The 57671-nt window shown below is 62.6% G+C and carries 48 protein-coding genes (1 of these 48 only partly in view); 27 read left to right on the top strand and 21 right to left on the bottom strand.

All coding sequences use genetic code 11. The annotated features are described in order from the left end of the window. Together tilS and dacB are read right to left on the bottom strand one after the other, a co-directional pair. Positions 1-628 carry the 5' portion of a tRNA lysidine(34) synthetase TilS gene (tilS, locus tag M5J06_RS07830; RefSeq protein WP_250224373.1) on the bottom strand. Its footprint begins 332 nt before the window's first position, so only the first 628 of its 960 coding nucleotides appear in the window; its start codon is at positions 626-628; its stop codon lies off the left edge, out of view. Further along, positions 618-1904 carry a D-alanyl-D-alanine carboxypeptidase/D-alanyl-D-alanine endopeptidase gene (gene dacB / locus M5J06_RS07825; protein WP_250224372.1) on the bottom strand — a complete coding sequence of 429 codons (1287 nt, stop codon included), beginning with the start codon at positions 1902-1904 and terminating at the stop codon, positions 618-620. The genes tilS and dacB overlap by 11 nt, the downstream gene beginning before the upstream one ends. Before the next feature lie 69 nt (positions 1905-1973). Here dacB and M5J06_RS07820 point away from each other — a divergent pair, with 69 nt between their 5' ends. Further along, positions 1974-2447 carry an inorganic diphosphatase gene (locus tag M5J06_RS07820; RefSeq protein WP_070685816.1) on the top strand — a complete coding sequence of 158 codons (474 nt, stop codon included), beginning with the start codon at positions 1974-1976 and terminating at the stop codon, positions 2445-2447. 196 nt (positions 2448-2643) lie between these two features. Beyond that, positions 2644-3477: an endonuclease domain-containing protein gene (locus tag M5J06_RS07815; protein ID WP_250224371.1), complete on the top strand. Its 834-nt coding sequence runs from the start codon at positions 2644-2646 to the stop codon at positions 3475-3477. 33 nt (positions 3478-3510) lie between these two features. Here the strand turns inward: M5J06_RS07815 and M5J06_RS07810 are convergent, their stop codons facing one another. The 3 genes from M5J06_RS07810 to M5J06_RS07800 are packed head-to-tail and all read right to left on the bottom strand — an operon-like array spanning position 3511 to position 6523. Continuing rightward, entirely contained in the window at positions 3511-4443 is a 933-nt protein-coding gene (locus M5J06_RS07810; RefSeq protein ID WP_250224369.1) for a S41 family peptidase, read from the bottom strand. Beyond that, positions 4440-5840 carry an FtsX-like permease family protein gene (locus M5J06_RS07805; RefSeq protein WP_101736061.1) on the bottom strand — a complete coding sequence of 467 codons (1401 nt, stop codon included), beginning with the start codon at positions 5838-5840 and terminating at the stop codon, positions 4440-4442. Before M5J06_RS07805 ends, M5J06_RS07810 begins: the two co-directional genes overlap by 4 nt. After that, positions 5837-6523, bottom strand: coding sequence for an ABC transporter ATP-binding protein (locus tag M5J06_RS07800; RefSeq protein ID WP_250224368.1), 687 nt, complete (start codon positions 6521-6523; stop codon positions 5837-5839). The genes M5J06_RS07805 and M5J06_RS07800 overlap by 4 nt, the downstream gene beginning before the upstream one ends. 98 nt (positions 6524-6621) lie before the next feature. On the opposite strand from M5J06_RS07800, the gene M5J06_RS07795 reads away from it, so the two are divergent. The 8 genes from M5J06_RS07795 (at position 6622) to M5J06_RS07755 (ending at position 16115) form a co-directional block, all read left to right on the top strand. Further along, positions 6622-7326, top strand: coding sequence for a sensor histidine kinase (locus M5J06_RS07795; RefSeq protein ID WP_250224407.1), 705 nt, complete (start codon positions 6622-6624; stop codon positions 7324-7326). 3 nt (positions 7327-7329) lie between these two features. Then, positions 7330-7986, top strand: coding sequence for a LuxR C-terminal-related transcriptional regulator (locus tag M5J06_RS07790; RefSeq protein ID WP_250224367.1), 657 nt, complete (start codon positions 7330-7332; stop codon positions 7984-7986). Between the two features lie 133 nt (positions 7987-8119). Beyond that, complete coding sequence (locus M5J06_RS07785; protein ID WP_101736064.1) at positions 8120-10126, top strand: hypothetical protein; 2007 nt, start codon at positions 8120-8122, stop codon at positions 10124-10126. A 36-nt stretch (positions 10127-10162) separates the two neighbouring features. Next, positions 10163-10465, top strand: coding sequence for a rhodanese-like domain-containing protein (locus M5J06_RS07780; RefSeq protein ID WP_070522692.1), 303 nt, complete (start codon positions 10163-10165; stop codon positions 10463-10465). 297 nt (positions 10466-10762) lie between these two features. After that, positions 10763-11092 (top strand): type II toxin-antitoxin system HicB family antitoxin, encoded by a 330-nt coding sequence (locus M5J06_RS07770; RefSeq protein ID WP_070522687.1) that lies wholly within the window; start codon positions 10763-10765, stop codon positions 11090-11092. Positions 11093-11153: 61 nt separating this feature from the next. Further along, the gene (locus tag M5J06_RS07765) at positions 11154-11630 is read left to right on the top strand and encodes a MarR family winged helix-turn-helix transcriptional regulator (RefSeq protein ID WP_070522684.1); all 477 of its coding nucleotides are present in this window, start codon (positions 11154-11156) and stop codon (positions 11628-11630) included. Continuing rightward, positions 11631-15593: a Pls/PosA family non-ribosomal peptide synthetase gene (locus M5J06_RS07760; RefSeq protein WP_250224366.1), complete on the top strand. Its 3963-nt coding sequence runs from the start codon at positions 11631-11633 to the stop codon at positions 15591-15593. Between the two features lie 375 nt (positions 15594-15968). After that, the gene (locus tag M5J06_RS07755) at positions 15969-16115 is read left to right on the top strand and encodes a hypothetical protein (protein WP_158014572.1); all 147 of its coding nucleotides are present in this window, start codon (positions 15969-15971) and stop codon (positions 16113-16115) included. Positions 16116-16231: 116 nt separating this feature from the next. On the opposite strand, the gene M5J06_RS07750 is transcribed toward M5J06_RS07755, so the two are convergent. From M5J06_RS07750 to M5J06_RS07730, 5 genes are all read right to left on the bottom strand, one after another. Beyond that, a complete protein-coding gene (locus M5J06_RS07750) occupies positions 16232-17695 on the bottom strand; it encodes an integrase core domain-containing protein (RefSeq protein WP_143335830.1) in 1464 nt (487 codons plus the stop codon). Positions 17696-17869: 174 nt separating this feature from the next. Then, positions 17870-18769, bottom strand: a complete 900-nt coding sequence (ppk2, locus tag M5J06_RS07745; RefSeq protein ID WP_070522677.1) for a polyphosphate kinase 2 — start codon at positions 18767-18769, stop codon at positions 17870-17872. A 446-nt stretch (positions 18770-19215) separates the two neighbouring features. After that, complete coding sequence (locus tag M5J06_RS07740) at positions 19216-19395, bottom strand: PorH family porin (protein WP_070532208.1); 180 nt, start codon at positions 19393-19395, stop codon at positions 19216-19218. Positions 19396-19888: 493 nt separating this feature from the next. Beyond that, positions 19889-21535, bottom strand: a complete 1647-nt coding sequence (gene groL, locus M5J06_RS07735; protein WP_070522669.1) for a chaperonin GroEL — start codon at positions 21533-21535, stop codon at positions 19889-19891. 290 nt (positions 21536-21825) lie between these two features. After that, a complete protein-coding gene (locus tag M5J06_RS07730; protein ID WP_101736066.1) occupies positions 21826-23799 on the bottom strand; it encodes an OPT family oligopeptide transporter in 1974 nt (657 codons plus the stop codon). Between the two features lie 97 nt (positions 23800-23896). Here M5J06_RS07730 and M5J06_RS07725 point away from each other — a divergent pair, with 97 nt between their 5' ends. The 8 genes from M5J06_RS07725 to M5J06_RS07690 all read left to right on the top strand — a co-directional run bounded on the left by M5J06_RS07725 (position 23897) and on the right by M5J06_RS07690 (position 33172). After that, entirely contained in the window at positions 23897-25264 is a 1368-nt protein-coding gene (locus M5J06_RS07725) for a dipeptidase (protein WP_070532203.1), read from the top strand. A gap of 227 nt (positions 25265-25491) precedes the next feature. Then, positions 25492-28407, top strand: a complete 2916-nt coding sequence (locus M5J06_RS07720) for a Na+/H+ antiporter subunit A (RefSeq protein ID WP_239248993.1) — start codon at positions 25492-25494, stop codon at positions 28405-28407. Further along, entirely contained in the window at positions 28407-28907 is a 501-nt protein-coding gene (locus M5J06_RS07715; protein WP_070564160.1) for a Na(+)/H(+) antiporter subunit C, read from the top strand. The genes M5J06_RS07720 and M5J06_RS07715 overlap by 1 nt, the downstream gene beginning before the upstream one ends. After that, positions 28900-30696, top strand: a complete 1797-nt coding sequence (locus tag M5J06_RS07710; RefSeq protein WP_070683107.1) for a Na+/H+ antiporter subunit D — start codon at positions 28900-28902, stop codon at positions 30694-30696. The genes M5J06_RS07715 and M5J06_RS07710 overlap by 8 nt, the downstream gene beginning before the upstream one ends. Further along, positions 30693-31211 carry a Na+/H+ antiporter subunit E gene (locus M5J06_RS07705; RefSeq protein ID WP_070685787.1) on the top strand — a complete coding sequence of 173 codons (519 nt, stop codon included), beginning with the start codon at positions 30693-30695 and terminating at the stop codon, positions 31209-31211. The genes M5J06_RS07710 and M5J06_RS07705 overlap by 4 nt, the downstream gene beginning before the upstream one ends. Further along, positions 31211-31483: a monovalent cation/H+ antiporter complex subunit F gene (locus tag M5J06_RS07700; RefSeq protein WP_010188770.1), complete on the top strand. Its 273-nt coding sequence runs from the start codon at positions 31211-31213 to the stop codon at positions 31481-31483. The genes M5J06_RS07705 and M5J06_RS07700 overlap by 1 nt, the downstream gene beginning before the upstream one ends. Beyond that, on the top strand, positions 31480-31860 hold the full coding sequence (locus tag M5J06_RS07695) for a monovalent cation/H(+) antiporter subunit G (protein WP_070685789.1): 381 nt from the start codon (positions 31480-31482) through the stop codon (positions 31858-31860). Before M5J06_RS07700 ends, M5J06_RS07695 begins: the two co-directional genes overlap by 4 nt. An 88-nt stretch (positions 31861-31948) precedes the next feature. Then, entirely contained in the window at positions 31949-33172 is a 1224-nt protein-coding gene (locus tag M5J06_RS07690) for a glycosyltransferase 87 family protein (protein ID WP_250224365.1), read from the top strand. Positions 33173-33332: 160 nt separating this feature from the next. On the opposite strand, the gene M5J06_RS07685 is transcribed toward M5J06_RS07690, so the two are convergent. From M5J06_RS07685 to M5J06_RS07675, 3 genes are read right to left on the bottom strand one after another with little or no spacing between them, the layout of a single operon-like run. Next, entirely contained in the window at positions 33333-34463 is a 1131-nt protein-coding gene (locus M5J06_RS07685) for a glutamate--cysteine ligase (RefSeq protein ID WP_250224364.1), read from the bottom strand. A gap of 48 nt (positions 34464-34511) precedes the next feature. Beyond that, the gene (locus M5J06_RS07680; protein ID WP_250224363.1) at positions 34512-35243 is read right to left on the bottom strand and encodes a LytR C-terminal domain-containing protein; all 732 of its coding nucleotides are present in this window, start codon (positions 35241-35243) and stop codon (positions 34512-34514) included. A 26-nt stretch (positions 35244-35269) separates the two neighbouring features. Further along, complete coding sequence (locus tag M5J06_RS07675; protein WP_154762609.1) at positions 35270-35524, bottom strand: DUF3263 domain-containing protein; 255 nt, start codon at positions 35522-35524, stop codon at positions 35270-35272. Positions 35525-35540: 16 nt separating this feature from the next. On the opposite strand from M5J06_RS07675, the gene M5J06_RS07670 reads away from it, so the two are divergent. From M5J06_RS07670 to M5J06_RS07655, 4 genes are read left to right on the top strand one after another with little or no spacing between them, the layout of a single operon-like run. Beyond that, complete coding sequence (locus M5J06_RS07670) at positions 35541-36155, top strand: peptide deformylase (protein WP_070532411.1); 615 nt, start codon at positions 35541-35543, stop codon at positions 36153-36155. After that, positions 36155-37153, top strand: a complete 999-nt coding sequence (locus M5J06_RS07665) for an N-acetylglutamate synthase, CG3035 family (protein WP_239249001.1) — start codon at positions 36155-36157, stop codon at positions 37151-37153. The genes M5J06_RS07670 and M5J06_RS07665 overlap by 1 nt, the downstream gene beginning before the upstream one ends. A 5-nt stretch (positions 37154-37158) precedes the next feature. Beyond that, positions 37159-37968, top strand: coding sequence for an exodeoxyribonuclease III (locus tag M5J06_RS07660; RefSeq protein ID WP_250224362.1), 810 nt, complete (start codon positions 37159-37161; stop codon positions 37966-37968). Between the two features lie 6 nt (positions 37969-37974). Next, positions 37975-39438: a phospholipase D-like domain-containing protein gene (locus M5J06_RS07655; protein ID WP_250224361.1), complete on the top strand. Its 1464-nt coding sequence runs from the start codon at positions 37975-37977 to the stop codon at positions 39436-39438. A 218-nt stretch (positions 39439-39656) separates the two neighbouring features. On the opposite strand, the gene M5J06_RS07650 is transcribed toward M5J06_RS07655, so the two are convergent. The 4 genes from M5J06_RS07650 to M5J06_RS07635 are packed head-to-tail and all read right to left on the bottom strand — an operon-like array spanning position 39657 to position 43059. Beyond that, positions 39657-40832 carry a multidrug effflux MFS transporter gene (locus tag M5J06_RS07650; protein ID WP_250224360.1) on the bottom strand — a complete coding sequence of 392 codons (1176 nt, stop codon included), beginning with the start codon at positions 40830-40832 and terminating at the stop codon, positions 39657-39659. Beyond that, positions 40829-41593: an ABC-2 transporter permease family protein gene (locus M5J06_RS07645; RefSeq protein ID WP_070522625.1), complete on the bottom strand. Its 765-nt coding sequence runs from the start codon at positions 41591-41593 to the stop codon at positions 40829-40831. Before M5J06_RS07645 ends, M5J06_RS07650 begins: the two co-directional genes overlap by 4 nt. Beyond that, positions 41593-42531 (bottom strand): ABC transporter ATP-binding protein, encoded by a 939-nt coding sequence (locus M5J06_RS07640; RefSeq protein WP_070564186.1) that lies wholly within the window; start codon positions 42529-42531, stop codon positions 41593-41595. The genes M5J06_RS07645 and M5J06_RS07640 overlap by 1 nt, the downstream gene beginning before the upstream one ends. Before the next feature lie 39 nt (positions 42532-42570). After that, positions 42571-43059, bottom strand: a complete 489-nt coding sequence (locus M5J06_RS07635) for an NUDIX domain-containing protein (RefSeq protein WP_250224406.1) — start codon at positions 43057-43059, stop codon at positions 42571-42573. Between the two features lie 84 nt (positions 43060-43143). Between M5J06_RS07635 and M5J06_RS07630 the strand changes: the two genes are divergently transcribed. The 3 genes from M5J06_RS07630 to M5J06_RS07620 are packed head-to-tail and all read left to right on the top strand — an operon-like array spanning position 43144 to position 48292. Next, complete coding sequence (locus M5J06_RS07630) at positions 43144-44580, top strand: GlnX family signal transduction membrane protein (protein WP_250224359.1); 1437 nt, start codon at positions 43144-43146, stop codon at positions 44578-44580. Further along, positions 44580-45671 (top strand): glutamate ABC transporter substrate-binding protein, encoded by a 1092-nt coding sequence (locus tag M5J06_RS07625; RefSeq protein WP_250224358.1) that lies wholly within the window; start codon positions 44580-44582, stop codon positions 45669-45671. Before M5J06_RS07630 ends, M5J06_RS07625 begins: the two co-directional genes overlap by 1 nt. After that, positions 45671-48292 carry a tetratricopeptide repeat protein gene (locus M5J06_RS07620; protein ID WP_250224357.1) on the top strand — a complete coding sequence of 874 codons (2622 nt, stop codon included), beginning with the start codon at positions 45671-45673 and terminating at the stop codon, positions 48290-48292. The genes M5J06_RS07625 and M5J06_RS07620 overlap by 1 nt, the downstream gene beginning before the upstream one ends. A 35-nt stretch (positions 48293-48327) precedes the next feature. Here the strand turns inward: M5J06_RS07620 and M5J06_RS07615 are convergent, their stop codons facing one another. Together M5J06_RS07615 and pta are read right to left on the bottom strand one after the other, a co-directional pair. Next, the gene (locus M5J06_RS07615; RefSeq protein WP_070521625.1) at positions 48328-49548 is read right to left on the bottom strand and encodes an acetate kinase; all 1221 of its coding nucleotides are present in this window, start codon (positions 49546-49548) and stop codon (positions 48328-48330) included. After that, positions 49549-50913: a phosphate acetyltransferase gene (gene pta / locus M5J06_RS07610; protein WP_070521628.1), complete on the bottom strand. Its 1365-nt coding sequence runs from the start codon at positions 50911-50913 to the stop codon at positions 49549-49551. It abuts the gene before it with no gap. A gap of 348 nt (positions 50914-51261) precedes the next feature. Here pta and M5J06_RS07605 point away from each other — a divergent pair, with 348 nt between their 5' ends. Together M5J06_RS07605 and M5J06_RS07600 are read left to right on the top strand one after the other, a co-directional pair. Further along, the gene (locus M5J06_RS07605) at positions 51262-53373 is read left to right on the top strand and encodes a glucose PTS transporter subunit IIA (RefSeq protein ID WP_250224356.1); all 2112 of its coding nucleotides are present in this window, start codon (positions 51262-51264) and stop codon (positions 53371-53373) included. Positions 53374-53488: 115 nt separating this feature from the next. Next, entirely contained in the window at positions 53489-54316 is an 828-nt protein-coding gene (locus tag M5J06_RS07600) for a PRD domain-containing protein (protein WP_250224355.1), read from the top strand. Between the two features lie 34 nt (positions 54317-54350). On the opposite strand, the gene M5J06_RS07595 is transcribed toward M5J06_RS07600, so the two are convergent. Together M5J06_RS07595 and M5J06_RS07590 are read right to left on the bottom strand one after the other, a co-directional pair. Continuing rightward, positions 54351-55241 (bottom strand): class F sortase, encoded by an 891-nt coding sequence (locus tag M5J06_RS07595; RefSeq protein WP_250224354.1) that lies wholly within the window; start codon positions 55239-55241, stop codon positions 54351-54353. A 203-nt stretch (positions 55242-55444) separates the two neighbouring features. After that, positions 55445-57671, bottom strand: a 2227-nt coding sequence (locus M5J06_RS07590; protein WP_250224353.1) for a VaFE repeat-containing surface-anchored protein, incomplete at its 5' end; no start/stop codon positions are given.

The raw sequence follows: 57671 nt of genomic DNA, 5'->3' as shown, positions 1-57671 counted from the left end.
GGTCACCGCCCAGGATCTCCTGCAGGCGCGGGAGGATCTCGCGGCGCAGCGCCACGCGGCGAAAGGCCGGGTCCTGGTTCTGGGGATCGTGCCAGACGTCCAGCTCCAGCTCCGCGCAGGCGGCCTCGGTCTGGGCGCGGCGCACACTGAGCAGGGGCCGCAGGACGTGTACACCTTCGACTGTGGAACGCTCGCACATGCCCGCCACCTTCCCCCGCAGGGCGCTCAGCAGCAGGGTTTCGGCCTGGTCATCGGCGGTATGAGCCACCGCCGCCTCGCCCCAGGGCGCGAAGGCACGGTACCGGGCGGCGCGGGCTTCGGCCTCCACGGAGCCGTGCTTGGCGACGTCCACCGACAACACCTCCGCCCCCGCCCCCAATCCACGAGCCTGGTCGGCAGCCCGGCGCGCCTGTGCGGCCGAGCCTTCCTGTAGGCCGTGGTCGACGCAGAGCGCTGTGACCTCATGACCTTCTGCGACGAGGGCCGCGGTCAGCGCCAGCGAGTCGGCCCCGCCGGACAAACCCACCGCGATGGCCCGCGGTTGCTGCCCCACCACGGCGCGGGCGGCCACCCGGCAGGCCAAGAAGTTGGGGCTTTTACGTGGCCAAAAAGGTTTCTTAGAAGTCATGGAGTGCGGCGGCGAGGGCGTCTTGGGCCTGGCGGGCGGAGGTGACTTCGCCGTCGTTGACCAGGAAGGCGAAGGCATAAACCCGGCCCGACTGGCCTTGGGCGGTGCCGGTCAGCGCGGAGGTTCCGGTGAGTGTGCCGGTCTTGGCGCGCACGAAGCCGCGGGCGGGCGAATCGGAATAGCGCTCATAAAGGGTTCCTTCGCCGCCGGCGAGGGGGAGGTAGCCCAACAGTGGGCGTAGCTCTTCGGTGGCCACGGCTTGGTCCGCGATGTGTGCGAGGAGGCCTGCCGGGATGCGATTATCGCGGGAGAGGCCGGAGCCGTCTTTTAAGGTGACGCCGTTGACGTCGATGCCCGCGCCGCTGAGCACGTCGAGGGTGGCCTGCGCGGCGCCGTCGAAGCTTGCTTCCGCGTCTTGGCTGATGGCCAGCTCGCGGGCGATGGCCTCTGCCATGACGTTATCGGAGTCCTTCGCCGCTTGCTGCGCGCGCAGGGCCAACGGCTCGGACTCGCTGGAGGCGATAGCCTCCGCGTTGTCGGGTGCGGGGGCCATGTCGACTTTATCGGTACCCAGGCGTTTGGCGAGCGCGCGGGCGACGTCGAGTGCCGGCTCATGGGAGCGCGGGACGTCCCCGGTCTTCTCCCCGATGCGCCCGCCGTAGAGCATGGCTGGCTGGATGGGTGCGACATAGCCACCGTCGATATTGTCATCGTCCCAGCCGGGAGCCTGGTCGGGGCCGGCCCAGACGGAGGTATCAATGGATACTCGGTTGACGGTGCTCATGTGCTTCTTGATCTGCTCCGCGAGCTCATCGAGGCGCTCGTCCGTCAGCCACACATCGCCGGAGGCTTTGATGACCACGTCGCCATCGTTATCGCCTTTGACCACTTCCGTGGTGAGGCGTTCTTCTTCATCGAGCGCGAGCGTTGCTGCGGCGAGGGTGAGGACCTTGGTCGAGGAGGCAGGCGTGAGCGGCTTTGCGGGTTCGCGCTCCCACAGCACCTCGTGGGTGGTGGTGTCGATGACCTGACCGCCGAAAGTGGCGAGGGCTTTGTCTTTGCCCAGTTCATCCAACTTCGCTTTGAGCGTGGCGGGGTCTATCTCACCAGGCTCGACGGGCTGGAGCAGCGTTTCGGGTTCTTCCTGCTTATAAGGTTGGCCGTGGTCCAGTTGATCGTAGGTGCGCTGGACTTCTACGCCCACTGCGGCCGTCGCCGCCACGACGCCGGCCGTGACGAGGGCCGCAGTACTCCACCAGACATGCTTAGCTTTCATCGCCCTTTAGACTAGCGCGGTAGACTATGCGGAGCACATGCCAACCTATTAGTTATGGAGGATTCAGCCGTGAGCGTTGAAGTAACCATCGAGATCCCTAAGGGCTCCCGCAACAAGTACGAGATCGACCACGAGACCGGCAAGGTCCACCTCGACCGCTACCTGTTCACCCCGATGGCCTACCCGGCTGACTACGGCTTCATCGACCACACCCTGGGTGAGGACGGCGACCCGCTCGACGCACTAGTGATCCTCCCGGAGCCGGTCTTCCCGGGCGTTGTCGTGGAGGCCCGCATTCTCGGCGTATTCAAGATGACCGACGAGGCCGGCGGCGACGACAAGCTGCTCGCCGTCATCGATGACCCGCGCTGGGAGCGCTACCAGGACATCAACGATGTGGAGCAGCACATCAAGGACGAGATCGAGCACTTCTTCGTCCACTACAAGGACCTAGAGCCGAACAAGGAAGTTACCGGCTCCGGCTGGGGCGACAAGGCTGAGGCAGAGAAGATCCTCGACGAGGCTAAGGCTCGCTTCAAATAATTCGCACTTCTAAGGGACGTTTCGATCAAATAGGGCCCAAAATCCGAGGGTTTGAGAGGCCTTAGTTGATCGAAACGTCCTTTTTCTTTGTCACCGCGACAACTCCTCGTTCGTGACGTACGATTCGATCAAATAGGGGGCCGAAAACAGCGGTTTCTGGGGGCTTATTTGTTAGAAACGTACTCATCGGGGGCACATGGAAATTTTCGAGGGACGCGCGGGGACTCGCCGCGCGGCCAATGGCCAGGCAATCAAGATTTGTCGCGGTCTGTATTTATCTGCGGTGCCAACGCCGCGCGAGCTCGCTGAAATCGTCTCAAGACGCTGGCCAGACTCAGCCTTGGATGGCTATTCCGCCGCCCAGCAGTATCTTGGCCAAGAACTAACTTTTCCGCTTCACTTCCTGCGCGCAGGAACGATGGCACCGAGCACGTACTTCCGGAGCCGACGGGCGCGGCCCAAAGCGCTGGGCAGCATGAATGGGGTAAACGTGTGTAGCCCGCTGCAATGCGTTGAGGCGATGGAGCACGAGGATGCCGTGGCCTTCATCGAGGCCTTCTTCGCCGGGCCGCATGGGCGCTCGCGCATCGAGACGGAACAGCTGGACTTTCGCCGCCTGCCCAAGCACACGCGTGAGGTGTTGGAAAAGGCCATCGTCGGGGCGGATAGCAAGCCGGAGCGCGACCTCACCCGGGGTCTCGATCCCCACGTCAAAGTCCGCAACAACGTGCGGATTGGCCCCTACCGCTGGGACTTGCTCCTAGAGGAACACAAGGTGGCCATCGAGGTGGACGGATACGCCTACCACAAAGGCGAGAACCGGCAGCGTTTCGAGATCGACCGCCAGAAGCTTAACGACGCCATCCAGCGCGGCTACCGGCCCCTCCACTTCACCGCCGCCACAATTGAGCACCACCTCGACGTCGCGGTTCACCAGGTCCTCGCGGTCATCAAAGGGCGGGGCGAGCTCGTTCCACCGCCGTGGAAGTGGCATCACTACTGGCGGTGGGAAGGCGAACGTTGCGGCTAAGTCGCCGCAGCTTACTTAGGATCCGCAACGTGCTTAGGAACCACAGTGGGAGGCAAGCCAACCATCGAGCTCCGATTCCGGGGCATCGGGGGCGATGGGGTCCTCGGCGAATTCCTCGCCCGTGCGGGCCTTGTCCTTGGCCGTGGTGAGCATGAGCGAGCGGCCGTCCGGGTAATCCAGGACCACGTTGGCGGAGGCGTAGCCGGCGGTCGGCTCGCCGAAGGTGCGCACGTTGTCCAGGCCGCGGAAGGCCAGGAGGGTGGCCTCGCCGGAGGACGCGGTTTCGTCGTCGGTGAGCACGGCGACGGGGACCTCAAGCTTGCCGCCCGTCGTGGTGGTGGGCGTGCCACCGCCGGTGACGGAGTTGCCGTCGATGGTGACGTCAGAGGTCCCCATCCGGCTGACGAAGGAGAGCGCGGTGCCATCCGGCAGCAGGGGGCTTAAGCCCGCGTACATCGGGCCCATGTCACCGCCGCCGTTGCCGCGCAGGTCCACCACGGCAGCGCACGCCTCCGGGTGGGCAGTCAGGCCTTGAGCCAAGGTATCGGCATAGGCCTGGCCGTCATTATGGCGGCCAATCGACGGCACGGTGGCGCGCAGGACACCGTCGTCGAAATCGACCGAAGGCTCGGTGCGCTCAATGGCCTTTTCTTTTTCGGCGCTAAAGACGCTGGAGTGCTTGCCGCCTGCGGCGTCAATGGCGGCATCGAGGAGCTCAGCGTTCGTGGGGTCCTCTTTGAAAGCCTCGCGGGCGCGCTGGAATTCCTCGCTCTCGCCATAGATTCCGGAGATCGCTGCAGTATCCACCATCGCTGTATTGATGCGCTTCTCGCTGGCGTTGAAGAGGAAGTAGGGCTTGCCCAACAGCGCCCCACCATAGGAGGGGCCGAAGAAGTACACGGCCGCGACCACGGCGATGAGGGCAACAAGGAACAGTCCGCCGAAGATTTTCAGTACAGTTTTCATTCTTTCCTTCCTCCCGTGCGCAGCACGTAACCGCGCAGGGGTTCAACAATGACAATGGCTAGCAGCGTGACCAACCAACCTATGGCCAGGAATCCGAAGGCCATGAGCATGCGGCCGAGAACATCGACGTCGCTTGAATCGACACTGGAGAAGAACATCAGCGAGGCGATGCCACCGCCGAAGAGGAAGCCGAAGAAGCTCAAGCCCACGACCGGCCCCATGACGGTCCAGGCACCGGAGCGGAACTGGAAGCCGCGCGGCACGCCCATGAGATCCAGGGAGCGGATGAGCTCCTTGTCCTCAAAGATGCCGGAGACCTGTCCCAGGATGATGGACATGGTGGTCAGCGTGAAGCCAAAAATGAGGGTTAATAGAACACCGGTGGAGATGTCCTTGAACACCACGTTCATCCCCGGGTCTTCCTTCAACACCAGGGCCAAAGCGTCTGCGCCCAGGGGTGCGGCAACGAGGAATCCCGCCAAGTAGCCGAAGAAGCCGATGGCCGCACTCCGCCGCCAGGCGGGGCGCGCATTACCTGCCACTCGCTGGCAGGCCACGAAGTGCGCGGTGCCCGGGAAGAGGGACAAGATGTGCGCGCCGAGCTGCAGGATGAAGGGAGCGATGAGGTTGATGCTCATCAGCATGCCGAACATGACCACGATGACCATGGCGGTCGGCGGGCCCGCCTTGCCGGAGAGGAAAACCCCACCGACCGCCACGATGATGAGGAAGACGATGGCGCGCCACCAGCGATAAGCCGCGGGCATCTGACGCTTGGCCACGCCCAGCGGGCTCACCCGCACCCGGCGCATGCCGACGAGTGCTGCGCCGATGGCCAGCAGGAAAAGCACACCCGCCACGGCGAGGTAGCCCCACCACGGGAGGAGAAGCTCGGACAGAGCAATGAAACGCATCTGGAAATCCAGCTGGGTGAAGACCGGCGCGACGAGCAGGCTGATCAGCCCGCCGAGCACGATGCCGATCACCGCCTGCAGGCCCGTCTCCACGATGACCATGCGCTCCACCTGGCGGGAGCTCAATCCCAACAGGCGCAGGGTGGCCAGGCGCTGCTCCCTGCCGGACGCCCCCAGGACGGCGGCTTGGGCAGTGAGGTTAAACAGCGCCGGAAGGATGAACGCACAAGCAAAAAGGGCTAGGGCAAACCAGGGATAGAGGAAGGCCTCCATCTCATTGCCGAAGGCCTCCTTGAGTGCCGGGGCGGCATCCTCGACGTGCTGGGCGCGCTCCCAAAACATCCAGGTGCCGCCCGCGACCAGGAAGGCGATGGCGGAGCCAATGGTCAGGCTCACAATCGCCAGCACCGAGACAATTCCTGTTCCGGATCGCGCGCGAATGGATTCGCGCTGCAGGTCAAAGACCAAAGTCGCGGTGTTCATCGAATCACCTCGAGGCGGCGGTCGTCGTGGATGATGCCATCGCGAATCTCCACGCGACGCTGCATCCAGTCGGCCACCTTCGGGTCGTGCGTGACCATGACCAGGCTGGCACCCGACTGGCGCACGATGGTGGTGAGCATCTGCATGACCTCGTGGCCCGTGGACTGGTCCAACGCACCGGTCGGCTCATCGGCGAAGACCACGCCCGGAGAAGCCACCAGCGCACGCGCAATAGTCACGCGCTGCGCCTGACCGCCAGAAACCTGCGCTGGGCGGCGCTCCGCCAAACCACCCAGGCCCAGCTGGTCCAGCAATTCCATCGCGCGCTTGCGGGCCGCACCCCGCCCCATACCGTTGAGCATCGCAGGCAGCGCCACGTTGTCCACGTTGCTCAGCTCCGGCAGCAGCTGGCCGTCTTGGAAGACGAAGCCGAAGTTGCGCAGGCGGGTGCGGGAGCGGGGACCGTCGCCAAGCGCGGAGAGCTCCTCATCCCCGTAGCGCACACTGCCGTGCGTGGGGGTGAGCACGCCGGACATGCAGTGCAACAGCGTGGACTTGCCGGAGCCGGACGGCCCCATGACGGCCACGAGCTCGCCCGGTTCAATGTCGAGGGAGATTCCAGCGAGCACCGGGCCGCCGCCGAAATCCTTGGTGATGTCTGTCAGGGAAAGTGTCTGTGCCATGTCTCTCATTCCACCGTGAAGGGCCCGCAGAAAGAACAGCCCTAGCGTTGCTCTTTACGGTAGTGCCAGCACTACCCCTGCAGTTGGTGGCGCCCGTTATGCTGAAAGCCGTGTTCCGAAGAAAGCCCCAGCCCACCAACCATGAGCAGCAGCAAGCGGAGAAGATTGCGCAGCTCACGGCCTCGCGCCGCGCCATCGCGGATGCCTATGAGGTGGAGCGCGCCCGCATCGAGCGCGACTTACACGACGGCGCGCAGCAATACCTCGTGGCCGCGAGCATGAAGTTGGGGGAGGCTCTTCTCGACGCCCCCTCTGACCTCACCGAGCTGCTTACCGCCGCCAAACAGGACGTGGACCGCGGCCTCAAATCCTTGCGCGCCACGGTGCACGGCATCCACCCGCAGGTGCTGCAGGATCACGGTTTGGTGACCGCGCTTGCCGACGTTGCTTCCTCCCACGGCCCCCACGTCAGCGTCTTCGCCCCGCATCCTTTGCCCAAGCTCTCCGCCTCCGTGCTGGCCTGCGGCTACTTCTTCGGCACGGAGGCTTTGACCAATGCGGCCAAGCACGCGCCCGGCGCGCCGGTGTCTGTTTTAGTGACCGCGGATGCCTCCTTGAAAATCGCCGTGGTAGATGAGGGGCCAGGCGGCGCGCGGGTGGTGCCGGGCCACGGCTTGGCGGGGATGGCCGAGCGCCTCGCGGCTTTCGGCGGGGAGATGACGCTATCCTCTCCCCCGGGCGGGCCGACGAGGCTGGCGTGCTCGATTCCTCTTCTTCTCGATCGCGGACAGTCAGGAGTTTAAGAAATGAGTTTGAGAATCGTCGTGGCGGATGACTCCGCCATTTTGCGCGAAGGTTTAGCTGGCCTTCTGGAGCGCCGCGGGCATCAGATTGTGGGCCAGGCGGATTCCGCCCCGGAGCTTGAGGCCGTGATGGATAAGCTGCGTGATGAGCTTCCGGACATCGTCATCACGGACGTGCGCATGCCACCAGGCATGGGCGATGATGGCTTGAAAGCCGCCGTGAACTTGAGAAATGCATACCCGGGCTTACCCGTCATGGTGCTCTCCCAGTATGTAGCGCCCGCATATGCGGTGGAGCTCTTCGACTCCCCCGATGCCGGCACAGGCTACCTGTTGAAGGACCGCGTCTCCGAGGTGCGGGACTTCCTCTCCAGCCTGGACGTGGTGGCTCAGGGCGGCACCGTCATCGATCCCACCGTGGCGCAGGCGTTAATGAGCTCCGGGCGCAGCGGTCTGGGCGAGCTCACTCCACGCGAGCGCGAGGTTCTCGAATTAATGTCCCGCGGCAAGTCCAACAAGGACATCGCCGCCGAGCTCGTCCTGTCTTCCGCCGCGGTGGCCAAGCACGTTTCCAATATCTTCACCAAGCTGCGGCTGGACCCCAGCGAGGACAACCGCCGCGTGAAAGCCATTCTGGAATACCTCTCAGCACACCGCTAAAGCCCGCGCCCGCCCACCGTCCCACACGAGCGCCCTGACAGAGACCGTCCACAGGATCCCAAGGAAACTGTGACGCAAGACACATAAGCTTGTCCGTGCCCTTACCCAACCCACTCTGGAAGGACCCCGCTTAATGGACGTGCAGCTCAACATCGTGCGCTTTAACCGAGAAAAGATTGCTGACCATGACTATTTTCTGGAGTTAATTCAGACGGAAGGGCTGGACTCCTTCCGGAAGCCGGATCCAGAAATGGAAGAAGCATCGGCCGCACTCTCCAAACTCTTCGGACAGGACGTGCCCGCGCATTCGGCCGTCACGGTCACGATGGATTCGAGCAATTTAGAACTCCAAGAAAAGCTAGCTTTGCTGGCGTATTACCACGGCTTGGTGGTCTTCATTGGAACCACGGACATCCTCTTTAATGCGACTGGAATCCCCACGAGCAGCAATGGCCTTTCCTCCATCAGGAACTGCATGGGAACTATGTGGCGACAGGTCAGCAGACCGATGCTTGATCGCGCCTTTGAGGACGCCCTGCGCCTGCCGGTGTCCGAGCAAACGTGGCTTCAGGTAGTCAACTATGGCTCGGAAGAACGCAGCTACGGCCTCGATATGTCCATGCACGTGCGCGCAAGCGGGCAGTTCGAACTGATATGGTCCAGCCTCCCTCCAGAGGCCACTGAACCAGTATTCCGCACGCTCACTGTCGATACTTACGAAGAAGCACGAGAGATTCTGCTTTCCTTCAGTGATCACAACCCGTTGATCGAAGAACTTGCGTGGGAGCCGTTGCCTCAACGTGAATCTAAGCCAATCCTGGATGCTTCAGTCCGCCACGAAACACCCTGGCGCCGGCTGGACGCGGTGAAGGAGCTCCCCGCAGGCGTGATGGTCCATCTACACAAATGGCCAACGTTTTCCCTGGCCTACGGCCGCAATGCGCAAGGACAGTGGACCGCGAAGGTTTACGATAACCTCGGCACCGACAATGTGCAGACCTTCGACATCGCAGACGAAGTCATCGCAGTGGCGGAGCACTATTTGGACGGCAACGGCGAGATGATTTCCACGGTCTTCCCGGACTCTTCATCTTCGGATCCGGCACCGTACACCACGGTCACCGCAATGGAGCTTCCGGAGCGCGAGGAGCAGTGGACAGAAGCATCAGTATGCATGATGCACCGCATCCGTGCTGACCATAATGGCGAGCCCAGCCCTCGGATGCAGAAATATATTGAGAGGATTAACTCAAAGCTCGGAAGCGAAATCCTCCTCGCCGAGGAGCACGTGGAGGCACAAGCACTCACTCGGCTGCTCATCCCTGCCGACGTCAGGTCGGTCACAATAGAGAGGCTTACTCATCTGGCGCAGGATCATGGCATTTCGCTTGTTGTCGATGATTCCCTGGCACTGTACAACCCGTCGGGCAAGCCGCTTCCGGGGGCTGAGAGCTGCCAGTTGAAGCTACTCGCGGATAAGTTGTATGTGAACACTTGGGAGGTGACCACCTCCTCCTCCGTACTCGAAGCAGGCCTTCGCCTCTTCACAGGATGGAGGCTTGAGGTTCGATCCGGGAGTCAGGTGGACTTCCAGGAGCGTTATACCTTGGAAACAACCTATACGGGCGACAACGTTTCGCTTGACCTTGTCACCCCCGACGGGAACCTACACGAAATCCCATCCATCCCACTGCCCCTTGCTCTGGATTTGATGGTTGAATTCACCTACTCCCCGGCGCAGTTGGTGGACAAAGTGAATTGGCAAGATCAGAAGTCGTCCTCAGATATCCCTGAGGAAGAGCGCTTCATGGTCAACGCCACGGTCTTCGGCTCAGCTGCGTATCTTTTCAACGATGACCTTCTCGAGGCAGTTCGCCAGGACGGCTTCCCCGAAGTGGGAGCGTGGGTAGCAGCCTTTGACCGAATAGTCCCGGGCGACTACTGCCAGGTCGACCGCGTGCAACCCTCAGAAACAGGAGCGGCACGCTACCTCGTCGAATGGGGCCACAACAACGGTGAGGAAGAAAACTTCCAGATGCTCCTAGAGGACATCGACGAAGCCTTGTCCCTCCTTGAACGGTTTGTGAACGGGGACCGCGCAGAGTTTGAAGCTCTTCCGTGGACGCGACGAGTGGAGTAACAACACTAGGCCCTATGCGTGACTAGGGTATGGGGCATGAGAAACGTAACGCCACAGGAAGTACCTGAGAACGCCCAGCTTATCGACGTCCGCGAGGACCACGAGTGGAACACCGAGCACGCCCAGGGCGCCACGCACATCCCGATGGGCGAACTAGTTGATCGCATCGACGAGATTGACCCGGACCAAGACATCTACGTCATCTGCCACCTAGGCGGGCGCAGCATGCAGGTCTGCCAGTACTTGGAGCACACCAAGGGCTGGGACGTCATCAACGTCGAGGGCGGCACGGATGGTTGGAAAGCACAAGGCTGCCCTATGGTTTACCCAAACCACTAGTGGTACCATTTGCGGTACCATACAGGTGTGGTTTCCAAGATAGAAAAGATCCTCACAAAGATGCGGGCCTCACGGACAAACGTCCGCTTCTCAGAGCTGCAACTTGTATGTGACTTCTATTTCGAACGCCAAGAAAGCGCCGGAAAGAAACGGCGTGGAACTTCGCACATCGTTTATAAAACCCCATGGCAGGGAGACCCCCGAGTCAATATCCAAGAGGGGCACAACGGGAAAGCGAAGCCCTTTCAGATTCGCCAAGTTTTAGCCGCCATCGACCACCTCCCCTAGGAGCAGATCATGAATCTCGCAGACAAATACACTTACCAAACCGCTTGGTCAGAAGAAGATGGCGAGTTCGTTGCCACAGTCCTAGAGTTCCCTTCCCTGTCATGGCTGGATGCTACTGCGACCACCGCAGAAGCCGAGTTGCGCAGCGTCGTCGAAGAAACTCTAGAAGATATGCAACGCAACAATGAACACATCCCAGAACCATTCGGACAGCGAAGCTACTCGGGGAAGTTCAACCTCCGCATACCTCAGTCACTTCACCGAGACCTGACCATCGAAGCAGAACGGGAAGGCGTTTCTCTCAACACACTCATCGTGCAGAAGCTAGCCTCAGCCTGAAACTAGTGGGCCACAACCCATAATTTAGGCATGCCACCGTAGGCGCGTTAGAATCATCGGCATGCCTTCATTGAATTCTGTTTCCATCCCTACCGCACTCCTGGAGTCCCCCTCCTTCCAGCTGGAGCGCCTCCGCCGCCGCACCCGCGAAGGCGTCGAGGCCGCGCTGCAAACACAGCGGACTACCTTGCGCGAATACTGGGTGCTCACCTGCCTCGTTGCAGAGACCGCGTCCTCCCAGTCCGCCCTGTCGGAAACCCTGGCCATCGACGCCTCCGACATGGTGCGCCTCCTCGATTCACTGGAGTCCCGCCATTGGGTCAAGCGTGAGCGTGACTCCAAGGACCGCCGCCGCCAAATCATTGCCTCCACCAAGAAAGGCACCAAGGCCCACAAGGAGCTTGCGGTCTTGGTGGCGAAGGCGGAGGACGAGGCCCTCGACGAGTCCACCAACAAGCAGCTCAAGCACCTGCGCAAGCTGGCCACCGCCATCATCGCGGCCGACGCGCCCGGTGATGCAGAAAGCAGTGATGCCTAAATGACGGAGCCCGATAATCTTCCTAGTACCGGAGGCCGCCACGCCCTCCAGGCGGACGAGCCCGAGACCTCAGCAACGCCCGAGGTTCCCGCGCACTACCTCCTAGGTTCTGAGGCTGCACCGGCGCGCACCCTGTGGGACGTCGTGCGCACCACAGCAGAGAACTACCCCGAGGCTGCCGCCCTGGATGACGGTGAGATCCTGACCTACGCCGAGCTGCTTGCCGACGTCTCCGCCTGGGCCACCGAGCTCCACGCCAGCGGTGTGCGGCGCGGAGACCGCATCGGCATCCGCATGACCTCCGGCAAGCGCGAGCTCTACCTGGCCATCCTGTCCACGCTCGCCGCCGGCGCGGCCTACGTGCCCGTCGACGCCGACGACCCCGATGAGCGCGCAGAGATGGTCTTCGGCGAGGCCGACATCGACGGTGTCTTCACCGACGAGGGCTTCCGCATGCTCCGGGAAACATCAGCCTCCCGTAGCGGCGAAGGCGACACCACCCCCTTCGACGAACCGCGTCCAGAAGACACCGCGTGGATCATCTTTACCTCCGGTTCTACGGGCAAGCCCAAGGGCGTGGCGGTGAGCCACCGTTCCGCGGCCGCCTTCGTTGACGCCGAGGCTGCCCTCTTCCTGGCGGATAACCCGCATGGCCCGCTCGGCCCGGACGACCGCGTTCTCGCGGGACTCTCCGTAGCTTTCGACGCCTCCTGCGAGGAAATGTGGCTGGCCTGGGGCCACGGCGCCTGCCTGGTCCCGGCCCCGCGCTCCCTAGTGCGCTCCGGCATGGACTTAGGTCCCTGGCTCATTCGCCGCGACATCACGGTGGTCTCCACCGTGCCCACCCTGGCTGGCCTGTGGCCCGCCGAGGCCCTGGATAATATCCGCCTCCTCATCGTCGGCGGCGAGGCTTGCTCCCAGGAGCTGGTGGACCGCTTGGCCACCGAAGACCGCGAAATGTGGAATACCTACGGCCCCACCGAGGCCACCGTCGTGGCCTGCGCGCAGCGCATGCTGCCCGGCAAGCCCGTGTCGATTGGGTTGCCATTGAAGGGTTGGGACTTGGTGGTCGTCGACAAGCACGGCGTCCCCGTGAACATCGGTGAGGTGGGCGAACTCGTCATCGGTGGCGTGGGCCTGGCCGCCTACCTGGACCCGGTCAAGGACGCGGAGAAGTACGCGCCGCTGGAGTCCCTGGGCTGGGAGCGCGCCTACCGCACAGGTGACCACGTGCGTCTTGAAGAGGACGGCCTGTACTTCGTGGGCCGCGTCGATGACCAGGTCAAGATTGGCGGCCGCCGCATCGAGCTCGGTGAGGTGGAGGCCAACGTGGCGGCCCTTCCCAACGTGTATAACTCCGCCGTGGCCGTGCAGAAGACACCGGGCGGCGAGTCCGTGCTCGTCGGTTACGTCTCCCTGGATGACCCGGATGCAGGATTCGACCACGAGGCGGCGCACGTCCGTCTCGCGGAATCCATGCCGGCGGCGCTCGTCCCCCGCATCTGCGTCATGGATGAGCTGCCGATTCGCACCTCCGGCAAGGTGGATAAGAAGGCCCTGCCGTGGCCACTGCCCGGCGTGGGTGTGGAGGCATCCGGCCTCAACCCCACCGAGCAGTGGTTGGCGGAGCTGTGGGTGGACACCCTGGGCGTGTCCGTCGAGGACGTCAACGCCGACTTCTTCTCCCTCGGCGGCACCTCGCTGGCCGCGGCGACCCTGGTCGGCCGCATCCGCGAGCGCTTCCCCACCGTGGCCGTGCGTGACCTCTACGACCACCCTCGCCTGGGCTCGCTCGCGGAGCAGCTTGCCGACGCCGAATCCGTCGAGGACTCCGGCCCCGCCCGCGAGGTAGCGCCCGTGGGCGCAGGCACGCGCATCGCACAAACGCTCATCCAGATCCCGGTGATGACCATGGCTGCCACGAGCTGGCTGGCGTGGTTGCTCTTGGGCTCCAACGTGGCGAACCTGCTCGGCGTGGACTGGGCCATGACCACCCCGTGGTGGCTGGTGGCCATCCTGCTCATTGTGTTCGTCACCCCGGTTGGGCGCATCCCGCTGGGCGGTTACGGCGCGCGGCTAATCACCGCCGGCATCACGCCCGGCGAGTACCCGCGCGGCGGTTCCACGCACCTGCGCATTTGGGCTGCCGAGCGCTGGGTTAATGCCATAGGCGCCAGCTCCCTGGCGGGCGCTACCCGCGTCAATAACTACGCCCGCACTTTGGGCGTGAAGATTGGCCGCGGCGTGGATCTCCACTCATTGCCACCCGTCACCGGCCTGCTGACCTTGGGTAAGCACGCCGCTATCGAACCGGAAGTGGACCTCACCGGCTACTGGCTGGACGGCGATATTCTCCGCGTCGGCGCCATTGAGGTCAAGGAAGGCGCGCGCGTGGGTGCGCGCTCCACGCTGCTGCCGGGCACCGTCGTGGGCAAGTACGCCCACGTAGAGGCCGGCTCCACCGTGACGGGGCGCAAGAAGGTCAAGGACGGTCAGCGCTGGTCCGGCTCCCCTGCAAAGAAGGTGGGCCGCTCCAAGCACCGCTTCCCGTCCCATGCCCCGAAGCGCCGTCCGCTATGGGTTCCTGTGTATGACTTCACGTCCGTCCTGCTAGCCGTGCAGCCCATTGTGGCGCTGGCGGTCGGCGCGGCTGTCGTCGTTAGCCTCATCGCGCTGACCGATGGCTCCGCCTTCGTCGGCTCCATCTTCTTCGCGCCGCTCGGCGCCCTGGTGGCATTTGCTACCTATATGCTGCAAACCTGGCTGGGCGTGCGCTTGCTTTCCATTGGCATCACGCCCGGTGTTGCACCGGTGCGCTCCGCCAAAGGTTGGCGCTTGTGGACCATCGAGAGGCTCATGGATGAGGCGCGCACTCAGCTCTTCCCCATCTATGCTTCGCAGCTCACCCCGGCGTGGCTGCGTTCGCTGGGTGCGACGATTGGCAAGGACGTGGAGATTTCCACGGCCGTCATGGTGCCCAAACTCACCGAGGTCAAAGACGGCGCCTTCCTGGCGGATGACACCATGATCGGCGGCTACGAGCTCGGCGGCGGTTGGATGCTCACGGGTGAGACCAAGGTGGGCAAGCGCTCCTTCGTGGGCAACTCCGGCATCACGGGTCCGGGCCGCAAGCTGTCGAAGAACTCGCTGGTTGCCGTGCTCTCGTCAACGCCGAAGAAGACCAAGTCCGGCGCCAACTGGTGGGGTTCCCCGCCGGAGCGCATGCGCCGCGTCGAGGCCCACGTGGACGGCGTGGAGGGTGAATCCCTTACCTATAACCCGGGCTTTGGGGTCAAGGCCGCGCGCGGCGCGATTGAGACCATGCGCCTGTTGGCGCCGATGACCTCGGCCATGCTGCTGGCAGGAACCCTGGCGTCGCTCTACGCGCTTGCCGACGCCCTCGGCATCGCCGCCGCCTGGGCCCTCGGCGGCCTCGTCCTCATGGCGGCGGGCGCTATCGCCATGGCGGTTACGGTAGCCGCGAAGTGGATCTGCGTGGGCACGCAGACCGCCGGCGACCACCCGCTGTGGTCCGCCTTCGTGTGGCTCAACGAGCTCCAAGACACCTTCGTTGAGGCGGTTGCTGCCCCGTGGTTCTTTAGCCACACCTATGGCATGGGTGAGATCAATCTGGGCCTACGCGCGCTGGGCGTCAGGATTGGCCGCGGTGCGTGGATCGACTCCTACTGGTTCCCGGAGACCGATCTTTGCGTCGTGGGCGACGGCGCGTCCGTCGGCCCGGGCACCGTGGTGCAGACCCACCTGTTCCAGGACCGCGTGATGAGCTTAGACACCGTGACTATCAAGGCCGGTGCAACCTTGGGTTCGCACTCGGTGGCGCTGCCCGCCTCAGTCATTGGCAGCGTGGCGACGGTGGGCCCCGGCTCCCTGGTGATGCGCGGCGATCAGGTCCCGAGCAATTCCGTTTGGCAGGGCAACCCGATTGAGCCCTGGAAGAAATAGGAAAACAGAGAACTATAGGCAGCCCCCCGCCCCCGCTTGCGCTGTACGCAAACGCGTACAGCGCAAGCGGGGGTTCCCGTTTCATTAGCATCATTTGCCTGCAGAATAAGCGCTGCGTCCCGACCCGCCGGGTGTTACTCTGAAAGAGAAACTGAAGCATGTTCAAGCCACGGTTTCGGTCTCACACTAACCCTCTAGCTCGCAAGGAGTTCAATAACAATGATCGGCACGCTCCTCTCATCTTTCGGCCTCTACAACGTTCTCACTCGCTTGGGCCACATGGCAGAAATCCCGGCTATCGAGAACTTCGTACAGTCCTTCCACGTTTAATCTTTCCCCCGCATAATTTCTAATTCTCTCAAGGAGACTTTTCTTATGGGCACCGTAGCAACCATCATCAGCTCCATCTTCGGTTCCGTCGCTAGCGCCGTTGGCCTTGGCCTTTCTTCCTTCGGCCTGTACTCCCTCTTGCTGGAAACCGGCCGTATCGCGCCGATTGCTCAGCTTGAGGCCCTCTTCTAAACCGACCAATACCAAAGCCCTAGCCCAGAAGTGTTATGTCCATAGGGTTTTTGGACATGGAGTCCGGTGTCTTTTTGGACACGGAATCCATGGAGGTCTTGGACACTTCTAGCGGTTTATGGTTGTTGCCTGCGTTTGGGCCGGGGTTTGGATAGTTTCGGGTTCATCCGTGGTGGTTGGCGGTGTTTCATTCCTTCAACGAGGTTGATGTTGATCTGGCCACCTGGTGGCCTGTGGCTCAACGTGATCGGCAGTGGCACGCTGAAGAGGAATTCACCGTCATGGGCCGTGTAGAACTCCGCAACGTTATCGGCTGTGACTGTGGAGTAGAGTCTGCGGTTTTTAAACCTCAGACCAATGTAGAGACCGAAGCCGCATACGCGTACAACGCCATCTTTGCTTACGCAGAGTTGGTCTGGGATGCCCCAATGGTTTGTTGATTGTGTCGTCAGCGCCGTTAGTGTTGGGGTATCGGTGGGAGGTATGCCTTGCAAAGCTGCCATGTCATCGGTGTTGGCCTCGTGTGAAGTTGCCGCTTCCGCGGGGCCGTTGAGCTTTTCGGATACTGCTTGTGGGTTGTGTGCTTGGTTATAGGCGACTATGCGGGCCCAGACCTGCTCGGGATCGAGTGGATGCTGAGGTGATGGTGCTTTGGGGAAGGTATCGAAAGCTTGGCGTGGGGTGATGTGCATTTTGCCGATAAGCAGTGATTGGTGCCGTCGTCGTTCGTTGTAGACCTGGCGGTATTCAGCCAGATATGTGTTGACCTCAGCAAGGCTGACTGGGTGGCGTGCATCGAGGAACTGGGTCAACGTGCGGTGAGAGCGCTCGTCTTTTCCCTGGGTTGTCGGGGCGAAACCAGCAATAGCAAGAACACCTTGGCTGGCGAGCCAGGTTTCAGTAGCAGAGAGAAAGCCACGGTGGTAGGTGGCGAACGCATCGCCATTGTCGGAAAGGATTTCTTGAGGTTTGCCGTAGGCAGCGAACGCTGCGGCCAGTACGGCGCGTGCGTCAGTACCGTTTTCTGGCAGGGCGAACGCTGTGGTTCCGACATCGAATCTGCTGGCATCATCGATAATCTGGTAAATCGTGACATGTGTGTGGGCATGGTCAAAGAGGCGATAGACCAGTCCATCGATTTGCCAGAGTTCACCGACGCGATCACGGGCGAAGCGCTTATAGGAGCTGCGTGGCCGTTTGCGGGCATTGGCATCAACAAACCCCAGTTCATGCAGCCACGAGGCGATTGTAGAACGCGATGGGGTGTAATCTGCGCCTACAGTGTCGAACAAAAAGTAGTAGATCGACCAAGGCCCATAATCCAAGCCTTGCTCCATTAACTGTTGTCTGGCGTGGACGACTGCGATTTTATCGGCCTCGTCAAACTTCTTAATCGGATTCTTCGGGGCAGTCGAATCCGGCACAATACCTGCGCGCCCCTTCTGCGCTATCCGGTGTTTGATGTTGTGGTACGTCTGCCGCGAGATCCCTAATTCTTTGCAAAACTGTGTGACCGTCTTGCCGTCACGAACGGGATCGAAATCTGCGACCTTTCTACGCTTATGCAATGGAATAGCCATCCGGCTATTCCACCGCCGCAAACGTCCAAAAAGCCACTAGACATCCCGTCCAAAAACATCCTGGACTCCGTGTCCAAAAAGTCGCTAGACATCACAGCCCTAGCCCAGAAGTTGGGCTAGGGCTTTATTTCTATCTGTGGGAAGGGGCTAGGCCCCTCCCGCGGGATACGCTACTTAGTCACCGATCTGGTCGCGTCCGCGCTTCACAATCTTGTCATCCACCTGGCCAACGACCTCGTGGTCCTTGTTGGTGTATTCAAACTTGGAAAGCACGTAGCGCATCGCGTTGATGCGGGCACGCTTCTTGTCATTGGACTTAATGGTGATCCAGGGAGACTCTTCAGTGTCGGTGTAGCGGAACTGCTCCTCCTTCGCGCGGGTGTAATCATCCCACTTATCCAAGGACGCCAAGTCCATGGGCGAAAGCTTCCACTGACGGACCGGGTCGATCTGGCGGATGGCGAAGCGGGTGCGCTGCTCCTTGCGGGTCACGGAGAACCACAGCTTGGTCAGCGAAATACCAGAGCCGAGAATCATGTTCTCCAGCATCGGCACCTCGCGCAGGAACTCTGCGTGCTGGGACTCCGTGCAAAAGCCCATGACGCGCTCCACGCCGGAGCGGTTGTACCAGGAGCGGTCGAAGAAGACGATTTCGCCGCCACACGGGAAGTGTTCGATGTAGCGCTGGAAGTACCACGAGGTGGACTCGCGCGGGGAGGGCTTCTCGAGTGCTACGGTGCGGGCACCACGCGGGTTGAGGTGCTCGTTGAAGCGCTTGATGGTGCCGCCCTTACCAGCGGCGTCGCGGCCTTCGAAGAGAATGATGTGGCGCTGGCCGGTTTCCTTGGTCCAGTTCTGCCACTTCAGCAGCTCAATCTGCAGGGAACGCTTGATGGACTCGTACTCGTCACGCGTCATGCGCTCCTCGTACGGGTAGTTCTCGCGCCAGGTTTCAACCGGTGAGCCATCCGGCATGATGAGCGAGGGATCGTCCTCATCGGAGTCATCGACGACGTAGCCGTCGGTCTGCGCAAGGTCGATCTCGGGGAGTTCGTCGTCTTTAATGTCAGCCATACCATTAATTCTATCTAGGAAGCAGGCATCTGGCTCGATAAAACGACTCGAGGCCGCTCAATTTACCCCCGTAATGCCCGACAGGTGGCAGCAGCCGCCCAGGATGTACGTTTCTAACAAATAGTTCCCTCAGAATTCGACGATCTGGGGGCTTAAATGATCGTTCCGTACCACGCCACCGCTTCAGCCAGGCTGGGCGGGCGGATTCTGGAAATGAGAAACCCCGCTGCCCACAAGGGGGTCAGCGGGGTTAACGCTTAGTTCTGCGTGAGCAGCGTGCTTTTTAGAGCAGGCCGATCAGCTTGGAAGCGCCGTCAGCCATGGTGCCCAGACCGTAGAAAATGTTGAGCAGGAGGCCGATGATGCCGGTGGAAGAAAGGGTACCCATTTGAAATCTCCTTGGGATTGAAAGTGTGTGTTTAGTGCTGCCCTAAAGGGAAGCTAGTTTACTTCTTGGAGGACAGGCCCTCGAGAACGGAGGTATCCGGCTTAACCGGGTAGTTTTCCGTGGTGGCAGCGCCGGAGATGAGGTCAAAGACGCTAGCGAAGCCGCCGAAGAGCTTCTTGATGCCGTCAGCGAAGTCAGCGAAGTTACCGAGCTGGTCACCGATGAAAGAAAGATCCATTATGGTCTCCTCTTGTGAAGTCCGGGTAGAGAAATTGCCCGGAGGGGTTTGCAGTTTGCAGACACCCTCAGCGGGCGTCACACGAAACTATTTTGGCACACCACTGAAACATTGCAAGTGGATTCGTGGGTGACTTTTCGAGCACAGCGCTTCGAAAATCAGATTCACTTTTCAGGTTATTTATTCACCATTTGTTAACCTAGCCAGCAACAATGCGCCTATCTGCGTAAATGAACGGCGGCGGGTGTCCTGCCTCAAAAAATCTTCGTCGAAACGTAACGCGAGCCCCTAAAATTGCGATTCATAGGCCCGATTTACGGAGTAATTTCGCCACATTTTTCTCGCGGCAACATCGCGTATTACCCCTATCCGGGGGAGCAATAGGATACAAAAGGGTCTCAAGACGAAGAAAGCTCCCCACGGTCAGTCGTGGGGAGCATCTGTTTTGCTAGGAGCTGAGGCCGCAAGACGCCTCAGCCCGGGAAGGAGCGGACTAGAAGCCCATACCGCCCATTGCGTCAGCATCCGGCATACCAGCGCCTGCACCAGCCGGTTCCGGCTTATCAGCCACAACCGCCTCGGTGGTCAGGAACAGAGCCGCGATGGACGCAGCGTTCTGCAGCGCGGAACGAGTGACCTTAACTGGGTCATTGATGCCCGCGGCCATCAAGTCCACATACTCGCCAGATGCGGCGTTGAGGCCCTGGCCAGCCGGCAGGGAGGCGACCTTGTCAGCGACAACGCCCGGCTCCAGACCAGCGTTCTGAGCAATCTGCTTCAGCGGAGCAGACAGCGCCTCGCGGACGATCTTGACACCGGTTGCCTCATCACCAGTGAGGTCGGAAAGGGAATCCAGAACCTCGGCTGCCTGCAGCAGAGCCACGCCGCCACCGGCGACGATGCCCTCCTCAACAGCAGCCTTAGCGTTACGCACGGCATCCTCGATGCGGTGCTTGCGCTCCTTGAGCTCCACCTCGGTAGCAGCGCCAACCTTGAGGACTGCCACGCCGCCGGCCAGCTTGGCTAGGCGCTCCTGCAGCTTCTCACGGTCGTAATCGGAGTCGGAGTTCTCAATCTCGGCGCGGATCTGCTTGATGCGGCCGTCGATCTGCTCCTGGGAACCAGCACCCTGAACGATGGTGGTCTCATCCTTGGTCACGACAACCTTGCGGGCCTGGCCGAGGTACTCGAGCTCGGTGGTCTCCAGGGAGAGGCCGACCTCCTCGGAAATGACCTGGCCTCCGGTGAGGATAGCCATGTCCTGCAGGGTGGCCTTGCGGCGGTCACCGAAGCCCGGAGCCTTCACAGCAACAGACTTGAAGGTGCCGCGGATCTTGTTGACCACGAGGGTGGACAGGGCCTCGCCCTCAACATCTTCAGCGATAATCAGCAGCGGCTTGCCGGTCTGCATGACCTTCTCCAGCAGCGGGACGAGGTCCTTGATGTTGGAAATCTTGGAGGAAACCAGCAGGATGTACGGGTCCTCGAGGACAGCCTCCTGGCGCTCCATGTCGGTAGCGAAGTAGCCAGAGATGTAGCCCTTGTCGAAGCGCATGCCTTCGGTGACTTCCAAGTCAACGCCGAAGGTGTTGGACTCCTCAACGGTGATGACGGAGTCCTTGTTCACGGAGCCGTTGCCCACGGTGTACATAGCCTCAGCGATCTTCTCGCCGATGGCCGGGTCAGCAGCGGAGATACCTGCGGTGGTAGCAATCTCTTCCTGCGTCTCTACTTCCTTCGCAGAGGAGAGCAGGGAGTCAACAACCTTCTTGGTAGCGGCCTCGATGCCGCGCTTGATGCCCATCGGGTTGGAACCAGCGGCTACGTTGCGCAGGCCCTCGCGGACAAGCGCCTGTGCCAGAACGGTAGCGGTGGTGGTGCCGTCACCGGCGACGTCATCGGTCTTCTTGGCTACTTCCTTGACCAGCTCTGCGCCGATCTTCTCGTACGGGTCCTCGAGTTCGATCTCGCGCGCGATGGAAACACCGTCGTTAGTAATGGTCGGGGCGCCCCAGGACTTCTCTAGGACGACGTTGCGGCCCTTGGGGCCGAGGGTGACCTTGACGGCGTCGGCAAGCGTGTTGAGACCACGCTCGAGGCCGCGACGTGCCTCTTCATCGAAGGCAATGATCTTTGCCATGTGTTTGTGCTCCTTAAGCTTTGTTGAGGACGACACTCACGTCTGATCTATGACGGACGCCCGCGACGGCACGGCTGGCGAGTGTTCTCCAGCCCCAACCACATAGATGACTCTGTTTATTTCTGGCACTTGCCATGTGGAAGTGCTAGCGACCATTCTGGCACTCAGACCTAGCGACTGCAAGGTTCAACACGAACGCTATAAGCGAACGGGCGGTGCAACAGCACCGCCCGTTAATACGAACCGCCCACTAAATCGAACCGTCCATTAAACCGAAGTCCTAGCTCCGCTTAAGCCTCGGCCTTCTTCGCCGTCCACTTGTACGCCGCAGCAATGCCGCCGACGAAGAGGATGACGCCGACGATCTTGGCAGCGGTTCCGCCCTCGAAGATCTCCAGCGGGGACTCGCCGCCCGACGCCGCGATAATGCCAGCGTTGACCACGCCGAAGAGGGACTCGCCGACGATAAGGCCGGTGGCCAGCAGCGTGCCCATGCGCTTAGCAAAGTCCGGCTTGGACTGGCGTACCGCCCAGCGGTTGTAGAAGTAGCCCAAGATGGCGCCAATCGGAACCACAATCGTGATGGCCGCCGGCAGGTACATGCCCATGCCCACCGCCAGCGGGGACAGGGAGTATTTGTCGGTGAAGTGGCGCAGGCACTCGTCGACGATGATGATGACGGCGCCGATCGCCGCGCCCAGGCCGATGAGGTCCCACGGCAGCGAGTTATCAAAAATACCGGAGGCCACCGAGGACATCAACGCGGCCTGCGGTGCAGCCAGCGCGTCCTCACCGGCGCCCTCCATCCCCTGGAAACCAAAGCCGGTGAGCATGACCTGCAGAATCGGCGGAATCACCAAGGAGCCGAAGAGGACACCGATGATGAGCGCTACCTGCTGCTTCCACGGCGTCGCACCAACCAGCTGACCAGTCTTGAGGTCCTGCAGGTTGTCATTGGAAATAGTCGCGATGCCGAAGACGATGGCCGCGGTAAACAGCGTGTAGGCCACCAGCGAGAGCGGTTCCGCCTCAGTACCGCGCGTCACGGCGGCAATCAGCAATGCAGCGGCGATAACCGCGATGATGCCGATAGATGAGATCGGCGAGTTGGACGCACCAATGAGACCAGCCATGTAGCCACACACCGACGCGATAACGAGGCCCACAAGCAAGGTAAAGAGTACGGAGACCGTGATGAGGACGGCCATGTGGTCATGAATATCGGTGCCGCGCACGAAGTTCCACAGCAGCAGTCCAATCGGGACCATGAGAAGAAGGATGGTACCAACGACATACGGTGCCGGAATATCGCGCTCCTCCACCGCCACCTGGTGGCCGTCCTTGCGGTTGCGGGAGGACGCGAAGGACTCAGCCATGCCCTTGACAATCGGACCGGAAATCTTAATCAGCGTCCAAATGGCGGCGATGGCCATGGTGCCCACGCCGATGAAGCGGATCCTGTCGGAGAAGACCGTGTCGACGGTGTCCATGATCGTGGCCGGGTCACTCAGTGCCTCCCCACCGGTGAGGATGGGCAGCAGGATGAGGTAGGAAATGACCACGCCGACGAGCATGGCGATACCCACCGCCAAGCCCACGAGGTGGCCAACACCGACCAACGCCAGGGACAGGGAGGTGCCGAGCGTCGTCGCACCCGAGCCCAGCTTGAAATAGGTGGCCACCTCAGAGGCTGCAGCCTTCATCGCGGCAAGCAAAGCCATGACGGCGGAAAGGATGCCACCGAAGACGATGACGCGCAGGCCCTTCGCGTTTTCCTCGTGCGCGGCCTCACCGTCCTCACCAGAGCTATCGCCCACCTTGAGAACCTCGGCCGCGGCCACGCCCTCCGGGTAGGGCAGATCGGAGCCCGTCACCAGCGCACGGCGCAGCGGGATGGAGTACATCACGCCGAGCACACCACCGATGGCGCAGACAGCGGCGGTATCGACGAAGGAGAAGCCCTGCCAGTAGCCCACCATGACCAGGCCGGGGAGCACGAAGATGATGGCGGACAAAGTGCCGGCTGCCGACGCGATGGTTTGCACAATGTTGTTCTCTTTGACGTTGTGCCCGGCGAAGCGGCGCAGCACCGCCATAGAAATCACGGCAGCGGGAATGGACGTGGCAAACGTCAGACCCACTTTGAGGCCCAGATACACGTTGGCGGCGGTAAAAATGAGAGTGATGAGCCCACCAATGATGATGCCCCGGAGCGTAAGCTCGCGGACCGTGGACTGGGAACCTTCGGCGGTGGTAGTCGCCATGTCAGGTCCTTTCTAAAAGAATTTGGACTAGAACCATGAATATATTACTACCTAACGCTCGGCAGGCCGATTCGAGGATGCGAGTAGGTTGGAGGGCATGAGCAACATTTCTGAGTTTGTCAGCAACGACCGCGATACCATTTTCCAGCAACTCAAGGAGCTCGTCTCCTTCAATTCTGTCCACAACGAGCCGGGCCTCGAGGACCAGCCCGCGAAGGCTGCCGAGTGGGTTCAGGCCGCGCTTGTCGACGCCAACTTCACCCCCGAAGCCATCACCACCGCTGATGGTTCCACGGCGATCGTCGCCAAGCGCCCCGGCAAGGAGGGCGCGAAGACGGTGCTGCTGTACTCGCACTACGACGTGGTTCCTGCCGGAAACCCCGACGCGTGGGACTCCGATCCTTTCACCCTGACTGAGCGCGAGGGCCGCTGGTACGGCCGCGGCGCCGCGGACTGCAAGGGCAACGTGGCCATGCACCTCGCCGCGCTGCGCGCGCTCGACGCTCAGGGTGGAACCGATCTCAACCTCACCGTGCTCATCGAGGGCTCTGAGGAACGCGGCGGCGAGGGCCTGTCCGCGCTCATCGAGGAGCGCCCGGAGCTCTTCGCCGCCGACGCCATCCTCATCGCCGACGCCGGCAACGCCAAGGCAGGCGTGCCGACTTTGACCACCTCCCTGCGCGGCGGCTCCCAGATCAACGTCAAGGTCTCCACCCTCAACTCGGCAGTGCACTCCGGACAGTTCGGCGGCGCGGCTCCCGACGCCGTCAAGGCCCTCATGCGTGCACTGGATTCCCTGACGGATGAGTACGGCCGCACGACTATCGACGGCGTCGATTGTGAGGGCACCTGGCCGCTGGCCGAGGGGCAGGACACCGCCTACCGCGAGGAGGACTTCCGCGCCGACGCCCAAATGCTCGAGGGCACCGAGATCATGGGCGCGAAGGATCCGAAAGGCGCCACCGCCATCGCTGACATGATCTGGGCCCGCCCCGCCGTGACCGTGACCGGCTTTACCTCCACCCCGGTCTCCGAGGCGGTCAACGCCGTGCCCGCTACCGCCGAAGCCAACATCAACCTGCGCACCCCCGCCACCATGGACCCCCGCTCCACCGCGGAAGCAGTGGCCGAGCACCTGAAGAAGCACATTCCGTGGGGCGCGCACATCGAGGTCACCATCCTCGAGGCCAACCTGGGCTTCGAAACCGATCCGTCCAAGCCCGCCGTCGCCCTGCTCGGTGAGTGCCTGGGCGAGGCCTACGGTTCCGAGACCATCACCCAGGGCATGGGCGGCTCCATCCCGCTGACCGTGGAGCTGCAGGAGAAGCACCCGAACGCGGAGATTGCGCTCTTTGGCGTCGAGGAGCCGCAGTGCACCATCCACTCCGCCAATGAGTCGGTCGACCCGACTGAGATTGAGAAGATTGCGATCGCTGAGGCTCTCTTCCTCCAGCGCTTCGCTTAAGCGGCACTATCCCGCCCGGCAGAGCCATCCGCCGGGCGCGGGCTCGCTTACTCCTGGATGCGTTGGTGGCGACATGGCGGAACGCCAACAGGAGACACAGGCATAACTGTATGAAACGAAAATCTGAAAATTGGGATTTCAGACTGTATCGTGAGCACTAGTGAACGCCCGCCGCTGCGGTGGGGTTTGCCCAGTCCCCGACAAGGAAAGGACGCCACCGCAACCTCGTGCTCACTCTCTTCAGCGCCTTGGTACTTACTACCATCGTCGCTCCATTCCTCCTTTTCTATCTCGGCCGCCGCGCCTTCGGCCTCCTTGCCGTCGTGCCCGCGGTGGGCTTCTTTTGGGTGCTCCAACAGCTCACCACTGGAACGCTGCGCGACGGCAACCAGCTGGCGTATGACCTCGACTGGATGCCCGCCGCGCACCTAACGATTAACCTGCGCATGGACGCGCTTTCCGCGCTGTTCAGCCTCATCATTTTGGGTGTGGGCGCGCTGGTCTTGCTGTATTGCTGGGGTTATTTCGACCACTCCCGGCGCCGCCTTGCCCTCTTCGGTAGCCAGATGGTGGGCTTTGCCACGGCCATGTATGGCCTGGTCATTTCCGATAATTTCCTGCTGCTCTACGTCTTCTGGGAAATCACCTCCCTGCTCTCCTTCCTCCTGGTGAGCTATTACGGCGAGCGCGCCTCATCCCGGCGATCAGCGCAGCAGGCACTCATGGTCACCGTCCTCGGCGGCCTGGCCATGCTCGTGGGCATTACCCTCCTCGGCCGCCAGACCGGTGCGTGGTCCTTCAGCGATATCGCCGCCACCGAGGACCTGGCCAACACGCCCTTCCTCACTGTGGCCATCGTGCTGATTCTCTGCGGTGCGCTCTCCAAGTCCGCCATCGCCCCCGCGCACTTTTGGCTGCCCGGGGCCATGGCCGCGCCGACCCCGGTCTCTGCCTACCTACACTCCGCGGCGATGGTGAAGGCCGGCATCTACCTCGTCGCACGCCTAGCGCCTTCGGTACATGACATCCCCACCTGGCATCTCGTGGTCATCCCCTTGGGTGCGTTCACCATGCTGCTCGGCGGTTGGATGGCGCTCAAGCAGCGCGACCTGAAGCTGGTTCTGGCCTACGGTACCGTCTCGCAGCTGGGTTTTATCACCGCCATCATCGCCATCGGCTCCCGCGAGGCCATGCAGGCAGGCCTGGCGCTGACCTTTGCGCACTCCCTCTTCAAAGCAGCGCTCTTCATGATCGTCGGCGCCATTGACCACTCGGCGGGCACGAGGGACATCGACAAGCTGGCAGGCCTGGGCAAGAAGAAACCCGCGCTGTACATCCTGGCCATCCTCCCCGCGATGTCGATGGCCGGTATCCCGCCGCTGCTGGGCTTTGTGTCCAAGGAGGCCACGCTCGAGGCGATCATGCACGAGGAGCTCTTGGTCGGCATGCCACGCAACATGCTGCTCGTAACCGTCGTCGTCGGCTCCGCGCTGACCATGGCCTATGCGCTGCGCTTCCTATGGGGTGCGTTCTCCTCGAAGGGGCAGGAGGAGCCCTCTGAGGCAGTAGCGAATATGCACCACATCGGCCCCTTCCTCTGGGTTCCTCCGACGGCGCTGACTCTGCTGACCATCTTCTTTGGTCTGCTGCCGCTGCCTTTGTCCCACGGCATCACGCAGCACCTAGACAACACATTTGGGGCGGAGCAGACCTCCGAACTAGCGCTGTGGCATGGCTTCACCATCCCGTTGCTGCTCTCCGTGCTCATCATCGTGGCCGGTTCTCTCTTGCACTGGCAGCGCCAGACACTCACGAAGGCCCAGTTCACCTACCCGGCCTTGGGCTCGGCCGACGACTCCTACGACGCCGTCATCAACACCCTGCGCCAACTCTCTCTGCGCATCACCGCCTCCACGCAGCGCGGTTCGCTGCAGTTCAACCTCACGGTCATCTTTGCCACGCTCATGGTGCTGCCCATCGTCATGCTCATCAACGGCGATATCACCAACGTGCACATGATCGTGGCCGAGAACCCCTGGCAGGCCATCGCAGCGGTGGTCATCATCATCGCCGCCATCGCCGCCACGGTGCTGGATAACCGCCTCTCCGGCGTCATCCTGGTGGGCGCGACGGGCTACGCCTTGTCCTTCATCTTTGCGCTTCACGGCGCGCCGGACTTGACGCTGACGCAGCTCCTCGTGGAGACCATCATTATGGTGCTCTTCATGCTCGTGCTTCGCCGCATGCCGGCGAATACCGAGTGGAAGCAGGACCCCAAATCAGGCCGCCTGCGCGCGTGGCTGGCGGTGGGCGTGGGCCTGGCCGTCACCGTGGTCGGCATGTTCGCCATCAACGCCCGGCGCGAGGAACCCATCTCGCAGTACATGCCGGAATTGGCCAAGGAGATCGGCCACGGCGCCAACACGGTCAACGTCTTGCTCGTGGACCTGCGCGCGTGGGATACCTTCGGCGAAATCACGGTGCTCATCATCGCGGCGACGGGTATCGCCTCGCTGATCTACCGCACGCAGAGTTTCACCCGCTCCTCCCGCCGCCCGACCTTGCAGGTCACCGGCCGCCGCTGGCTGGCCGCGGGCGTGGAATCGGAGAAGGCGCTCAACCGCTCGCTCATGGTGGACGTGAGCACCCACATCCTCTTCCCCTCGATGATGGTGCTCTCCCTGTACTTCTTCTTCGGCGGCCACAACGCCCCCGGCGGCGGTTTTGCCGGCGGCCTCGTGGCGGCCTTGGCGCTGATTCTGCGCTACCTGGCCGGCGGGCGCGCGGAGCTCGATGAGGCGCTGCCTCTCGACGGCGGCCGCACCATGGCGGTCGGCTTGCTGCTCTCCCTCAGCGCAGTCATCACCCCGATGCTCTTGGGCTACCCGCCGCTGACCACCGGGTACACAAAGGTCGGGGTGCCACTCATCGGTGATGTATCCCTGCCTTCGGCGCTGATTTTCGACGCCGGCGTCTACCTCATCGTCGTCGGCCTCACGCTCTACGTCCTGTCCTCCTTGGGCGCCAAGCTCGATGAGGAAGAAGAGATGCGTAAGCAACGCGCCCGCGACCGCGCCCGCTCCTTGGCACGCCGCACGAAAGAAAAAGAGAAAGCTGCCACCGCAGAGAAAGGACACGCCTAATGGATGCCAACCTCATGCTCCTGCTCGCTGCGGGCGTGCTCTGCGGCGCCGGGGTCTACTTATTGCTGGACCGCGCGATGACCAAGATGCTGCTCGGCATCTTGTTGCTGGGCAATGGCGCGAACCTCTTCGTGCTCATGGCCGGCGGCAAGGCGGGCTCGCCGCCTATCGACGGCCGGACCTCCCTGCCCTATGGCGAAGAAATCGCCGATCCGCTGGCCCAGGCGATGATCCTCACCGCGATCGTCATTTCAATGGCGCTGACCGGCTTCATCCTCACGTTGGCCTACCGCCAATACCGCTACCGCACCGCGGACGTGATTGAGGATGACACCGAGGACACCGCCATCGCGGCGATTGCCTCGCGCCCGGGCAATGCCTCGGCCGCCCCCGACCACGACGCCTCCAATGATCCGACCACCGGCCGCACCACGAAGGAAGGCGATAAGTTTGGCCCCGAGTTCTTCGAGGCTCCCGTGAAGGAGGCCACCGATGAGTGAAACTATCTCACCCCTGGTGAACCTGCTGCTGCCCTACGTCAGCTTTCTGATCCCCCTTCCGATCATCATCCCCGCCCTGGCGGCCGCGCTGGCGATGCTCTTTGCGCGCAATGCTCATGCGCAGCGCCGCATCGCCTTCTTCTCCCTGCTCACGCTGGCCGCGGTCAACGCCGCACTGATCTTCATCGCGGATACCACCGGCATCCAGACCCTCCAGGTGGGCGGCTGGGACGCCCCGGTGGGCATCACGCTCGTGGCGGACCGTTTGTCCACGGTCATGCTCTTTACCTCCTCCGTCGTCCTGTTCTCCGTCATGTGGTACGCCATCTCGCAGGGCGTGCGCGATGGCACCAAGGACGAACCGGTGGCGGTGTTCCTGCCTAATTACATGTTGCTGACCATGGGCGTGAACGTGTCCTTCCTGGCCGGTGACCTGTTCAACCTCTACGTGGGCTTCGAGATCTTCCTCGTGTCTTCCTACGTGCTGCTGACCCTCGGCGCATCGCCCGCGCGTGTGCGGGCGGGCGTGGGCTATGTCATGGTCTCCATGGCCTCCTCGCTCATCTTCGTGCTGGCCTTGGCCTATGTCTACGCCGCGGTGGGCACGATGAACATGGCCCAGATCGGCCTCCGGATGGAGGACATCCCGGCCGGTACCCGCTCCGCGGTCTTCTCCGTGTTGCTCATCGCCTTCGGCATCAAGGCGGCCATCTTCCCTCTCGATGCCTGGTTGCCGGACTCCTACCCCACCGCGCCTTCGCTCGTCACCGCGGTCTTCGCGGGCCTGCTCACCAAGGTCGGCGTCTACGCCATCATCCGCGCGCGTACCTCCATCTTCACCGGCGGCGGGCTCGACGGCCTGCTCATGTGGGTCGCACTGGCCACGATGCTCGTGGGTATCTTGGGCGCCATCGCGCAATCGGATATCAAGCGCTTGCTGTCCTTCACCCTGGTCAGCCACATCGGCTACATGGTCTTCGGCGTTGCCCTCGGTACCGCGCAGGGTTTGTCGGGCGCCATCTTCTACGCCGTACACCACATTCTGGTGCAGACCGCGCTTTTCCTGGTTGTAGGACTTATCGAGCGCCAAGCCGGCACATCCTCGCTGCGGCGCTTGGGCTCGCTGATTTATTCCGCACCGCTCATCGCCATTTTGTACTTCATCCCGGCCATGAACTTGGGCGGCATCCCGCCCTTCTCCGGCTTCCTGGGCAAGATCATGCTGATCCAGGCCGGCGCGAACGAGGGTTCCTGGATGTCGTGGGTGCTCATCGGCGGCGCGGTGGTCACCTCACTGCTGACCCTTTACGTCATGATCCTCGTGTGGACCAAGGGCTTCCTGCGTGACCGCAGGGATGCCCCCGAAGGCAACCTCGCCATGGCGCGGCCCTCCCCGCTCGGGGAGGTCACCGAGTACGTCGAATTGGAGGAGCGCGCCGATGTCGGTCGCGTGCCCTTCGGCATGCTGGCCTCCACGTCCCTGCTCGTCATCGCCTCGGTATCGATGACCTTCCTCGCCGGCCCGATCTCCGGTGTCACCACCCGCGCGGCGACGTCCGCGCAGGATGACTCCATTTACCGCTACGCGGTACTGGGAGATTCCGCCGAGGACCCAACGCGGCACTTGGACCCCGCCGAACGCTACGAGGAGGGCGCCGATTCGCGGAAGAACCGCAGCGAGCCCCTCCCGGATCCGGAGCCGGTGGCGCCGACAACGAGGACGTCGCCAAGCGCCACGCCCACATTGCCCACCTCCGTGGATAAGGAAGAAGAGGAGGTGTCCCGATGAGATTCTCCGGAATTAAGCACCGTTTCCGCCCGTGGTTCATGGTGTGGATCATCGTCATGTGGTGCATGCTCATGGGTGAAGTCACCGTGGCGAACCTGGTGGGCGGGCTGATAGCCAGCCTGTTTATCGTCTTCGCGCTGCCGCTGCCGGCGATGCCCGTGGCGGGGATTTCGGTGAGCTGGGGCAAACTTTTCATCTTTATGGTGCAGTGGTTTGTGGAGCTGATGGAAGCTTCTATCAAAGTGGGCTGGCTGGCGGTGCGCCCGCAGGAGGTGCCCAAGACGGCGATCGTCAGGCTCCCGATGCGCTTGGAGAATGAGTTCGTTCTGGCGCTGGCGGTCAGCCTGTACAACCTGCAGCCGGGCGGCACCGTGTCCGATATCGACATTGCGAACCGCATGCTCACCATCCATCTGCTCGACGCCGATTCTGAAGCTCACCTAGAGCGTGAGATCGCGGCGGTGCGCAAGCTGGAGGCCGATATGATTGCCATCTTCGAAAGGAGCCACCCCTGATGGATACTGACGTGTATAACATCCTGCTCACCGTGGCCGCGGGCTTCCTCGTGGTGGCCTTCCTCATCACCACGTGGCGCATCGTCATCGGGCCCAACTCGCTTGACCGGCTCATCGCCATGGACGGGCTCGTGGCCATGTTCCAATGCGCCCTGGCCACCTACATCTGTTGGACGCTGGACACGACGGTCTCCAACGCGATGTTGGTGGTGGCGCTCCTCGGGTTCATCTCGACGGTCTCCGTTACTCGCTTTAGGAAGAGGGACTCATGAGTTACGCAGTAGTTGCCGATATCCTCTCCATCATCCTCATCCTCCTTGGCTCGATACTCACCTTGGCGGCCGCGATTGGAGTGGCACGTTTTAAGGACACGATGGCGCGCGTGCACGCCATAGCCAAACCCCAAACCACCGGGCTCATCTTCACCATTGTGGGCGCAATCATCAAGGTGACGGGCTCGGAGAGCTTCAGCGTGGCTGAGCGCGGCGACTTGGGCATCCTGGTGCTGCTTGTCCTTTTCGCCATGATCACCAGCCCGGTGACCGCACAAAGAACCACGCGTATCGCCCGCCGTGAGGGCCTGTACGGCCCGCCGGAGTCAATGCTGCGCAATGAGGCCCCTGCCGCGCGCTCCATGCGCCGAAAGTAGGGACACGGGCGCCTTCTCCCAGGAAATGAGGGCGAATTAATATAGGCTGCAAAAGGCAATAATTGGTGGTCATCCGAGGAGAGTCGACGTGAAGAAGCTGCAAGGCGTACCAACGATATGCGCTGTCCTCGCGCTGTGCATCGCCGTGATGGTGTACAAGTTCAGCCAGTTCGATGGCCCCCATGCCTTCATCAATATCCTCCCCTTCGACCTCTCCATCTACCGCATGGCGGGCGAAGACCTCAACGCGGGCGGCCTGCTTTACGACGCCCCCTATATCTTCGAGTTCCCCTTCACGTACCCGCCCTTTGCGGGGTTGCTGTTTAAGGTTTTGCCCTTCTTCAGCAAGGGTGCGCTGACCTTTATGTGGCCCTCGCTCATGTTCCTGGCGGTGTTGGCGATCATCATCATGATCTTCCGTGAGCGGGGCATGAAGGTGACCCCGGCGGCCGTCCTGGTAGCGGTGCTGCTCACTGCCCTGACCCCGGCGAATGAGGCGATGCACGGCTCGCTGTACTACGGGCAGGTCAACGTATTCTTGATGCTGCTGGTGGCCCTCGATTTCCTGCCGCTCAAGCACCGCCTCCCAGGCGTCGGCATCGGCCTGGCCGCGGGAATCAAGCTGACCCCGGCTTATATGGGGCTGGCTTTGCTCTTTGAGAAGCGCTGGTGGGCCGCTGCGGGGGCGGTCATCACCTTCCTCGTCACGGTGGTGCTCGGTTTCCTCTTCGTGCCGGACGCGATGGATTTTTGGACCGACGCCATGTTCAACTCCTCCCGAGTGGGCGAGCATGCCAACCCCGGCGCGAAGTCGCTGCGCTCGCTCATGTACCGCGTTCTCGGCGTCGACGGCGGCATCTGGTGGCTGCTGGCGGTCATCGTGGTCTTTGTGCTTACCTGCCTGGCGCTGCGCACCGCATACCTGCGTGGCAACCGCTCGGCGGCCTTCGCGCTGACGGGCCTGAGCACCTGCTTGGTCTCTCCCTTCTCGTGGTACCACCACTTCGTGTGGACCATCCCCTTCGTGATCATGGTCTTCGTATCGGTCAACCAGGCGCTCAGCGCGCGCCTGTCCGGAAAGCTCGGCGAGCAACTCGCCGGACTCGCCTCCGTGGCGGCGCTGTTCGTGGTGTCGCTGCCGTTTATGTCGGTGCCAGTGTGGTTCACCATGTCCACGGCCAACCTCGATGCGATCGAGTCCTTCCAGCCGTGGGCGACTTCTCTGTGGACGCTGTCCTGCGTTGCCTTCATCGCCGTCTACGCGGTGTGGGGATTCGTCGCGCCACGCAAGCGCGCGGTGGCGGAGAGCTAGGGGACGTTTCGATCAAATAAGGGGGCAAAACCCGCCCGTTTTAGCGCACTATTTGATCGAAACGTCCTCGTCGAGGCGAGGCAGCTTCCCAAAAGGACGTTTCGATCAAGTAAGGCCCGGAAAACCATCAGTTTCTGGGCCTTAATTGATCGTTCGGTACCTATTCCAGCTGCTCCATCTCATCCGCGGTGGCCTTGACCACCTTCTGCCAGCTGCCGGTCTCCTCGTACAGGCGGCGCTGGCGCTCATAGCCCGCCCCGGAATCGATGATTTCCTGCACCAGCTGCAGCTCCCGGGCACAGCCCAGCTCCTCGGACAACGGGGCCAGCTCCACCAAGAGATCCGCCAGCTCGTCTTTGATCCAGCGCTCATCGGTCTCTCGCGAGGTGATGACCAGCGCGTCCATGCCATAGCGCGCACCGCGCCACTTATTTTCCGCCACGTGCCAGGGCTGGAGGGTCGGCAGCTTCTCGCCCGCATCGATCATGCGGTCATAGTGCACCACCAGGCAGTGCGTCAGCGCCACGATGGCGGAGAGCTCGCGGAGGTTGGAGGCGGCGTCGGAAATGCGCACCTCCACCGTGCCCCACTTGGAGGCCGGGCGAACATCGAAGTGCATCGAGCCCGTGTGGTTGATGACCCCCGAAATAGCCTGGTCCCGCATGTAGGCCTGCCACTGCTCCCAGTTCTCAAACTGGTAGGGCATGCCCGCGGTGGGCAGCTGTTGGTAGAGCATCGTGCGGTTGGAGGCATAGCCAGTATCGAGCCCCTCCCACCCCGGTGAGCAGGCAGAAATGGCCAGAAGGTGGGGGTACTTCGTCATCAGCGCGTTGATGATGGGCCACACGCGTTCCTCGTGGCTGATGCCGACGTGCACGTGCGTGCCCCACAGCAGCATCTGCTGGCCCCAGTACTGGGTGCGGTTGATGATTTCGGAGTAGCTCTCCTTCGCGGAGACGGGGTTCTTCCGAAAGTCCGTAAACGGGTGCCCACCCGAGGCCCACAGGCGCACGTCCATGGAATCGGCCGCCTCACGCACTGCGCTGAGCGACGCCCGAAGGTCCCCCATCGCCTCCGACACCGTCCGGCACACCCCGGTCACCAGCTCCACCGTGTTTTGGAGGAATTCCTTTTCCAGGTGCACGGAGGGGTGGGAGGCGCGGACAACGTCGATAAGCTCGGCGCCGCGCGGCACGAGATCCCAGTTCACTGGGTCAACGAGGGCAACTTCCCACTCAACACCCAGCGTGGGCTCGGGCGAACGGGCGAAGTTCTCTTCCGGAATATTCACCCATTCATCCTATCCACCAACAGGGTGAATTTAATAAGTTTTTATTCCCTAGGCTTGGGGAACGGCGAGGACCACGACGACGGCATCGCCCTTGGTGTAATCCCCGGTCAGCTCGGCCGGGTACGGCGCGATGGCTTCCGCCGGAACGTTGCCGCCGTAGTACTGGGCGGCGACTTCCTTGGCCAGGTTCTCGGCCGCGGCATCACCCTGTGGGAAGAAGATGGTGGTCTTCGGCGCGACGAGGACATCATCGCTGATGTTTCCTACCTCGGCGACCCTAAACTTTTTGCTCTTGAGGCGCTCGGCCTCATCGGCGGCGTAGTTGACGCGGCCGGAGTTGTTGTAAACGTTGACGGGTATTTCCGCCTGCGGGCGATCGGCATTGCCTGCGGGTGCACCGGCCTCGGCGTTCTCACCATGCTCAGCGCCGGCCTCAGCAGCGTTCTCCGAGTCGGCGTCGGTATCAGCCGGGCGCTCGTTCTCGTCGGCGTCGTTATTCTTGTCGGCTTCGCCCGCAGCGCCGCCGGTATGGGCGTCGCCCTCGGCGCCACCGGTGGCGGGTCCGGACACGGCGGCGTCGTTGGCGGGCGCGTCCTGGGCGGTGTCCTCGGAGCTATCCGAGGTCATGGCGTACAGAGCCCACATGCCGAGCATGACGGCCACGGCGATGAGCACCATGGCGACACCACGCAGCGGGAGCTTGCTAGCGGAGGCCGGGGCGGCGGCGTGGCGCGCGCGGTCAGCGGACGAGGCAGAGTTTTCCGGATTCACATTAGTCACATTGGTCACTCTAGTATCTACGAGCCTCAGTCCGGTGTATTGTCGCGTGCGGCGCGCCGGACGTCCTCGCGGGCGTCGCGAAGCCGGCGCAAACGTGTCACGAGCAGCGGGTAAGAGGCGTGCGCGGCGGGGTTGTCGAGCAGCACGTTGAGGCGTTGGTGATAGCGCACCGGAGTAATGTCCAGCTGCGTGCGGATGGCCTCCTCCTTAGCGCCGATATCGCGCGGGGCGTGGGACTCGAACTCCAAAATCGCGGCGTCTAGGTCTGACAGGGAATGCATGCTTAGACTGTATGCCATGACTATTCGTCCCATCGTTATCCACGGCGACCCGGTCCTCCACAACCCCACCGAGCCGGTCACCGAGCCCATCGACTCCCCCGAGCTGCAGGAGCTCATCGCAGACATGCACGAAACCATGGATGCCGCACACGGAGTTGGCCTGGCCGCAAACCAGATCGGCGTGAACAAGCGCCTCTTTGTCTACCACTGCCCCGACACCGACGGGCCGGATGGCACCGAGCTTCCCGACGGCGGCATGCGCCGCGGCTGCGTCATCAACCCGGTGCTGGAAACCTCCGAGATCCCGGAGACCATGCCGGCTGACGACGGCTCCGAGGACGAAGGCTGCCTCTCCGTTCCGGGCGAGGGCTTCCCCACCGGCCGCGCTGACTGGGCCCGCGTGACCGGCAAGAATGAAAAGGGCGAGGACATCTCCATCGAGGGCTATGGCTTCTTCGCGCGCATGCTGCAGCACGAAACCGGCCACCTCGACGGCTTCGTCTACACCGACGTGCTTACCGGCCGCTACAAGCGCCAAGCCAAGAAGGCCATTAAGCGCAACGGCTGGACCGAGGCCGGCCTCACCTGGGTTCCGGGCGAGGACGAAGACCCCTTCGGGCACGAGGACTAATGTCCCGCATCTTCCGCTCCGATGCCGTCCAGGTGGGCGAGCGCGTGGTAGCCCGGCGCGATTTCGGCGGCGTGCACAGCGATGTCATCGGCCACGTGCTCAGCGTCGAGCCGCTGGTCATCCGTCCACAGGAGGTGGGCGGCTACCCGTCTTCGCTCGACGCGGTGGAGATCCCACCGGAGCAGCTCAAGATCATTAAGCGCCTCTCCCCGCGCACGGTCCGCAATTCCGATATCCGCGCCGTCGAGGTAGCCACCGCAGCCGCCTTCCCGGGCAAGGAGCACACGTGGACCTCCGATGGCCAGTGGCTCATGCGCGCGGGCGATGGCGTGACGGGCCGCTCCAATTCGGCGGTGCCGCTCGGCCCGTCTGCGGGTTTCCTGCCGGTGCCTTTCGATGAGATTGAAGCCTTCTACGCGCGCCACGATCTTCCGGTGTGCTTGGCCATCCCGGAGCGCATCGGCAAGCCTGCTGAGAAGCTCGTGGCGGCGCAGCCCGAAGCGTGGGAGCTCGAACCGGAAATCCTGGTGATGGTCCGAGACCTGGATGAGCTGCCGGCGCTTTCCGACGTCCACTTCGTCATCGATGAGCAACCCGATGCCGAGTGGCTCAACCTCTACCACTTCCGCGGCAAAGCCCTGCCGCCGCTGGCGCTGGAGTACCTGCGCAGCCACATCGAGGGCACGATGGGCTTCGGACGCCTCCTCTCCCCTGCTGGTGAGACCATCGCGATTACGCGCGGCACGCTCACCGAATCCGGGAACGGCACCGTGTGGCTGGGTTACTCCGCCGTGGAGGTGGCCGAAGGCTGGCGCCGCAAGGGCCTGGGCACCGCGCTGGGCGCGCACATGCTGGCCTGGGGCAAGGCACAGGGCGCGGAGAAGGCCTACCTGCAGGTCGTGTCGCACAACACGGCGGGAATTCGCCTCTATGAGAAACTCGGCTTCTTAGAGCAGCACCGCCACCGTTACGCCCGCCGTCTGCCTCAAGTACCCTAAACCACATGCGCATCGCTACCTGGAACATCAACTCCGTTCGCACCCGCGCGCAGCGCGCGGTGGATCTTCTGGCCAAGCACGACATCGACGTGCTCTGCCTGCAAGAAACCAAGGTGGCGGATGCGAAGTTCCCCCGCGAGCCTTTTGAGGAGGCCGGCTACCACGTCACCTGCCACGGGCTGAACCAGTGGAATGGCGTGGCCATTGTGTCTAAGGAGGAGCCGGAGGAGGTCCAGACCTTCTTCCCCGGTCAGCCCGGTTTCCACAAAGATCCCGCTAAGGATCAGGCGCGCGAGGCCCGGGCGGTATCGGCCCGCATCCGCGGGATTGAGATCTGGTCCCTCTACGTTCCCAACGGACGCGAGATCACGGACCGCCACTTCGACTACAAGCTGGACTTCCTCTACGCGCTGGCACGCTATGTGGAGACCCGCGCGCAGTCGAAACTCTTGCTCACGGGTGACTTCAACATTGCGCCGCGCGATGAGGACGTCTGGGATATGTCCCTTTTCCGCGGCAAAACACACGTCACCGAACCGGAGCGCGCGGCCTTCCAGATGCTGGAGGAGGCCGGGCTTGAGGAGGTCACACGCCGCTTCACCGAGGAAGACCGCTGGACCTACTTTGATTACAAGTCCTTGCGCTTCCAGAAAAACGAGGGCATGCGCATCGATTTCCAGCTGGCCAGCGAGCCGCTTGCACGCCTGGTCCAAGGTGCCCAGGTGGACATGGTTGAGCGCGCCGGCGACAAGACCTCCGACCACGTGCCACTGATCGCAGACTTCGACGTCCCCGATTTCGCGTCGGTGCGCTAGCTTGCCATGAACCTGAATGTTGATCTCTCCGTCTGGCAGCTTGTGCTGCTGATCATTGACTACGGCATCAAAATCATCGCCATCGGCGTGGTCCCCGAAGGCCGCCGCCCGTCTAGCTCCACTGCCTGGCTGCTGGCCATTCTGGTGCTGCCTATCGTAGGCCTGCCCCTGTTCTTGCTCATGGGCTCGCCCTATATCAACCGCCGGCGCCACCGCATCCAGCAAGAGGCCAACGCACTGCTTAACGACGTCACCGCCTCCACCCCCAACCACCCCTCCGGCCGCCTCTCCCCGGAGGTGGAATCCCTCATCCAGCTCAACCGCAACCTCACCGGGCACCCGGCTCTGATTGGGCATAACAAGGGCTTGCACGCTTCCTATGAGGAGGCCATCCTGGCCATGGCCCGTGCGGTGGACCGCGCGGAAAAGTACGTGCTCATTGAGATCTACATCCAGTCCTGGGATGAGGTAACCGATGTTTTCTTCCAGTCACTTGCGCGCGCCCGCCAGCGCGGAGTGGAGGTCAAGCTGCTGCTCGATCAGATTGGCAGCCTGAAGTACAAGGGTTACTTCACGCTGGGCAAACGCCTCACCGAGATTGACGTCGACTGGCGGCTCATGCTTCCGCTGCAGCTGCACAAGGGCCGCTTCCGCCGCCCGGACCTGCGCAATCACCGCAAGATCGTGGTCATTGACGGCCACACGGGTTTCTTGGGCTCGATGAACATGATTAAGCGCGAATACAAGACGAAGGACCGCGCATGGATCGACTACATGGTCGAGATGACCGGCCCTGTGGTGACGTCCTTGGCCTCGGTGTTCGCGGTGGATTGGTACCTGGAATCGGAGGAGCAGCTGTCTTTGGACATGCAGCCCTATGACGACGCCATGACCGCGGACTCCAACCACCTCCAGTTGGTCCCCTCCGGGCCCGGTTACACCACGGAACCTAACCTGCGCATGTTCAACTCGGTGGTGCACCACGCTAAAGAGAAGCTCATCCTTTGCTCGCCCTACTTCATTCCGGACGAGTCCCTCTTGGAAGCGGTCACCACCGCGTGCTACCGCGACGTTGAGGTGGAGCTCCTGGTTTCAGCGAAGGCGGACCAGTTCATGGTCAACCACGCGCAGTCCTCCTACTACCAAGCACTTCTGGAGGCTGGCGTGCGGATCTTCCAATTCCCCGAGCCCTTCGTGCTGCACTCCAAGTTCATCCTGGCGGACCCGAATCTTCCGGAGCGCGATCCACTGTGCATGTTTGGTTCCTCCAACATGGACATGCGTTCCTTCGGCCTCAACTATGAATCAACGATGCTGGTGGCCAAGGGCGACCTCATCGAGAGTTTCACCCAGCTGGCCAGGAATTACAAGAAGGTCTGCCACGAGCTCACCCTCGAGGAGTGGAACGAGCGCGGCCTGCTGCGCCGCTACGTGGACAACGTCATGCGCCTGACCTCGGCGCTGCAGTAGCAAGCACATGCGGGCCCACACCTTGCTGCGGTAGGGCAGCATGGACCTGCAGATGGTTCCAGCCAGAAGTCTCCAGTCAAACGGTTCCTCTGGGGGCAAACAAACCTTCTGCGAGGCGGTAGATGGTTCGTTTGGGGGCAAACGAACCATATGACTAGAACCATCTCTGAGAATGACAAGGCGCCATCTGGGAGATGCCTTATGCTCAATGGCGTACGCTAGGCGGCGCCGCGGGCCAGCCGCGTGGACGCCACAAGGCCGCACAGCGAGATGAAGCTGCAGCACACCATCCCGATGGCCATGGTCAGCGCCGCATTTGAGCCCCAACCCATGAGCGGGCTGATGGCGCTGGCCAGCAAGGACTGACCAAAGCCCATGATGGCGGAGACGCTGCCCGCGCGCAGGCGCATGAGGCCCGTCGCCAGCGCGGTGGCGTTGCCCATGATGAAGCCGGTCGGCGCCACACACGCAAAGAGCACGAGGAGGCACGCCCACACCGGGGCGCCGAGCAGCACCGACAGCAACAAGAGCACCCCACACGCAAGAACGCCGCAAACACCGACGCGCAGCATGACCGCCGGGGAGACCGAATCCATGGCTCGCGAATTCACCAGCGTGGCCATAAAGAGGCCCACGGAGTTGATGCCGAAAACCAGCGAATAGCCCAACGGCGAAAAGCCCCACTGGTTCTGCACCACGAAGGCCGAGGCTGAGATGTAGCAAAACATCGAACAGAAGCCGAAGGCCATGGTCACCAGGTAGGCCCACACCCGGGCATTGGTCAGGACCGCCCAGTAGTTTCCCGCCACCGTGCGGAACAACCCAGCGCGGGAGCGCCCACCCGCGGTTTCCGGGACGATGGCAATCGCCAGCACCAACTGCACCGCATGCAGCCCGGCAAGCACCCAAAAGATGCCGCGCCAGCCCAGCGGCTCCGCCAGGACACCGCCGAGCACCGGGGCCACCGCCGGCGCGATGCCCTGCAGCGCCATGAGCAGCGAATAAGCCTTCGCGGCAGCCGCGCCGTGCACGAGGTCAGGTACCACCGCGCGGGCGAGCACCACGCACGCGCCGCCGCCGAGGCCCTGCAGCACGCGGGCGGCCACGAGCACGGTGGCGGTCGGAGCCAGCGCCGCCAGCACGGAGGCCACCAGCGCGAGGCAGGCACCGGCGATGAGGAGGCGTTTGCGCCCGATGGCGTCGGAAAGCGGGCCCATCACCAGCTGTCCCACGCCCATGCCGATGAAGAAGCCCGAAATGGTCAGCTGGACCATCGCCCGGGTGGTGCCCAGATCGGAGAGGATCTCCGGCATCACCGGCAAGTACATATCAGTGGCAAAAGGCGCTGTTGCGGACAACAGCGCCAAGGTAGCCAGGAGTGGAAAAGGAATCACGCGTCGCGCTGCTCCAGCACGATGACGCCGAAAATCCACAGCACCGCGGCCCAACCGAAGAAGACGAGGGCCTCAAATCCTACCGATGACCACGGCGCGTTCTCATCGACATAGTTCACCGCCCAGTTTTGGAAGGCGGTAAAGGGCATGAAGTGAATGGCCTTATCGCCCACCGTCGGCAGCACACGCACGATGTTTTCCAAGCCCAAGTACAAGATGAGGGAAATCGCCACCGTGCCGGCGGTCTGCCGCAACAGCATGCCCAGGCCCTGCACGAAGGCAACCACGCCGAAGGCCGCGAGCGGGAAGGACCACAGCATGTACTTGCCATCCTCGCTGGCAAAGGGCTGGAAAGCCTCCGCCGCCGATTCGTTGGTCGTCATATCCGCCAACACGAAGATGTACACCAGGCTCAAGAAAGCAATGATGGCCGCGATCACGCCGTAGAGCAGCAGCTTGGCACAGGCCACTGTCCAGCGCTTCGGGTTGGTCATGAAGGTCAAGGATTGCGTCTTATAGCGGTATTCCGTGGTCACCACCATCGCGCCCTGGATCATTATGATCGGCATGCCCATGAGCAAGAGGATGGAGGCCAAGGCCCGCTCCTGCAGCGGGCTAATGCCCAGCACCGCCTCGCCCGCGTTCAGCGAGTTCAGCAGCGTCCATCCGGTCACGATGAGAATGATGAGGGCCGTGGTCCACCAGAAGGACTTCGTCGTGCGCAGCTTCGTCCACTCCGCATGCACAGTGTTGAAAAACATTAGCGCTGTACCCCTTCCTTCGGTGCCGCCGCCTGGTACTGCACCGCGCGTTCCGTCATAGTCACGTAGGCCTCTTCCAGCGAGGCGCGGTGGAGCGTCAATTCCGTCAGCGGCACACCCGTGGAATAAGCCAGCTGACCCACGTAATCCGTGGTTTGGTTCGGAATAACCAAGGTGCGGCGCTGCTCCTCATCGACCGACTCGCTATACGGGATGCCGGCCTCCTTCAGCGCCGAGCCGAACTCTCGCAGGTGCTCCGAGCGCACGATAACCGAGGCACTGGAGTTTTCCTTGACAAAGTCATAGGTGCGCTGATTAGCCAAGAGCCTGCCGCGGCCAATCACCACGAGGTGGTCCGCGGTTTGCGCCATCTCCGCCAGCAGGTGGGAGGAGATGAGCACCGTGCGGCCCTCCGCCGCCAGCGCCCGCACGAGCGAGCGCACCCAGCGAATACCTTCCGGATCTAGGCCGTTGACCGGCTCATCCAGGATCAGCACGCCCGGATCCCCCAACAGGGCGGCCGCCAGGCCTAGGCGCTGGCCCATACCGAGGGAGAAGCCACCGGCCTTCTTGCCGGCCACATCAGCCAAGCCCACAAGACCCAGCACCTCGTCGACGCGGGAAGTAGGAATGCCATTAGCCTGCGCCATCCACGTCAGGTGGTTGGCGGCGGTGCGGTTGGCGTGGACGGCTTTGGCGTCGAGAAGCGCGCCCACCTCACGCAGCGGGTTCTTCAGCTCGCGGTAGGGCTTGCCGTGCACCAGAGCAGTGCCAGCGGTGGGCTTGTCCAAGCCCAGAATCATGCGCATCGTCGTTGATTTTCCAGCGCCGTTTGGTCCCAGAAAACCGGTCACTTGTCCCGGCTTCACCTGGAAGGTGAGGTCATCGACGGCGCGGACAGACTTGTACTGTTTGGTCAGTCCGGCTACTTCAATCATGCCCTACAGCGTGCCACAGGTTCCCGCCGCGCGCCTGTATCAGCTGCTGATTTCCTCCCAGCGCTCCAGCAAACGCGGCAGCGCTTCCCGGAAGGGAGCCAAGAGTTCTAGCTCTTCTACCTGCTTAAACGGCACCCAGCGTAGCTCAGCGGATTCCTCATTGGCGGTCACCGCCAAGCGCCGGCCAGAAAGCGTCCGCGCCAACACCGTGGTATAGGTCCAGCCTTCCTCGAAGGGGCCGGAGGTAACGAGCGCATCCAGCACCTCGACGTCTGAGGCCGCGATTCCGGTTTCCTCCGCCGTCTCCCGCAAGGCGGCCTGCTCCGGGGATTCCGGCTTATCCCGCGCCCCACCTGGGATTCCCCAGGTCCCGCCATTGTTCGTCCACGTGGCGCGGTGCTGGAGCAACACCTCATCCCCCGCCACCAAGAAAAGGCCAGCGGCTCCAAACTTGCCCCATACCGGCACCCCGCCTGGACCCTGAGACCAGCCATCACCGGAAAGTTCTGGGTTAACGCGTGTACACATGCCTTCCACGATACGTGAGAAGCCGTCCACGCCGCCCTCCCCCAAATCATCGCGCGACGCGCTCAAGGGCGCTATCCTAAGGGAATGACCGGCCCGGCCACCGAACTGCGCGAGCACTCCCCCGAATCATGGGGCGATCATTGGCTCGATGAAGTCACCGAGCCCCCCACCCCGGCTTTCAGCCGCCCGACGCAGCTGGCCATGAGCTCCTTCGCCGGCCCTGCGCGCGTCATCCGGCGCCTGTATAGCTTCGCGGCCACTACGCCCGGCAAGCTTTTTACGGTCACCGTCATCCTCACCGTCGCGCTCGCAGCGGCCGGCTTTTCTATGTCCTCTTCCTCGGCCGCCCGGCACGATGACCTGGATACGTTGCTGACCTCCACCGAGCCGATGTCGAATGCGGCGCACCATCTCTACACCAACCTGTCCCTGGCGGATACCGTAGCCACCACCGGCTTCGTGCAGGCAGGCGTCGAGCCGGAGGTTAACCGCAACCGCTATAACGAGGCCATCGATGCCGCCTCCGTCGCCGCCACACAGGCCATTGTGGGCACCTCCGCGGAGGATGAGCGCGTGCGCGAGCTCGTCACCTTTATCCAACGAAAGCTGCCGGTGTACACCGCCCTCGTGGAAAAAGCTCGCGTCAATCACCGCGCGGGCCACGCCGTGGCGAATTCCTATATGTCCAACGCCTCGGCGCTCATGCGGACCCAGATCCTCCCCGCCGCCGCGGAGCTGTTTACCCTGACCTCGGAGAAGGTGAGCCAGCAGCAGCAGCGGCTAACCCGGCCGCAGTGGGTGCCGCTGTCCGGGCTTGTGGCCGCGCTCATCTTCCTCGGCCTGGCGCAGTGGTGGCTGTGGCGGCTGACCCGCCGCCGCTTCAACCGCGGTTTCGTAGTAGCCACGGGCCTGTTGTTCCTTGCGCTGGTGTGGGCCTCCGCCTCCAACTTCGCCACGTGGGCCTCGGGCCACCAGGGTTTCGAAACGGTGTCGCGCCCCTGGGATTCGCTGACCGCCTCCCGCATCGAGGCCCAGCAGATGCGCACCTCGGAGACCCTCGCCTTGGTCCTGCGCTCCTCTCAGCAGGACATGTCCGTGCACTTTAATTCCACGGTGTACTCCGTCAACCAAGCCCTGCGGGACTATGAGCAGGCGCTTGACGACGACGACTTCCCCTCCTCCGATCCCACCCTGATTCCCCGCGCGAAGCAGGCAGTGGAAGATTGGACGACCACGCACGAGAACTTCATGGAGGATCTCTCCATGGGTGACTACGATGCCGCGCTGTACCAGGCCACCGCCATCGATCCGGACGGTGACCCCACCGCCGCCAGTGCTTTCAACGCTGTGGATAATTCCTTGGCCGCGCTCATCGACCAGGCCCGCGACGCCATGCGCACCTACCTGGTCCAGGGGCTCAACGCCATGACCATGGTGTCTACCGGCGTGCTCCTGGCCACCTTCGGCGCGATTATCGCCGTGTGGTTGGGAATCCGTCCCCGTCTGCAGGAGTACCTGTGATGCGCCGCCCTACCACGAAACGCCCAGCCTGGACCGCGGCCCTGCTCGTGCTCAGCAGCGCCGTGGCACTCAGCGCTTGCGAGCCGGAGCCGCCCAGCGCGCCGGATCCCATCCTGCCGTCTACCACGAACCTCGATTCCACGCCGGGCCCGCCGCTGCCGGAGGACGCCATCATTGAGCCCGCAGGCAGCGGTGAGGTGTCCAAGCAAAGCGATGCCGAAGCCTACGGCTCCTACCGCCCGGACGATAAGACGCCGAAGGAGCGCGTGCCCGAGATCCTGAAGCGCGGCCGGCTCATCGTGGGCGTGGACCGCTCCAATAACCTGCTCAGCTACCGCGATACCGCCACCGGCGAGGTCCGCGGCTTCGAGGTCGACATCGCTCGCGAGATTGCCCGCGATATCTTCGGGGATCCCAACAAGGTGGACTTCCGCTTCGTGGAAGCTTCCGAGCGCGCGCGTGCCCTCAACGACCGCACGGTGGACATCGTCATCCGCACCATGACGATTAGCCCCACACGCCAGCGCGAAGTCGCCTTCTCCATTCCCTATATGCAAACGGATGCCCGCTTGCTGGTGCTGAAGAACTCCGGCATTCACTCCATCGCGGATACCGCCGGGTTGACCTTGTGCGCGACGAAGGGTTCCACCATGGTGGACGCGATACGCAAGCACGCGACTACTTCCGATATCTTGGAGACCCGCGCCTGGGGCGATTGCCTCATGGCGCTGCAGCTGGGGCAAACGGACGGCATCGTGGTGGATGATGCCCTGCTCTCCGGGATGCTGGCGCAGGATCGCTACACGGAGATCGTCGGCGATCCCCTCGAAAGCCAAAGCTATGGCGTAGCCGTGCGCAAACCCGATGGCTCTTATGACTCGCGCCCGCTCATCCGCCAGGTCAACTCCACGCTGGAGCGCATCCGCAAGGACGGGACCTGGCAGAAGCTCTTCAGCACGTGGTTGGGGGATTATATGGAACAGCCTTTGCTCCCGGCACCGAAGTACCTCGATGAGACTCCACCCGCGACGGAATCGCAGCCGAGTTCCCCAACCAGCAACCAGCCCGGTGAGAAGAAGGAGGGGCACTAATGTCGCACCGCTTCAGCGAGGATGAGCTCGACCACCTCACGCCCGAAGAGCACGAGACTGCGCAGCCCAAAGCCGCAGATCCCGCAGCCGTGGAGCCCGAAGCTCCTGCCGACGCCACCCAGGCCGTGCGCTTCGATCCCTTCGCCGATGAGGAGGACGATTTTTCGGAGGACCACCACCTCACCGCGTCGCCCGCGGAATCCGGCGGCCAGAACGCAGCAGCGCCCGGCGCCAACAACGCGGAAGCCTCAGACCGCACCGCGGCAGTCCCCTTCGATCCCTTCGCGGATGACCTCGAGGAAGAGGAGGACCTCGGCGCCACCGGCGCCGTCCTCTCCCCAGCGGACCGCCCCGGCGCGCATGGCACCGCGACGGGCAAACCCGACGACGGCGAATACGTCGATTCGGATAACATCGCGGCACTCATCGAGGAGCTGGGGCAGCTGCGTGATCGTCGCAAAGCAGAGGACCCCTCGCGGGCCTCGCGACGCCGCGCGCTCGATACCTTCCGCCAGCGCCGCGCCACCAAGCGCACCGACCGCGAGGTGGCCGATGGCATGGCCACCTTGCCCTTCGTGGTCCCGGTAGATCCCAGCGAGGCGCTCATCGATCCGAAGGATGCGCCCCGCGCCGCACCCCCGCAGCTCAAGCCGGGCGACATGGTGGCCGGCCAGTATGAAATCCTCGGCGTGCTCGCCCATGGCGGGTTGGGGTGGATCTACCTGGCCAATGACCACTTCGTCTCCGGGCGCATCGTGGTGCTCAAGGGCATGCAATCCACCAACTCCGCCGAAGAGACAGCGACTGCGGAGGCGGAGCGCGAGTTCCTCGCGGACATCACACACCCGAATATCGTGAAGATTTTCAACTTCATCGATGACCCCCGCGTCCCCGGCGGCTTCATCGTCATGGAATACGTGGGCGGCCCCTCGCTCAAGCAGCGCCGCAACGACCAAGTCAATGACCGCTTCCCGGTCGACACCGCGATTGCCTACATCCTGGAAATCCTGCCCGCCCTGGACTACCTGCATGCCCGCGGCGTGGTCTACAACGATTTGAAGCCCTCCAACATCATCGTCACCGAGGACCAGGTCAAGCTCATCGATCTGGGCGCGGTCTCCGGCATCGGCGCCTTCGGCCACATCTATGGCACACAGGGTTTCCAGGCCCCGGAGATCGCCACCCAGGGCCCCTCGGTGGCCAGCGATATTTACTCCATCGGCCGTACACTGGCCTGCTTGACGTTGAAGCTTCCGGTGGAGGATGGCGTCTACAGGCCCGGCCTACCCTCCCCCACCGAGGAGCCGCTGCTGCGCCGCTACCTCTCCTTCTACCGCCTGCTGTTGCGCGCTACCGATCCTGACCCGGAGCAGCGCTTCGCGTCCGTGTCCGAGCTCCGCAACCAGCTCTTCGGAGTGCTGCGTGAGGTCATCGCGCTGCGCGATGGCATCCAGCACCCAGCCCAACACTCCGTCTTCTCCCCGCAGCGTACGACCTTCGGCACGAAGCACCTGGTCTTCCGCACCGACCAGCTCATCGACGGCATCGACCGCACTGTGCGCATTACCGCCCCCGAGGTAGTCTCCGCGCTGCCCATCCCGCTCATCGTCCGCTCCGATATCGGCGCCCCGCTGCTGCAGGGTTCCTCCTATACCGAGCCACAGGAAGCGCTGGAGACCCTGCGCCAGGCCATGCAGACCCCGGAGTACGAGGAGTCCGCGGAGATTCCCCTCGGCGTGGTGCGCGCCATGATTGATCTGGGATACATCGGCCAGGCACGCGAGTGGCTGACCTCCATCGAGGAGCGCTTGGGCAAGGACTGGCGCTTCCACTGGTACTCGGGCGTGACCGAGCTGCTGCTGGATAAGTACCGCGAGGCCCAGGCCCATTTCGCCCACGTCCTCGACGTGCTGCCCGGTGAGGCCGCCCCGAAGCTGGCCATCGGCGCGGTCAACGAGCTCATCCTGCAGCAGCTGGGTTTTTCGGAAGCCGCGCTTATCGACGCCTCCGTCGCCCGCGCCTGCGCCAACCTCACTACGTCGCTGGCGGATCTGCCCAACGACGCTTTCGAAGATCAGCCCGGCATCTGGGACCACGTCACCGACGATCCGGCCCACCTGCGCTTCAACTCGCTGCGCCTCTACGGCATCGTGTGGGCCACGAACCCGACGACGGTCTCCTCCGCCTTCGGCCTGGCCCGCCAGCTGCGCGCTGAGCACCAGGTTGAGCTCGCCGTGGCCACCTTGGATAGGGTGCCCAATGCATCGCGCCACCACCGCATGGCCCGCTTGACCACGGTCCTGCAGCTCATCGTGCACGATCTCTCCGAGTCCCGCATCCGCCGTGCCGCCCGCCGCTTGGAGGAGATTCCGCAGAACGAGCCGCGCTTCTTGCAGATCAAGATTGCGGTCATCTCCGCCGGGCTGACCTTCTTGCGCGAGGCAGACCTCGACGCCGCTGCCTCCCCCAACGATCTCTTCGAGTTCCCCTTTACCCAGCGCGGCCTGCGCTATGGCCTGGCGGATACCTTGCGGGCACTAGCCCGCCAGGCACCGTTCGCCCGCCACCGCTACGCGCTGGTGGACTTGGCCAATAAGGTCCGCCCGGTCACGATGTTCTAGGTGCCGGCTTTCGCCGGCACGTAGAACTAGTAGAACTAGTACAGGCCCGCCTCCCGGGCCATGGCCGCGATGCCCGCGGACTTCTGCGCGATGGCCAGTTCCTCGTTGGTCGGCACCACGAAGACCTTGACCTGGGATTCCGCGGTCGAAATCATGCGCGGCTCCTTCGAGCGCACGAGGTTGGCTTCCTTATCGAAGTCAATGCCGTACATGTCCAGGTTGTACAGCGAATCCTGGCGGACCTCGGTATCGTTCTCCCCCACGCCGGCGGTAAACGTAATCGCGTCCACGCGGCCCAGCGCAATCATGTATGCACCGATGAAGCGGCGCAGCTGGTGGATGTAGATGTTGTAGGCCAGCCAGGCGTCCTGGTCCTCGTTGTTGATGCGCTCGCGCAGCACGCGGAAATCGTTGACACCCGCAATGCCCTTCACACCGGAGCGCTTGTTCAGAAGGTTGTCGATCTCATCGATCGACATGCCTGCCTCACGCGAGAGGTGGAAGATGATACCCGGGTCAATATCGCCCGAGCGCGTGCCCATGGCCAGACCCGCCAGTGGGGTCAGGCCCATCGAGGTATCGATCGGGCGGCCGTTGCGAATCGCCGCCGCCGAGGCACCGTTGCCCAGGTGCAGCGTGATCTGGTGGACGTGCCCCGGGTCGCGGTCCAAGAGCTTCGGCACCTGCTGCGAGACGAACTCGTGGGAGGTTCCGTGGAAGCCGTAACGGCGAATATCGTACTGCGAGGCCACATCGTTATTGATGGCATAGAGCGCGGCCGCCGGCGGCATGTGGTTGAAGAAGGCCGTATCAAAGACCGCCACGTGCGGGATATCCGGCAGCAGCTTGCGCGCCACGCGGATGCCGTCCAGGTTGGCCGGGTTGTGCAGCGGCGCGAGCGGGATGAGGTCCTCGATCATGGACTCAATCTGGTCCACGATGAGCTGCGGCTCGCTGAACAGGCGCCCACCGTGCACAACGCGGTGGCCCACGGCGATGACCTCGACATCCGTCGGGCCCACGCCGTGCTCGTGCATGATGCCGAACGCGCGGTCGAGGCCGAAGGAGTGGGTAGGAATCTCCAGCTCTTCCTTGTATTCCTCACCGCCCGTCTTGACGGTCACCGCACCCTGCGGCTCTCCGACCTGCTCCACCAAGCCGGAGACCAGCGGGGTATCCGTGGCCGAGCTTTCCGGGTCCACCAGCTGGAACTTAACCGAGGAGGAACCCGAATTGAGAACGAGTACGTACGCCATCTACTTCACCCCTGCCTGGATAGCGGTGATAGCCACCGTGTTGATGATGTCCGGAACGGTCGCGCCACGCGAGAGGTCATTGACCGGCTTGTTCAGCCCCTGCAGAATCGGGCCCACCGCCAACGCGCCACCGGTGCGCTGCGCCGTCTTATAACCAATGTTGCCGGCCTCCAGGTCCGGGAAGACGAAGACCGTAGCCTTACCCGCAACGTCAGATTCCGGCGCCTTCTTGGCGGCCACGCCGGGGTCACAGGCAGCGTCGAACTGCAGCGGACCATCCACCGCCACGGAAGAATCGATGCCGCGAGCCACCTCGACGGCCTGCGTCACCTTCTCCACGTCCGGGCCAGCGCCCGAGGTACCCGTCGAGTAGGACAGCAGCGCCACGCGCGGGTCCAGGCCAAACTGTGCCGCGGTCTGCGCGGACACGATGGCGATCTCGCCGAGCTGCTCCGGGGTCGGGTTCGGGTTCACCGCGCAATCACCGAACGCCCACAGGCGGCCCGGCATCACCATGAGGAAGATGGAGGAAACCACGGAAGCCTCCGGCTTGGTCTTGATGATCTGGAAGGAAGGCTTAATGGTGTGCGCCGTGGTGTGCGCCGCGCCGGAGACCATGCCATCGGCCAAGCCCTTGTGCACCATCATCGTGGCGAAGTAGGACACGTCCTTCATGGTCTCGCGCGCCTGCTCCAGCGTCACGCCCTTCTTCTTGCGCAGCTCCGCAAAGTCCGCTGCAAATTCCTCCGCCAACGGGGATTCCAGGTGGTTGATGATCTCCACGCTACTCAGGTCGATCCCGAGTTCCTGGGCGCGCTTTTCGACGTCCCCGTCACCCAGAATCGTCAGCTTCGCCACCTTGCCCTTAATGAGCTCCCCCGCGGCCTGAAGGATGCGATCATCCTCGCCCTCCGGCAGCACGATGTGCGCACCGATTTCGCGGGCCTGATCCAGAAGCTGCTTCTGGAAGAGCTCGGCGCACATATAGGGCTCGATGTCCTCCAAGGAGGAAATCGCACTGGGAACGGAGGAGACGTCGCCCACCGCGCCCACCACGGTGGCGCCCACCGAGCGCGCGTGCTCCAGCGCCAGCTCCGCGGCGCGGTCAGGCGCATCGGAAACCAGCACGAAGGGCAGGCCCAGAGCGGCCGCGGCCTTGGCGTCAAAGTCCATAACGCCTGTGCCCTGAAGGACCAGGTTGCCCGCGGGGGCGTTGTCCAAAACCTCGCTGAGCGTGGTTCCCAAGTCATCGACCTGGGCGAAGGTGGCTCCTAGTTCCTGAGCCACAGCAGCAACGTCCAAACCGTCGAAGCCGCGCCCGATGACGCTGATAAAGGCAGAATTGCGTGAGGACTTGGCGGTCATGACCAACCTTTCTCTGCATAGAAGGCGTGTACCCGGGATCACAATTTGGGACACACAGTGACACTACGACACTTTCACAGTACGGGAACACACCCTTGCTCGCCGCCCGCTTGACGCTTTTCCTCATCAACTTCCCAGGCCACCGACACCTAAGCCGGGGCCACAGTGTGCTATCCCACAGAAACTTGTCTCCCGTGAGCACCCCGGAGTAGGCTCCTAACCAGGATTGTTACTTCGGGCAAGACCTAGGCTCCCCACTCTTAGCCGCGTGGGGATGGTTCGCTATGAACCATTGTGGCCTAGGTCTTTTGTGGTTTTCACAGGCCCTTAACTCGCGAAAGGATTCTCATGTCGACTGACATTCGCTCGGCAGCCGAGGCCATCCTGGATGGCATCGGCGGGGCGGAGAACATCACCTCTCTCACGCACTGCGCCACCCGCCTGCGCTTTGAGCTGGCTGATGCCTCCAAGGCAGACAAGGAAACACTCGAGGCCATCCCCAAGGTCATGGGTGCCGTGCCGCAGGGCGGCCGCAACTACCAGGTGGTCATCGGCGGTGACGTGGCCACCGTCTATGACGAGATCAAGGCCCTCCCGCAGATGAAGAACCGCAACCAGTCCGGCGGCCAATCTAATGACGATGTCAAGGCCGCCGCCCGCGCCAAGTCCAAGGGCAAGCTGCCGTGGATGGACGCCTTCTTCGAGTACCTCTCGGATTCCTTCCGCCCGATTCTGGGCGTGCTGCTGGGCGCTTCCCTCATCATCGCCTTCGCCTCCGTCCTGGATGCTTTCGGCGTCGTGGACTTCCGTTCCCCGGACAAGCCGGCCTCCTGGTTCTTCGTGGACGCCATGTGGCGCTCCGTGTTCTACTTCCTGCCGGTGATGGTGGCCTACAACGCTGGTAAGAAGCTGCGCATCGACCCGTGGGTCCCGGCCACCATCATGGCGGCGCTCTTCACCCCGGAGTTCCTGAATCTTTCGGAGAACCCCGCGGTCCAGTGCGTCACCAACGACACCCTCGGCGCTGAGCAGTGCTCCATCGAAATCTTCGGCATGACCATGCAGCTGCCGGAGTACGGCGGAAACGTCTTCGTGCCGCTCATCATGGCGGCCGTGGCGGCGCTGTTCTACAAGGGCTTCCAGAAGATCATCCCGTCCGCGGTCCACATGGTCTTCGTCCCGTTCCTCACCCTGCTCTTCGTCATCCCGCTGACGGCCTTCCTCATTGGCCCGTTCGGTGTGTGGGCCGGTAACGGCATAGGCGCTGGCCTGTCCTGGATGAATGACAACGTTCCGTTCGTCTTCGCCCTGGCCATCCCGATGCTCTACCCGTTCCTCGTCCCGCTGGGCCTGCACTGGCCGCTCAACGCCCTCATGCTGGTCAACATTCAAACCTTGGGCTATGACTTCATCCAGGGCCCGATGGGCGCATGGAACTTCGCCTGCTTCGGCGCTACCGCTGGCGTGTTGGCACTGTCCATCCGTGACCACGACACCGTGATGCGCCAGACCTCCGGCTCCGCCCTCCTGGCTGGCCTGCTCGGCGGCGTGTCTGAGCCTTCCCTCTACGGTATCCACCTGCGCTACAAGAGGATTTACCCGCGCATGCTGGTGGGCTGCTTCGCTGGTGGCCTGACCGTGGCCCTGCTGACCTTGGGCACCAACGGCATTACTACCGACGCCTTCGTCTTCACCTCCCTGCTGACCATCCCGGTCTTCACCCCGATGGCCAAGTACGCCATCGCCATTGCAGTGGCCTTCTTCGTGGCCTTCTTCCTCATCCTCTTCACCGACTACCGCACCCCGGAGGAGCGCGCTGAGGCTAAGGCCGCCCGCGAGGCAGCCGAGAAGGCTGAGCTCGACAACGCCGACAACGCCGCGCTTGCCGACGCCCCCGCAGCAACCGCCGCTGCCGGCGCTGGCGCCGGTGCCGCCACCGCAACCGCCACCAAGGCTGACGTCGGCGCTGCTGCAGACGCCGACACTACTGAGCCCGCCGCTGGCACCACCACCGACATCGCCTCCCCGGCTGCCGGCAAGGTTGTCCCCATGGCTGAGATCGATGACCCGGTCTTCTCCGCCGGCACCCTGGGCGACGGTGTGGGCATCGTCCCCGAGAACAACGAGGTATACGCCCCCGTCAGCGGCACCGTCATGAGTGCTATGAAGTCCGGCCACGCCTACGGCATCAAGACCGAGGACGGCGTGGAGGTCCTCGTCCACATCGGTATCAACACCGTGAAGATGAAGGGCGAAGGTTTCGCCCCAGCCGTCAAGAAGGGCGACACCGTCAAGCAGGGCGAGCTGCTTGCCACCGTTGACTTCGCCAAGGTCACCGAAGCCGGCTACGACACCACCATCGTCCTTGCCGTGACCAACACCAAGGCGCTGTCCGCCGTCACTCCGGCTGGCCTCAACCATGCCTCCGCTGGCGACACGGTCATCACCACGACCCGCTAAAGGACCCACTAGGGAACCTTTAGCACGCCTTTAACGACCCCTGACTAAGCTGGCTCGATGGAACCACCATCGTGGCCGGCTTTAGTCGTTTTAACCTCAACCAGAAAGGTGCCCTGTGCAACTGTTGCGAGTGTTTAATAACAACGTCGTTCTCGCACGGCGCGGCGCGGAGGACGTCATCGTCACCGGCCGTGGCATTGGCTTCCAGGCTCACCCCGGCACTGAGGTTGACCCCGCCAAGGTGGTCAAGGTCTTCGTCCCGGATTCTGGCCGCGACCCGGACCACATGGCTGCCATGATCGCCGGCATTCCCGGCGAATACGTGCAGCTGGTCATCGACGCCATGCATTCCGTCGACATGTCTGAGGCGCTGCGCAGCAAGCTCACTTTGGTCGTCGCGATTGCGGACCACATCCACGGTGCCGTCAACCGCGGCAACGCCGTGTCTTATCCCCTCGAAGCCGAGGTGCGCCACCTCTACGCCGATGACTTTGCTCTCGCGCAGCAGCTACTCACTGCCATCAATGGTGGCCTCCATAAGCCCCTGGCTCCCGACGAAGCCGTGGCCATCACACTGCACTTGGTCAACGCCGGCTTCGCAGTGGGAGATCTCTCCGGCACCTACCGCATGACGGGTCTGATCCAGCAGATCCTGGCCGTCATCGGCTCGCACATCGATACGGAGCTCAATAGCGAAGACATCTCCGTCGCCCGCTTCATCACGCACCTGCGCTACCTCTTCGTGCGCATGGCGGAACACCAGCAGCTCGACTCCGACGACCGCCAAGTAGCCACCGCCATCTCCGCGCGCTACCCCGATGCCGTCGAGACCGCCCAGATGGTAGCCAACCTCATTGAGCTGCGCCTCGACAACACATTAACCCCCGATGAGGTCTCCTACCTGACGCTGCACATCGCGCGCCTGGAGGAGGCCTCCGCCTAAGCCATCACCCCGCTTAGGCGATTCACCAACCAACCTAAGCCGCCGGCGCCTCAACAGCGCCCTCAGCGGGCGCGTCAACAGCACCATCGACCGGTGCCTCAGCGCCGCCTTCCACTGGCGCCACCGGCTCTGCCACGGTGATGATGTTGTCCTCGTAGCCCAGCTCGCCGCCGACGAACTTGCCGCCGCAGGTGATGAGGACCAGGCGGTTCTCTCCCTGGGCGTCATTGACCACGTCCGGGAAACCTGAGCCCTTCGGCAGACGGTACGGCGCCTCCGTCACGCGGAACTGGCGCTCCTCGCCGTCGATGAAGACGGTGAATTCCTGGCCCTGCTCCAGGGTGGTGAACTTCTCTGCAAAGCCCGTGCCCTGACCCTGGTAGTTGATGTGGCCGGTGATAACGCTGGAGCCAACCGGGCCAGCCTCACCCGGCACTGCGGAGGCGGAGTACCAACCCAGGCGCTGCACATCGCGCGGCGGAATCAGCATGCCGGTATCCGTAACCTGAATCGGGTCCACGGCAGCGAACTCATCGTTGATGCCCAAGGACATAGCACCGAAGCCACGGAACTCACCCGGTGCCGCATCAATCTCCTTATCCTGCTCACCGGAGTCATCCACGAAGGGATCATTGTTCGTCGTGGGTGCCTCAGCGCTTTGCGACGTCTCCGCCGACTCTCCCGCATTATCTTCCGCGGAATCATCGCCATTGCGTCCTGCATAGATCACCAATTGCACGATGACCAAGATGACCGCGATGAGCGCCACCAGACCAATGATCAGCTTCTTATTGCCCTTCTTCGATTCGCCCGCTGACTGCTCCTCACCGGCACGGTGCTTCGCCCCGGCGGCCTCCCCGGCAGTCTCACCCGTGGAATCGGCGGGGTATTCCGGAATATCGTTCTGTTGGCTTTCGTCAGCCATAATCTCTGCTCCTTGTGACTGTCTTCTAGTTATGGGCTTCTAGCTTCTAAAAGTCTTCGCTATGGGGTTTCGTTGTAAACAATAGTCTAAGAGTCATACGACGAATCCCCTCCAGCGTTTTCACCCTGGAGGGGATTGTCCTAATCATTTCCTGCCCCTACCACGCCCAGCCGGTGAGGGCCGGGATGGTGTTGCAGTGCGGACTACTTGATGAAGTCCTGCATGCCTGGGTCAAGCTCGGTTGCACCAGAAGGTACGTGCTTGATCTCCACGCGGTGCGTGTTGGACGGCATCGGCTGACCGAAGTCCTGCGGCTGGTTAGCAGCATCCTCCGGCGGGGTTGCGTCCAGGACGGTAACCTCGCGGTCATCGCGGCCGGTGTTGTCATGGGACTCACCATGGTTGTTGCCACCATCGTGGCCACCATTGCCACCATCATGACCACCGTTGCCACCGTTGTGGCCACCGTCGGCGATGATCTTGATCAGGCCCAGACCCGGGATGAGCAGCAGCCACCACGGCAGGTCCTTCTTCGAGCTGCCCTTGTCTCCATCATTGTCCTTGCCGTCGCCCTTATCCGGGGTATCGGAAGGCTTATCGGAGTCAGAGGTAACCGTCTGGTTCTTGTCGTTGATGTCCTTGTGCTCAGCAATGTGGTTCGGGTTCTCCGGATCAGTACCCGGAGTGTCCTCGCCCTTGTCGTTGACCTCAACCGAAGTCAACTCCTCGAAAGCAACCGCAGCCTCAACCGGCTCCGTCACAGACTCATCAACGATGATCTCAACAACAACCTCACCGTTAGCAGACTCCGGAGTAAAGGTCTTCTCGCCCTTACCCAGAACGGTCTTGCCGTCCTCCTTGGAAATCAACTCAGCAAACAGGGTGTATTCCTTACCCGGAACCAGGTTCTCGTAGGTAACACGGTCGTTGACCTGCGCACCAGCAACAACCTCGGTTGCACCGTTAGCAAAGTCAGCATTCGTCGAAATCTTCGGCTTACCAGACTCATCATCGCCCGACTTCGGAACCGTCTGGTTCTTGTCGTTGATGTCCTTGTGCTCAGCGATGTGGTTCGGGTTCTCCGGATCAGTACCCGGGGTCTCCTCGCCCTTGTCGTTGACCTCAACCGAAGTCAACTCCTCGAAAGCAACCGCAGCCTCAACCGGCTCCGTCACAGACTCATCAACAGTGATCGTAACGACAACCTCACCGTTAGCAGACTCCGGAGTAAAGGTCTTCTCGCCCTTACCCAGAACGGTCTTGCCGTCCTCCTTGGAAATCAGCTCAGCGAACAGGGTGTATTCCTTGCCCGGAACCAGGTTCTCGTAGGTAACACGGTCGTTGACCTGCGCACCAGCAACAACCTCGGTTGCACCGTTAGCGAAGTCAGCATTCGTCGAAATCTTCGGCTTGCCAGACTCATCATCGCCCGACTTCGGAACCGTCTGGTTCTTGTCGTTGATGTCCTTGTGCTCAGCGATGTGGTTCGGGTTCTCCGGATCAGTACCCGGGGTCTCCTCGCCCTTGTCGTTGACCTCAACCGAAGTCAACTCCTCGAAAGCAACCGCAGCCTCAACCGGCTCCGTCACAGACTCATCAACAGTGATCGTAACGACAACCTCACCGTTAGCAGACTCCGGAGTAAAGGTCTTCTCGCCCTTACCCAGAACGGTCTTGCCGTCCTCCTTGGAAATCAGCTCAGCGAACAGAGTGTATTCCTTACCCGGAACCAGGTTCTCATACGTCACCGTATCGTTAACCTGCGCACCAGCAACAACCTCGGTTGCACCGTTAGCAAAGTCAGCATTCGTCGAAATCTTCGGCTTACCAGACTCATCACCCGGCTCACGCGGAGTCGTGGACTCAGACGGCTCCTCACCAGGCTTATCCGGCGTGGTGGACTCACACGGGTCATTCGGGGTCGTGGACTCACCCGGCTTACCCGGAGTGGTCGACTCGCCAGGCTTGCCCGGAGTGGTGGACTCACCCGGGTTGTTCGGAGTGGTCTCCTCGCCCGGCTTAGACGGGGTCGTGGACTCACAGGTCTCGTCACCCGGCTTGTTCGGAGTCGTCGACTCAGACGGCTCAGTGGTCTTCTCAGTCGTCTTCGGAGTCGTCGACTCAGATGGCTCCTCACCAGGCTTATCCGGGGTCGTAGACTCACACGGATCGTTCGGAGTGGTGGACTCACCCGGCTTACCCGGAGTGGTCGACTCACCAGGCTTGCCCGGAGTCGTTGACTCGCCCGGATTATTCGGGGTAGTCTCCTCGCCCGGCTTAGACGGGGTCGTGGACTCGCAAGTCTCGTCGCCCGGCTGCTCCGGCGTGGTGGACTCAGACGGCTCATCCTTAGAGGTCACAGTCTGAGCCTTATCATTGATGTCCTCGTGCTTAGCAATGTCGTTCGGGTTCTCCGGATCAGTACCCGGA

It is taken from the genome of Corynebacterium intestinale (assembly GCF_023574125.1).
In the GTDB taxonomy this organism is placed as follows: domain Bacteria; phylum Actinomycetota; class Actinomycetes; order Mycobacteriales; family Mycobacteriaceae; genus Corynebacterium; species Corynebacterium hesseae.
Note: the sequence above shows the minus strand (reverse complement) of the source record. Positions and strands in the feature narration are given on the sequence as shown.

Excerpts from the sequence above, each read along its gene's own strand:
- M5J06_RS07805 (WP_101736061.1), bottom strand. The coding sequence starts at position 5,840 with ATGAACACCGCGACTTTGGTCTTTGACCTGCAGCGCGAATCCATTCGC.
- M5J06_RS07740 (WP_070532208.1), bottom strand. The coding sequence starts at position 19,395 with ATGGATCTTTCTTTCATCGGTGACCAGCTCGGTAACTTCGCTGACTTC.
- M5J06_RS07755 (WP_158014572.1), top strand. The coding sequence starts at position 15,969 with ATGGGCACCGTAGCAACCATCATCAGCTCCATCTTCGGTTCCGTCGCT.
- M5J06_RS07635 (WP_250224406.1), bottom strand. The coding sequence starts at position 43,059 with ATGTGTACACGCGTTAACCCAGAACTTTCCGGTGATGGCTGGTCTCAG.
- M5J06_RS07770 (WP_070522687.1), top strand. The coding sequence starts at position 10,763 with ATGAATCTCGCAGACAAATACACTTACCAAACCGCTTGGTCAGAAGAA.
- M5J06_RS07810 (WP_250224369.1), bottom strand. The coding sequence starts at position 4,443 with ATGAAAACTGTACTGAAAATCTTCGGCGGACTGTTCCTTGTTGCCCTC.
- M5J06_RS07615 (WP_070521625.1), bottom strand. The coding sequence starts at position 49,548 with ATGGCGTACGTACTCGTTCTCAATTCGGGTTCCTCCTCGGTTAAGTTC.
- ppk2 (WP_070522677.1), bottom strand. The coding sequence starts at position 18,769 with ATGGCTGACATTAAAGACGACGAACTCCCCGAGATCGACCTTGCGCAG.
- M5J06_RS07665 (WP_239249001.1), top strand. The coding sequence starts at position 36,155 with ATGTCCCGCATCTTCCGCTCCGATGCCGTCCAGGTGGGCGAGCGCGTG.
- M5J06_RS07660 (WP_250224362.1), top strand. The coding sequence starts at position 37,159 with ATGCGCATCGCTACCTGGAACATCAACTCCGTTCGCACCCGCGCGCAG.
- M5J06_RS07700 (WP_010188770.1), top strand. The coding sequence starts at position 31,211 with ATGGATACTGACGTGTATAACATCCTGCTCACCGTGGCCGCGGGCTTC.
- M5J06_RS07800 (WP_250224368.1), bottom strand. The coding sequence starts at position 6,523 with ATGGCACAGACACTTTCCCTGACAGACATCACCAAGGATTTCGGCGGC.
- M5J06_RS07715 (WP_070564160.1), top strand. The coding sequence starts at position 28,407 with ATGGATGCCAACCTCATGCTCCTGCTCGCTGCGGGCGTGCTCTGCGGC.
- M5J06_RS07750 (WP_143335830.1), bottom strand. The coding sequence starts at position 17,695 with ATGGCTATTCCATTGCATAAGCGTAGAAAGGTCGCAGATTTCGATCCC.
- M5J06_RS07710 (WP_070683107.1), top strand. The coding sequence starts at position 28,900 with ATGAGTGAAACTATCTCACCCCTGGTGAACCTGCTGCTGCCCTACGTC.
- pta (WP_070521628.1), bottom strand. The coding sequence starts at position 50,913 with ATGACCGCCAAGTCCTCACGCAATTCTGCCTTTATCAGCGTCATCGGG.
- M5J06_RS07705 (WP_070685787.1), top strand. The coding sequence starts at position 30,693 with ATGAGATTCTCCGGAATTAAGCACCGTTTCCGCCCGTGGTTCATGGTG.
- groL (WP_070522669.1), bottom strand. The coding sequence starts at position 21,535 with ATGGCAAAGATCATTGCCTTCGATGAAGAGGCACGTCGCGGCCTCGAG.
- dacB (WP_250224372.1), bottom strand. The coding sequence starts at position 1,904 with ATGAAAGCTAAGCATGTCTGGTGGAGTACTGCGGCCCTCGTCACGGCC.
- M5J06_RS07765 (WP_070522684.1), top strand. The coding sequence starts at position 11,154 with ATGCCTTCATTGAATTCTGTTTCCATCCCTACCGCACTCCTGGAGTCC.
- M5J06_RS07790 (WP_250224367.1), top strand. The coding sequence starts at position 7,330 with ATGAGTTTGAGAATCGTCGTGGCGGATGACTCCGCCATTTTGCGCGAA.
- M5J06_RS07795 (WP_250224407.1), top strand. The coding sequence starts at position 6,622 with ATGCTGAAAGCCGTGTTCCGAAGAAAGCCCCAGCCCACCAACCATGAG.
- M5J06_RS07670 (WP_070532411.1), top strand. The coding sequence starts at position 35,541 with ATGACTATTCGTCCCATCGTTATCCACGGCGACCCGGTCCTCCACAAC.
- M5J06_RS07725 (WP_070532203.1), top strand. The coding sequence starts at position 23,897 with ATGAGCAACATTTCTGAGTTTGTCAGCAACGACCGCGATACCATTTTC.
- M5J06_RS07630 (WP_250224359.1), top strand. The coding sequence starts at position 43,144 with ATGACCGGCCCGGCCACCGAACTGCGCGAGCACTCCCCCGAATCATGG.
- M5J06_RS07620 (WP_250224357.1), top strand. The coding sequence starts at position 45,671 with ATGTCGCACCGCTTCAGCGAGGATGAGCTCGACCACCTCACGCCCGAA.
- M5J06_RS07695 (WP_070685789.1), top strand. The coding sequence starts at position 31,480 with ATGAGTTACGCAGTAGTTGCCGATATCCTCTCCATCATCCTCATCCTC.
- M5J06_RS07815 (WP_250224371.1), top strand. The coding sequence starts at position 2,644 with ATGGAAATTTTCGAGGGACGCGCGGGGACTCGCCGCGCGGCCAATGGC.
- M5J06_RS07645 (WP_070522625.1), bottom strand. The coding sequence starts at position 41,593 with ATGTTTTTCAACACTGTGCATGCGGAGTGGACGAAGCTGCGCACGACG.
- M5J06_RS07730 (WP_101736066.1), bottom strand. The coding sequence starts at position 23,799 with ATGGCGACTACCACCGCCGAAGGTTCCCAGTCCACGGTCCGCGAGCTT.
- M5J06_RS07640 (WP_070564186.1), bottom strand. The coding sequence starts at position 42,531 with ATGATTGAAGTAGCCGGACTGACCAAACAGTACAAGTCTGTCCGCGCC.
- M5J06_RS07655 (WP_250224361.1), top strand. The coding sequence starts at position 37,975 with ATGAACCTGAATGTTGATCTCTCCGTCTGGCAGCTTGTGCTGCTGATC.
- M5J06_RS07785 (WP_101736064.1), top strand. The coding sequence starts at position 8,120 with ATGGACGTGCAGCTCAACATCGTGCGCTTTAACCGAGAAAAGATTGCT.
- M5J06_RS07760 (WP_250224366.1), top strand. The coding sequence starts at position 11,631 with ATGACGGAGCCCGATAATCTTCCTAGTACCGGAGGCCGCCACGCCCTC.
- M5J06_RS07780 (WP_070522692.1), top strand. The coding sequence starts at position 10,163 with ATGAGAAACGTAACGCCACAGGAAGTACCTGAGAACGCCCAGCTTATC.
- M5J06_RS07605 (WP_250224356.1), top strand. The coding sequence starts at position 51,262 with ATGTCGACTGACATTCGCTCGGCAGCCGAGGCCATCCTGGATGGCATC.
- M5J06_RS07595 (WP_250224354.1), bottom strand. The coding sequence starts at position 55,241 with ATGGCTGACGAAAGCCAACAGAACGATATTCCGGAATACCCCGCCGAT.
- M5J06_RS07625 (WP_250224358.1), top strand. The coding sequence starts at position 44,580 with ATGCGCCGCCCTACCACGAAACGCCCAGCCTGGACCGCGGCCCTGCTC.
- M5J06_RS07675 (WP_154762609.1), bottom strand. The coding sequence starts at position 35,524 with ATGCATTCCCTGTCAGACCTAGACGCCGCGATTTTGGAGTTCGAGTCC.